The following is a 57,671-nucleotide window of genomic DNA, read 5'->3' on the forward strand; positions in this document are numbered from 1 at the left end:
TAACCATACCTGTTAATTCTGACAGGTAGTCTCCTGATGTGTGCTGAGAAAACAGGAGGTTTTAACTTGGTAAACTATAGACACTCATCAGGAGTTTACCATGAGCAAGAAACAGAAGACTTACACCGCAGAATTTAAAGTTGAAGCAATAAAATTGATTGAAGCCAATCAAGGCAATGTATCGGAAACAGCCAGACAACTTGGCATTTCAATGCAAACTCTTTCAAATTGGAATAATAAAGCAAAGACTGGCACCTTAGCAGGCACTAAACAATATTCACCTGATCTAAATGCCTTACTCGAAGAAAATAAAAAGCTCAAACAACAGCTCAAAACAGCTGAAATGGAACGTGAATTTCTAAAAAAGGCAGCAGCGTACTTTGCGAAAGAAAGTCAGTAAGGTACGCCTATATGAAACAGCAAAGATATTTATTCCCGATTAGCTTTATGGCTAGATTACTTCACGTTTCAGTGTCACGATTTTATGATTGGCTAAAACGAGGCATGAATAAAAGATTGGTTCAGCGAAATCAACAGACAATTTTGGTCAAAATAGCTCATGAGGAAACTAAACAAAGCTATGGCTATATTCGATTAACTAAGCATTTACAAGCGCAAGGTATCAAAATCAGTACGTATGCTGTACGTCAAATAAAAAAGCTCAACCAGCTGTATTGTAAGCGTCATAAGCGTTTCAAAAGAACTACGAAGAGTGATCATAATCGAGCGATCTACGCAAATTTACTAGAGCAACAGTTTTCAATGACTAAGCCCAATCTTGCATGGTCAAGCGATATTACATACATTTGGACTGCTGAAGGTTGGTTATACTTGGCAGCAGTAAAAGACCTGTACACGAAACAAGTGGTTGGCTATAGCTTAAATGAGCGTATGACCGCACAACTTGTTTGCAATGCACTGACTATGGCGATTCGTAATCAAAAACCAACGAAAGGCTTAATTATTCATTCGGACAGAGGCAGCCAATATTGCAGCCATGAATATCGAAAGATACTGGAAAAATGTGATTTTCAAGGTTCAATGAGCAAACGTGGGGACTGTTACGATAATGCACCGATTGAAAGTTTCTGGGGCATACTCAAGAATGAATTAGTGCATCATTGCAACTATAAAACCAGAGATGAAGCTAAAGCAGATATTACAGAATACATTGTGTTATTTTATAATCAGCGAAGAATTCAAAAGAGTTTGGATTTTAAAACGCCAAATCAAATAGCAGAGAACTTTTATCGGTTAGCTGCCTAGCATATCCCAAGTGAAAGTCTCCTGCTAATTCAGCACATATCAGAGCTTGATATTGCAAAGTTTGGATTACTACCGAGCTGGGCGAAAGAATTGAAGTTCAGCAGTCATACTTATAACGCCAGAACTGAGTCTGTAGCAGATAAGCCTAGCTTTCGACATGCTTGGAAGTACAGCAAGTTCTGCCTAGTCCCAGTACAAGAATTTTATGAGCCGAAATACATCAATGGCAAGCCACACTGGTACACCATCAAGCGTAAAGATGATCAGCCTTTTACTGTTGCAGGGATCTATGATGATGCAGTGATTAATGGCAATAAGGTACGTTCCTTTTCAATGTTGACCATCAATTCGGACCATCACCCTTTTATGAAACAATTCCATGCACCGAAGGATGAGAAGCGATCCATCATCGTTATTCCAGAACAGTACAGAAAAGACTGGCTAACAGCCGATCATGAACATGCGCATGAATATTTCTTTCAAATGCCCGATGAATTCGTCACATTTCCACGCGATGAGCAGAAACAAAACGTCTTATTCTGAGCATCCTTGTTTATCCACAACTTTTTAAATTTGAATTTTAAACGCTGTTAGTAATATCCTATTTAAACAAATTCTACTTCCAAACACGCCTCGTAGCGTAGGAGTATCTCATGTCTAAGAAGTTGCCTATTTACTTCTCTGACGACGCATGGTCATCTTTACAAGAGCTCATGGGTCCAGAGGGTAAACCAAGTCCTACCATCAACACCGTGCTTGAACAAATCGCTGTTCAAAATGAGCTTGTTGAAAAATTAGGGCTTACTGCTGTCCTACCCAAATCCAAAGTATCTATTCCCGTCTCTTTAGAGCGTATTCCTGCAGGTCCGGCCTTCAGCACCAAGGATGAGCAAGACAAAGCACTCGATCTGAATGAGTTCCTGATTCACAACCCTATTTCTACTTTTATTGCCTATGTAGACAGTGAATCCATGCTCGATGCTGGCCTAGAGATTAATGATCCAATCATTATTGATCGCAGTATTGAAGCCAAGCATTACGATATCGTGGTTGCCCTGATTGATGACAATGCCTCAACCATTAAGCGGCTGATGATCACCAATAAGATGTCCAAGTCTGAAATCAAAGAAATATTTGGAGATGAAGATTATCCGCTTCCAGAACTTTGGTTGAAGGCTGAAAATTCGAATTACAATCACATCATTCCTGATGATAGTCAGACCATATCAATCTGGGGTGTGGTGACTTTTAATTTAAAGCGTATTTATCACCGCTCATAAAAAGAAGAATAACCATGCAAAGTGAAAATGAAATATTCGCGTTAGTCGACGTGAATAATTGCTACGTCTCGTGTGAGCGTGTGTTTAATCCTGCCTTGAATGATCGCCCAACCATTGTGCTCAGCAACAATGACGGCTGTGCCGTGGCCAGAAGCCAGGAAGCGAAAGACTTAGGCATCAAGATGGGTGTTCCTGTATTCCAAATTAAAGAGCTGATCAAACAACATAACATTCAGGTGCTATCCAGTAATTTCTCCTTATATGGCGAAATGTCCAAGCGCTTTATGGAGCTGCTTGGGGACTATGTTGCACCAGGAGATCAAGAGGTCTATTCCATTGATGAATGCTTTCTGAAGCTCACAGCTTACGAGCATCTATTTGACCTGACTGTATATGCTCAAGACATGAGGGCTAAGGCTTGGCGTTGGTTAGGCCTACCCTGCTGTATTGGAATTGGTCGCTCTAAAACCGAAGCCAAGATTGCCAATCATCTCGCCAAGAAAAACAAGTTCTTCAATGGGGTCTGTAATCTGGCCCATATGGACCCATGCTCTACAGAAACGCTACTCGCGCAGGTTGATGTGTCTGAGGTTTGGGGCGTAGGCAGACAGAACTGTAAGAAGCTCAATACTATGGGTGTTCAATCTGTGCTGGATCTGATCAATGCCAATCCTAAAGAAATCAAAAAGCAGTTTAGTATCGTGATGGAAAAGACGGTGCTTGAGCTACAGGGCCTTTCTTGTATTGACCTTAGTGATGATACTGTAGCGAAGAAGCAAATCATCAGCAGCCGTTCATATGGCAACCCAGTGTATGAAATGGATGACATTAAAGCTTCGGTTCGGCTTTATGTGGCCAGAGCCGTGAAACGAATGCGGGAAGATGGCTCAATCTGCAAGATGATCGGCGTGTATATCCAAACCAGTCGCTTTGATAAGACAGAGCGCTACTCGCCTTACATCGTCGTTCAAATGCATGAGCATACGGATGATCTACTGCTCATCACCAAGGCCGCGATGAAAGGCATCGATCAGATATTTAAGAAAGGCTTTAAGTATAAAAAGGCGGGAATCGTGCTGCTCGAAATTACAGATCAATCCAAGTTTGTGCCCGATCTATTCACGGACTATTCACATAAGCAAGAGCGAGAAAGGCTTTCAGATGCCATCGAAGCCATCAGTGAACGGTTTGGGAAGAATCTCGTCACGCTAGGCATTGCCAACAATAAAGAAGCCACATGGCACATGAATCAAAACCTTAGATCACCTTCGTATTTAACCAAATGGTCTGACTTACCAAGAGTAGGATAAAAACATGCACTTATTTAAATTAACTGACGAACAACTCGCACAAATTCTTATCCCGAAACGATTTGTACCACCTACTCCACCTGAACATGAAGGCAAGAATATGGTCTATGTATTTGATAGTGAGGATAAGTTTGAACTGACTTATGATGAGCTGGTGGAAATCATTAGCAAAGCTAGAATGGCTGGTCCGAAGTTGATACCTGTCTTAGGCACCGTGAATTAAATTGTGCAGTGTTCGCACGCCACTTGAAACATAACTTGATTGGAAATGAATTTGGGCTGAGAAAAATTCAGTTCAAATTTAACCTGACGGGCACACTAAAAAATGGGTAATTGTCAGATCGAGTTTGGACTACAACACTTTAGCTCATCGATTTACCAAAGTGCTAATCTTTACACTATTGTCTAAAATCCAGTGACCAAATTGTGATGCTAAAGCTTTTAAATTCCCTTTATTATGAATCAAAGTTAGTATGATGCTTTTCATAAAGACAGTTTACTTATAACCAGAGAGATTTTTAAACAATTCCCCTTTTAGTTTGCTTAGGCTATTTCAACCAGAGTTCATCTTTTTGCATCATTTTTAACATTAAATTAAATATAACCAGCGGAGTAACATTTTTTTTGTTAGAGCCGACAACTCTTTGAAAACTAAATTTAACGGTTCGCTCAGGAGCATCCAAATTAACTGGGTAGTTTTGTTTTTCTAAATACAGATGATCTCCTAACATTGGCTCTATACCAGTAATAAAATTAACAATTTGTTGCTCATCACCTTTCATTCGGCATTGAAAATGTAGAAAATTCTTACGCAGTTTTCCAAATAATAATAATATTTTAAGCGCCTTAACCATGTTCTTTTCTTTCAGTGCATCTTGCTGCCTATCATCTTTATAATGAAAATCAAGGAGAGGAATTATTTCATCTGGACGAGTCAGTTTTTTAGCCTTTTCGTAAAGTTCATCAAACCAACTCTCTTCTAAATTCTTACTATAAACATAATTCGTTTTTAAATTAAATTTTTGGCGATCCATCCATTTAGTGCTCATCCATTGACATCGTTGCATCCATTCTTGAGCTTGGGTATCTTCGCTTAAACGACCTTCTCTAAAACTTATCAAACGTTGAAAAGGTGTCAGAGTACTCTTCTCTATACTAAACTTCTTTTCTTGTCGGCCAGCCATCGTAACTGGCTGTGTTTGCTGATAAGAATTAAACCATTTCTGCTGCTGAGTATAACGATTTAGGTTTATGTAGTCTGTACTTGACTTCACTGGACTAAAACACTGTTCTAATACTTTTTTTGAAATGATACACGGCGAATTATAAATTCGATCGACTGCTAATAAATCCAAAACATGAAGGTAATTTGAAGCCGTTTGCTCAATACTGCTATGCCCCATCCAAGAGGCGAGCACCTGCCATTTATGTTGAATAATCTCTTCTTGAGCACGTGCTTTCATACCAAACAATAAATCCCTCATCTTTTTTGCTTTTACCCAAGGACAATCTGTGTAGGTCTTGATCATTTCTTTTGAACCGAGCAAAGTTATTGCTAGATAGTTAGCAGCACTGTGGCGTAATGTATGAAAACTAAAGCCATGATGCATACCTAATATTTGACTAAACAAATCTACTGTAATTTTGCTGATACATTGATCAGTTAATACACGATGATTCACACTAAAAAGTAGATCATCCTGCTGATTAACCAAATATTGCTCATAACGATGTTGTATGTAACGTTGTACTACTAAAAACTCATGTTCTGACAATGCAATTTTCAATGGTATTTGACGATTCGCACTTCGCGTTTTCAGACGGCGATATGAATTGTCTTGGATATGAAGCGTGATATTATTAAAAACTGTATTTTCTTTTTCTTTATAAAGTAGCTCTGGGCAAATAATATCTTGTATTTTAAGACAACGAACTTCATTTAATCGAAGTCCAGTTCTATAACTTAGTAAATACATCAGCTTTAAACAACTCAGATGATCGACCCACTCTGATGCCGTTGGCTCTTGACTTAAATTTTCTAGTTTTTCCAATAATTTGCCAAATAGCAAAGGACTCACTAGCCGTGCATTGCAAATTTGTAAATGCTTAAAACTTGAATTCTGTAGCACCAATACCCCTGGAGCATCATAATTCTCTATACAGAATTGATGAAAATCTTTTAGGCGACCAAAACGGTATTCTGCGCTTTGGTGCATCTTACGAGAGGTTTTTCCTTTCACCGAATCTCGTTGAACTGCTTTTTCATCACGTTCACTGCTGTATTTCAATAGCTGCCGATATAAATCCTCATAGTCATCTATGGATTGTTGCTTTAAATCTAATTTATTGAGCCAAATCTCAAATATAAATTCTTTGCCAAACGATCCTAAGTAGCTTTCAATAGTTGATAATTGAAGCCCTCGTTTTTTTAAATGCATTAACCAGTGAATTAAGCGTAGTTGAGCATCAATTAAAGACTTTTCCTCTGTATTAGCATCAACTATCTTCTCCTCTAACACCCTTCTAGTTTCTTGCCAAAAACGTAGCGTGCGTTCTTCTTTATTCCTCTTTTTATCTAAACGCTCAACTTTTTGACCTTTACGTTTCTTTTGACCAAACAACATCAACTCATACGGAATCGTTTGTAATTTGCTTTGAACAGTCGGAACTTCAGGAAGTAACTGCTCTTGTTCAAAATGAATAGGGCGATTATCTGGTTCTGTGACTTGATTGTAATCATTATTCCACAGCAATCTAAATTCGGATGGCCTTAAAGCAACAGTATTAATCTCTTGCTGAAGCACATTACTCAAAAATATATCTATGCTGAGGTTTGGATTAAATTCGAGTACCATTTGCACATCATTAAATGCACGAAATCCACGGCGTTTAATTTGATATTGCAGATCCCCAAGACTTTTTTTCCTGCCTATCTTACTCAAGCTTTCTAAAATACAATCTTCAACTGAATGTTGCAGACAAAATTCTTTCTGAGTAGCTTTCAACTTTTTTAAATATTGCAAAATGAACTGCGCATATGGGTTAAAAAAAACATGTTTCCATTGGTACAACTTTCCCTGTTCTACATCGTTGCCATATTGAGAGTTTTCAACACGATAATGTAGTAACAATGGATTAGTGATTTTTTTGTAGTCCGAATGGTATAACCGAAAACAATTCAGATCTGTACCAAGCTCAATGGCCTCCTGCAATTGCTTCTGAATAGCAATCAAATGCTGTTCATCTGCACAGCCTGAAATATATATAAAACTTAAGCATAAATTTCCCCATAAGTACTTTGGTTCATTCCAATATTCAAATGAATCTTGCCAATACTGCCTTAATTCCTTAAGTACATGGATATGTAGATGCCCCTGTTCTAACCGTGACTCTGTACTCTCAATTTTTCTAGGCAGTACGATCCGTTTAGTATGTGGATTTAGCTTAATTCTGTATGATTTTTTATCTACATTCTGGTTGAATTGCTTCCTTCTTTTATTAAATTCATCTTCAGTAAATTGCATCAGTTTTGATTGTTCGTCTCGGCTCAACTTTTGACTCAAACAATCAACACTATCTTTAATGTCATGCCATTTTTCAGCGATCTGCTGATCAAGTTTTTGCTGCATTTCTTTCGTCAATACTTCAGGTGGAGAAGGCTGTCTATCTAGCGACTTTTTCACCATTTTATGAATATCAACAAATAGATCATCTAGTTGTGGTTTTATTAGTTCTTTGATTTTTTGCATACAACTATTTTCGCTCTAAGTGTTTAATCGATAAAGATTTGACATTATCTTGCAATTGCTGGCGGGCTTGCTGTACATAGACATTCGGGATAAGTGAAGAATGCGGATGAAAAGCCTCTCGGTCACGTTGGTCATGACCATACAGGGCCTGAATTAAGTGAAAAGCTAATGCTGGTTTACCCTCTTGCTGCTCATGCATCAAAAAGTTCATGTCAAAATGACGTAACCAATTCGAATACATATTCTTTGGAAAGACTCCTTGCATATATGAATTCACCCATTTTCTCGATAAAGGGATTAACTTAATTTTCCTGCTCTGCCATTCTTTGACAGTTATCGGCAAGATATCTTTACTAAAAATGACCTTACCAAAAAGATCATTTACAGTTATCTTCTTCTTTGCAAAGACTTGTCTAAAAAATGAACCGTACGCTTCAATAATTTGTTCTAAAAAGGCAGTGTAATTTTGCAGTGTTTTTATGAAAAAATCAGATAAAGGGATAAAACGACCATCTTTTCTTGCTTTACTATTTTTTTTATCATTCACATATAAAAGCTTGAGCTCAACACAATAATCATCCAAATTCCCCAACAGGTTTTTTTTAGGCCGACTTGCCAAACTCAACAAACTGATATGCCACATCCAACACGCATATGCATTAAGTTGATTAATAATGTGCTTATCTTCTTGGATGTTTTCGTGACAATGTCTATGTAAAATATGGAATTGCTCTTTCACAAAATTGGGTTCAAGTGCCAGTTGGCTCCCTATCCTTCCTATAGATAATGCAGATTGCACTTTGAATTGTTGTTGCAATATTTTTAGTTCAGCCGTGTCTTCAGTAAAATGTGTGGAATGTGGTGTAAGTGCTTTTTCTAAAAAGGCTAGATATGTGCTACTGAGTTGAGTTTTCGGTAGCCCGCCATAATAGATACCAGGCATGTGATGCTGACTATCCCGCCCAGCAATTACATGAGCAAGATATTCATTATATGTTTCATAATATATATGAAAATATAATTGAGCCTGCAGTTTTTCTACAGTGATCGAACCTACAAACCGATTATCAAGCCAATTCTTAAGTTTCGTATTAATGTGTGTTGATGAAATTAGTGGATTCGATGCTTGTTCTATATAGTCAAACCAAGCAGAAGGTAAATGTAGTTGATGTGTCATCACTTCATTCCACCGCACATGATTTAAGCTCTTAATCTTCTGCTCTGTAATTTTAAGATTTAATTTGAGTAAATATTCGCGACGTCTACTTGAACCATTCTGGATCAAAATTCCATCTTGAATAAGCTCGTTAAAATCCATCAGTGCGACGGGTGATAATCCCGTCAAAAGTGACAATAAACATGCTGCAGCGATTGCAGCATCCCTCCAGTGCCCGGATAACTCGGTTCTCAACACATAAACAATTTGCTTCAGTATATCTGGCGCCAAATAATGTGGATTTGTAACAAAAGGAGCATGACGGCGCTGGCGATGCCGCATTAGATGCGTCGCATTATCGCTGAGTATATAATTTAAATTTTTAGACTTTTCATCTTCTGAATAAAACTCCATTTCAGGATCTAATAGATCAACTTCACCCTCTTCATCTTTGTGAAGAGCGGCATCATAAATACTGATCTTTGCGTTATGTCCAATATCTACTTGCTTACCCGTTTTAATTTCACGAAATTTTTTGAGTTCATTTTTCGTCGGCCATTGCAAAACTTTACTTTTTTTTGACTTACGCTGACGATGAACAACACGACGATCATCAAGTCTTTTAAAAATTATTAATAGAGCCGATAAATACTCTATGGCTTGTACTTGTTTGAAATCTTTAATATTAAAAAGTTGATTACGATCCTCCTTTTTCAAGTTACGTTCGTACATGACATAGCGATTTAGTAGCTCACTGCATTCTTGAAATAATTCAGCATGATTAGAATCCAGAACATATCGTGATACATAGCGAAAGAGATCACAAACATGTTTTTGCTTATTCTCAGCTTTATCAATTTTTGCAAATTCTTGATACTGCCGATATGTTAAAAAACTCGCTTGTAGAATCAAATAACGTTCAGACGACAGCTCTTGAGTATTACTAGTAGTCGGGCATGCAAAATAACTTAAAGAAGCTAGATAATAATATTTACCTAATTGTCTAGAACTAGATATATAGCCATATATCTGTTGTGCTTCCTTATATAGAGCATGGGCTTTTTCACGTAAATCATCTGATAGATCGACAAATTGTGTATTCACAACATGATTGCGTAATAAACAATAATCTTTTTGGAATTTTTCTGCTAAATCTAAGAATTGCTCTTCTGTTTCAATCTTTGGCATATTCGCTTTCGCTTAATTTTTTATCAAATTGCATTGGTTAAATTCATTACGATCTGAACAATTTGGTAAAAGTTGATCTTTTATTGAACTCTTTGTCAGCTTAAAAAATCTAGCAAAAAATTTAGCATCCAGCTCTTTCTGAGCTTTTCTCTCAAAGCACAAGTGTTGCTGTGATTTTTCGATAAAATCATCAAGATTATGTATCAACTGTAAGATTGCAACATAATTAGAATGTACACGTAAGCATGGCTCCGTTTGCATTAATAGCAATATTTTTTGCCAAATTTTCACATAGATTATTTTGAACTTTGCTTGTACTACTACTTTCTGGCTCTGTTTAATCTTTTTGATTTTCAGTAGTTCTGAGTTAATTTTTACTATCTTAAATTGAACATTTTGTCGCTCAAAGCAAAAGGGCATGATAAATTGCCCCATAAATATCTCTATATTTTTTACTAAATAGTCAAATTTTAACATTTTTATCGATATAAAAAATGAGCATATCTTTGTATATTAAAATTCATTTAATTTATCAACTAAATTTTCTCAAAATTACAATTATCAACAAATACATATGGTTTACTTATCATGGGTGGTCTAAATTTTAAAAATTCTTCCACTTTTTTTTAGTTTTCTGTTATTACATGAAACAATACCGTTGTATTACATTTTGAAATGCTGTGTATGCAGCATTGATCAAAAAGATTCTCTGCTATACTTACTTCACGTGTAGCATCAATGGAGTTTCGAAATGCTCAGAACCACTGAACAGAAAAAAAAATATATTCAAGCGACACGTGCGCAAAACTATCAAGCCAGCCTAAAGCTTGAAGGCATTACAACGACAGCTCAAACAACTCAACAAAGTAAAGCTGAAATCTTGCAAAAATATAAGAAGTATTCGCAACCCGAAACTTAGTCAGGTGCATGTATGGATAAATATGGGGAAATGGGTGACAGCCTGTATTGTTACCCTGGCACAAATATCCTAAAGAACAAACTCAATATTCATGATGAACAAATTTTAGAACAAGCTGAACTAGAACTGTCTGGATTGGCAAGTAACTTAATTGAATATGCTGAACCACCTTACGACTTACAATACTTAAAATCAATTCATGCGCAGCTCTTTGGCGACTTATACGACTGGGCAGGAAAGTTAAGACAAATCGATATTTCCAAAGGTGACACCCGTTTTTGTAATTTTTCCCGTATTGAAATTGAAACCAATAAACTACTCAAAACGCTTCAAGAAAAAAAATACTTTCAAGGCTTAGCACCACAACAACTGATTCCTCAACTTGCCGACTTGTATTGTGAGCTTAATGTCATACACCCATTCCGTGAAGGTAATGGACGTACACAACGGATTTTCTTTGAGCATCTGATTGCTCATTGTGGTTATGGTATTGATTGGTCTCGCATTGACTCTCAACAACAATGGATTCAAGCCAATATTGAAGGTTTTTATGGTAATTTAAATCCATTAATTAAGATTTTTGAAATATGCTTTATTCAAAATACCTAAAATTTAAGTAGTCGAAGCCCACAATCCTTAATGAGCCATCATCTTTGCTTCAATCCACTGATTAATTTCCCAAATAAACCAACAATCACGATTCTTAGAAATCTTAATACTCTTCGGGTAATTTAGGATCGTAATATTCAGATTACTTATCCAGAATTGAATAGATCGTTAACTTAGATAGACTTTTAAGCAATGTAACTTGCCGCATGTTTATCAACATATGTCTCAAAAAAGTCTGCCCATACATAGATTTATGGCGTTTAGTGCTTAAATTTCAGATTAATCTTCGTCTGATGACCTGAATGGATGTTACAGATTACATGCAGGTGAATTACTCTGTGGCTGTATCATGGCTTTTGTGCAATCCAATCCATTTGATCCGAATGTTCTCTTTTGCAATAAAGCAGCCTCTTCTGCTTTTCCTGAACCAACGAACTATGTCATTGATTTGATTCAACCGACAACAGTGATGCTGAATCAAATCTCCAAAGAAGGGATTAAATGCAAGAAATGTGGTAAGAAAAAGATAGGGGATGGAAGTTATTATCCGTCTAATTGGAACCAGCCCATGAGTCGAGATCAGTTGAGTAAGAATCATTTTAAATGAATAAGAGAAGGATGGCTTACCTCACTTCTCCGAATAACAATGCTATGCTTTTCAACCAAGGTTATAAATTGGCAACTACATTTCATTCTTCTTCATGCTGGTCCTATAGCCTGTAGACAATTACTACATCATTTGCATTCAATGCTCAATACAGCCTGTCAGCAGAACCGCAGCGATACTTTTTTTCGTGCATACATGTAGTGTTTAAATCCATTCATTTTTCAATGATCCTCTGCCGTTTATCACATTTATGGTCGATCTTTAACCTTGTGAAAAATGCACATACCGATCCCTTCAAACTGTCAAATTTATGTATGCATGACATTTAAAGAAAATTATCTGATCAATTTTTTTAGGTAAAATTCATCAAGAAAAAGTTATTATTATTCATAACATCACCAATAACCACATAAAAACAATAATTTAATAAATTATTCTTCCAATTTTTTTATATTTAGTGTTATTACCTCTAAATCCATGTTTACCACCTTCTATTACATAAGTAATTTAGAAGTATCCACGATATAAATTGCTTGCCCTCACACCTCTCCCCTCTCACGCCCAAAAAATTTATACTGAAAGGCAGATTAAGCCCGTTCGAGTTACATATAGCCGCATGCTATATTGAAAGCATTAAGAAAATATCCTCAATATTTATAGGATTTTTAAAGTATGAACTAATTTTCGAAGAACCCTTTCTAAGTAATGTGACCTATTAGGAAAAATGAAAATACTGAAATCTCCGTATCAACAATCAGTCAAAGTACATCCTGATGATTTTCTGTAACCGATACCCAAGGACTATACCTACCCTTCTGATGTGCTGTGCAACAAAGCCCTCCTTAGCCACACTATAGCTATAGATTAATTCCATTATTTTGTGATTTAATTAAATTATTCATTCTTAAGACCCAATTTAATGGATTTATATTTCACTAAACCAGAAGAAGTTGTGACTCTTTTAGGTGAGCGTTTACGTAAGCAACGACTCTTTCTGGAGATGTCTCAAGCTGAGGTAGCAGCACGCGCTGGTGTCGGCGTGAATACAGTTTCGAATCTTGAAGCGGGACGAAATGTATCTGTTGAAAATTTAGTCCGTATTGCAATGGTCTTGGGTCGATTAAACGAACTTCAGGAACTATTTAAACCTCAGCTTAACAGTGTGAATGACATTCTTCGCTATGAGAGTCAAAGTAAGCGCCACCGTATTAAGAGGAAGGGATAATGCTCAATAGACTTAATGTTTATTACAACGGTTGGGGCGAATCATGGTTATGGGGAACGCTGATTAGTTCAACAGCCACGACAGGTAGACCCACCATTGCTTTTGAATATAGTCCAGAAGCAATACAGCAAGGTGTTGAGCTCTCTTCTTACTTGCTGCCTTTAAAAGGTCTACCATTCAGACAAGGTTTTCCTACTCATCAAATGGGACTCCCAGGTCCAGTCTATGACGCTTTACCAGATGGTTGGGGCATGATGTTGATGGATCGATATTTCAAAAAAATTGGCTTAAATTCAGCACGAATTGGACCTTTGGAGCGTCTGACCTATATTAGTAGTCACGCAATGGGTGCCCTCTCCTTTGAACCTTGTGTTGCTGACATGCAAACCTCAGAAAATATCCCTTTACAACAACTGGCCCAGGAAGTTCAAGAAGTACTCAAAGGTGAAGGTGGTGAATTTCTACAGCATTTATTGGTCATGGGTGGCTCCCCTCAAGGTGCCAGACCAAAAGCGTTGGTTTACCGAGATCCTGTCAATTTAGAGTTTTCGACTCAAGATTCTGATCAACATGAAGCCTGGCTGATTAAGTTTCCTGCTCAGCAAGAGCATCCTGAAGTCTGCGCCATTGAAGCCGTCTATGCAGAATGTTTGCGACTTTGTGCAATTGAGACTCCAGATACCCATTTCTTTAATTTGCCCAATGGTTTAACGGCTTTTGCTTCTAAACGATTCGATCGTCAAAATGGTATGCGGATTCCAATGCAGAGTTTGGCTGCATATACAGGAGCAGACTATAAAGTTCCAGGTAGCCTAGACTATCGCAATTTTCTCCGGGCAACCTTGATGTGTACGCAAGATGTACGAGAAAGATTGCATGCTTTTAAACGTGCTGTGTTTAATGTGCTTTTCAATAATCGGGATGACCATACTAAGAACTTTTCATTTCTCATGGAGAAAAATGGTCAATGGAAATTGGCTCCAGCCTATGATGTGACCTTCTGCGAGGGTCCAGGTGGTTATCATCAAATGGACATTATGGGAGAAGCGCTCAATATTTCCCGAAATGACATACATAAACTCGGTACTTCAGAAGCTAATCTGACTACTCTAGAAGTCGATGAGATCATCTTGACCATGCGTGAAATTGCACTTCAATTTAGTCAAATTGCGCAGCGCCTGTATCCCCATCAAATTCGAGAATCTACCCTACAGATGATTCAATCACGGATTCAACAGAATATTGATTTTTTAACTGAAACCTAAGCGTAAATATAAACTAAGCGCCAACCATCAACTGCAAATAGACTTTGATATAGTTAGTCGCTACATAATCTGTAGAACCTGTGAATTAGCTCTCTTTATAATCACGAATATTAGATGGATCACCGCCAAGATATATTCTGCAAACGTGAAATCACTACATCCAGATCGAAAATCACTAAGAAAAAACTGTCACCAAAAAAAGGTCTGCACTATGGATAGATGCAGACCAAACTCTGGATAACTACCAGCACGAGAAATATGTCGCAATTTTGCATAGACATGAATTTGATAAAATCAGCCCAGAAAGCCAGAAATTCATAAAAACTATTTCATCAATCCCCTATAACTTAATCACGTTCATGGTCGATCTTAAATCTTGTGAAAAGTACTCATGCTGACCTAGCCAAACTGTAAAACTCATGTATTCATAGCCTTTAAATGAATCTTTCAATCGGTATATTTAAGGTAAAAACTAGTAATCAGAAGTTATTATCACCCCCATATAAAACAAGGATCAACTTAAAAACAATAACTTAGTAAATTATTCTTCCATTTTTTTATATTTAGTGTTATCTCATTCACTTGGCTCTGAAAGTTTCTCGCACTGAGTTTATATGCGGACCAATTCGTTGTACGGTAGATTTTAGTTGCTGGCTTCTTCATTCGGAAATTATATTGCTGAATCAGACCTTACAAACAGCTTTGTGCAACAAAGCCGTCTTTAAGTACTTTTTTTAAAGGAAAAATCATCGACTTAAATCTATATTTCCAACAGTGCCACTTTTATCGCTTTAGCACCTCAACTCATTTAAGTGGCGTAACTTACATAACTTATGCATCCCATTTAAGTGACCTCAGTTATAGTATTCCGTGTCAGGAATTTGTCCACTTATTCCAATGATGATGAGAACTGCAGCATTGACTTAGATCGCCAGTGCTCAGTACTGGCCATCATGTAGCTTTTATCGCTTTAGCGCCTTAACTTATTTAAGTGGCGTAACTTACACAACTTATGCATCCTATTTAGGTGACCTCAGTTATAGTATTCCGTGTCAGGAATCTGTCTACTTATCAGCGTCCGCGGAACTGCAGGATTTCTGCTTTGTTGTTCGCAACGAGGGCTAATTCTGGAGTTCCGTATAAGGCATAATCAATAACGACATCTCGACTGATAATCAGTGCAGTAACTTTAGCCAATCTCGCTGCAATTTCCATGTCAGGAATTTGTCCACTTATTCCAATGATGATGAGAACTGCAGCATTGACTTAGATCGCCAGTGCTCAGTACTGACCATCATGTAGCTTTTATCGCTTTAGCGCCTTAACTTATTTAAGTGGCGTAACTTACACAACTTACGCATCCTATTTAAGTGATGTAAGTTATAGTATTCCGTGTCAGGAATCTGTCTACTTATCAGCGTCCGCGGAACTGCAGGATTTCTGGCTTTGTTGTTCGCAACGAGGGCTAATTCTGGAGTTCCGTATAAGGCATAATCAATAACGACATCTCGACTGATAATCAGTGCAGTAACTTTAGCCAATCTCGCTGCAATTTCCATGTCAGGAATTTGTCCACTTATTCCAATGATGATGAGAACTGCAGCATTGACTTAGATCGCCAGTGCTCAGTACTGGCCATCATGTAGCTTTTATCGCTTTAGCGCCTTAACTTATTTAAGTGGCGTAACTTGCATAACTTATGCATCCTATTTAAGTGATGTAAGTTATAGTATTCCGTGTCAGGAATCTGTCTACTTATCAGCGTCCGCGGAACTGCAGGATTTCTGGCTTTGTTGTTCGCAACGAGGGCTAATTCTGGAGTTCCGTATAAGGCATAATCAATAACGACATCTCGGCTGATAATCAGCGCAGTAACTTTAGCCAATCTCGCTGCAATTTCCATGTCAGGAATTTGTCCACTTATTCCAATGATGATGAGAACTGCAGCATTGACTTAGATCGCCAGTGCTCAGTACTGGCCATCATGTAGCTTTTATCGCTTTAGCGCCTTAACTTATTTAAGTGGCGTAACTTACACAACTTATGCATCCTATTTAGGTGACCTCAGTTATAGTATTCCGTGTCAGGAATCTGTCTACTTATCAGCGTCCGCGGAACTGCAGGATTTCTGCTTTGTTGTTCGCAACGAGGGCTAATTCTGGAGTTCCGTATAAGGCATAATCAATAACGACATCTCGACTGATAATCAGTGCAGTAACTTTAGCCAATCTCGCTGCAATTTCCATGTCAGGAATTTGTCCACTTATTCCAATGATGATGAGAACTGCAGCATTGACTTAGATCGCCAGTGCTCAGTACTGACCATCATGTAGCTTTTATCGCTTTAGCGCCTTAACTTATTTAAGTGGCGTAACTTACACAACTTACGCATCCTATTTAAGTGATGTAAGTTATAGTATTCCGTGTCAGGAATCTGTCTACTTATCAGCGTCCGCGGAACTGCAGGATTTCTGGCTTTGTTGTTCGCAACGAGGGCTAATTCTGGAGTTCCGTATAAGGCATAATCAATAACGACATCTCGACTGATAATCAGTGCAGTAACTTTAGCCAATCTCGCTGCAATTTCCATGTCAGGAATTTGTCCACTTATTCCAATGATGATGAGAACTGCAGCATTGACTTAGATCGCCAGTGCTCAGTACTGGCTATCATGTAGCTTTTATCGCTTTAGCGCCTTAACTTATTTAAGTGGCGTAACTTGCATAACTTATGCATCCTATTTAGGTGACCTCAGTTATAGTATTCCGTGTCAGGAATCTGTCCACTTATTCCAATGATGATGAGAACTGCAGCATTGACTTAGATCGCCAGTGCTCAGTACTGGCCATCATGTAGCTTTTATCGCTTTAGCGCCTTAACTTATTTAAGTGGCGTAACTTGCATAACTTATGCATCCTATTTAAGTGATGTAAGTTATAGTATTCCGTGTCAGGAATCTGTCTACTTATCAGCGTCCGCGGAACTGCAGGATTTCTGGCTTTGTTGTTCGCAACGAGGGCTAATTCTGGAGTTCCGTATAAGGCATAATCAATAACGACATCTCGGCTGATAATCAGCGCAGTAACTTTAGCCAATCTCGCTGCAATTTCCATGTCAGGAATTTGTCCACTTATTCCAATGATGATGAGAACTGCAGCATTGACTTAGATCGCCAGTGCTCAGTACTGGCCATCATGTAGCTTTTATCGCTTTAGCGCCTTAACTTATTTAAGTGGCGTAACTTACACAACTTATGCATCCTATTTAGGTGACCTCAGTTATAGTATTCCGTGTCAGGAATCTGTCTACTTATCAGCGTCCGCGGAACTGCAGGATTTCTGCTTTGTTGTTCGCAACGAGGGCTAATTCTGGAGTTCCGTATAAGGCATAATCAATAACGACATCTCGACTGATAATCAGTGCAGTAACTTTAGCCAATCTCGCTGCAATTTCCATGTCAGGAATTTGTCCACTTATTCCAATGATGATGAGAACTGCAGCATTGACTTAGATCGCCAGTGCTCAGTACTGACCATCATGTAGCTTTTATCGCTTTAGCGCCTTAACTTATTTAAGTGGCGTAACTTACACAACTTACGCATCCTATTTAAGTGATGTAAGTTATAGTATTCCGTGTCAGGAATCTGTCTACTTATCAGCGTCCGCGGAACTGCAGGATTTCTGGCTTTGTTGTTCGCAACGAGGGCTAATTCTGGAGTTCCGTATAAGGCATAATCAATAACGACATCTCGACTGATAATCAGTGCAGTAACTTTAGCCAATCTCGCTGCAATTTCCATGTCAGGAATTTGTCCACTTATTCCAATGATGATGAGAACTGCAGCATTGACTTAGATCGCCAGTGCTCAGTACTGGCTATCATGTAGCTTTTATCGCTTTAGCGCCTTAACTTATTTAAGTGGCGTAACTTGCATAACTTATGCATCCTATTTAGGTGACCTCAGTTATAGTATTCCGTGTCAGGAATCTGTCCACTTATTCCAATGATGATGAGAACTGCAGCAATAAATTATAAAGGCAGGATAGGTGGTTACTTAACCAGCATAAGTTATGTAACTTATGCTAATTCATATTAAAATCACATGAAAGCAATCTTAATTAAAAACTTAGTATGAAAGGGCGTGGTCTTTTGTTTAAAGTGACAATTAACTAAAGGGTTACTTCTTGTATTTAGGAGCATAACCAACTTCTAACAAATAAGAAAAATACTTTCTAACATTATCGCTATCAAGAAGATCACTTGATATCCTTTCCTGAAAGTCTTCTAGAGTCTCTCCACGATGTGCGAAATCATTACCAAATTTTGGATAGTTAGTAATATCACATAGCTTTTTAGCAAAGAATATACATTGCTTAGCTGTCAATTTATAAGTTGGCTCTAAAGGAGCACTTGTACTCGTTTTATTTTGTTCTTTTTCTTCAAACATGAAATGTAATTCTGAAATATTTCTTCCCTCCTTTTTTTGTATATAAGAAACAGTAATATCCGTAAATTTGTTAATTTGATTTAAAGCTACGGTAAGAACCCTTTTTTTAAAGTCTCCCATCTTTTTATATTCATCTTCTATCAATCCGAGTTTTGATCTAAGCTCATCTATAGAAATATATAACTTACCAGTTGATCTCCAACGTATGAGTAACTCATACAGGCGAATAGCATAAATGCTTGTAAGTGGTGAGATTTGTTTAAGTTCATATCTTGTGAACTTTTCTTCAAGTTTTACAAATAAGGGGATAATATCTGGTGCAAAAATTAGTTGGACGCATCCCTCTTCCTTAACATAACCAACTTTTGAAACCCACCTACTTTTGTATATTCCTATTTTTCCAGTTATAGGATCTACTGCTTTATAATTCAAATGCCGTTCAAAAAGATTATCACATGCAGATTGTAACGCTTCATAAGATGCTTGACGTCCTAAATTAAACTGTTTCATGTATTCAGAAGCATGAATCGTAAGTATAGTATCAGAAGTAAGTTCTTTCTCAATTTCTCGAGCAGCAATGATCGCAATTAATATTAGCCTTTGCTCAGATAGATTTAGTGAATACGATGCTTCAACCAAATTATTATCTTTATATACTATGTTACTCATAGGGAGATATATTAAGGAAAATGTTATAAATAGATATATTGACAATACTACTTAACGTCCACAAATGAAAGTATTTTTAATAAAAGAATTTGTCAACTTATGCACAGAATTTGTCAACTTAGAAACAGGAAAAAGTCAACTTATTGGTAGGAATATGTCAACTCAGAAACAGGAAAAAGTCAACTTATTGGTAGGAATTTGTCAACATATACTTCCTGTATCCCTTTGCTAGTCAAGCTTTGAGCAGAGATATAAATAATAAATTTAAATAAATATATATAAATTCAAAAAGACCATTCTTTTGTGGATAACTTTTTTTTAATTTTTTTTTCATGATAGTTGATTACTTCATAAATCACCGTTAAATTATACACAAACAAACTTACGTAACTTACATAAATTATGATTATCTTAGTTGGTGGTGAAAAAGGCGGTGCTGGTAAAAGCTGTTTAGCTCAAAATCTTGCAGTTTACTTACAACAAAGTCAAAGAGACGTCCTCTTATTAGATGCTGACCCTCAAGGAACAACAACAGATTGGGTCAAAGAAAGAGATGAAAACGATGAATTAAATAATATTCCATCAGTACAAGCATCAGGGAATATACGTTCAGTTTTAAAAGATTTAGATAAAAGATACCAAGATATTATCATTGATGCAGGTGGACAGGATTCTGAAGCATTACGTTCAGCAATGACTATAGCTACACATATGTTATTGCCGTTTAGACCCAAACGAAGAGATCTAAAAACTTTAGATCATATGGAACAAGTTTTAAAATTAGCAAAGACAGTAAATCCAAATCTGAAAGCTAGAGCAATTATTACTCAGTGTCCAACTCTTCCTTCTCAAGTTCAAAGAATTTTAGATGCAAAAGAGGCATGCAAATCATTTGGTATTGATGCATTGAATTCAATCACAACAAATCGAAATGTTTATGATGATGCAGATGAAAATGGGCTTTCGGTTTTTGAAGTAAATAGTGATCCTAAAGCGAAAGCTGAAATTGAAAGTATTGCAAGAGAGTTTTTAGGAGTATAACTATGGCTGGTTTAACTGGGCTAAACAAAAAACCTGAACCTACTGAACAAGATAAAATGTTAGATGCATTTATATCTGGTGCAGAAAAGAGGGTAAAGGCTTTAGAATCAAGTGAAAAAAAATTTATTCGTTACACTTTTTCTCTCAATGAAGATATTAGTAAACTAATTGATGAGCTGGTTGTAAAAGGGCAAAATGCAAGAATAAATCGTTCAAGTATTGTTCGAGCAGCTATAGAAAATTTATCGACATATAGTGCAGATGAATTAAAAGAAATATTAAATAAATAAATAAATTAAAAATATCCCACTTTTTTAAGGGGGATATTTTTTATCCAAGTTAAATTTACTGTAAGTCCCCGGTGAACCCTATAGATATTTTTAAATTCAGCTCAGGCTCTAGCAGTGTGGTGGTAATTTATCTATTTGAGTTATTTTATATGAAGGCGTCCTTTTCTGCACAGACACGGATCTAGGCTATTCAGCTTGGCTGACTGAATTGATGTCATGATGTTTGATGCACATTGTCAAATTCTTTATCAAGCGAAACTCTGAATCAATGCTTGTAATTGTTTCACTATGATGAGTTTGAGTCCAGTGAAATGTTGCTTGTTTCAACCGTAGAGCTTTGAATACCCAGTCCATCATGTATCAACACTTTCATACAATGACCACGCTTATTCCAAAACAAGATAACCTCAATGTTGCGATTTGACATGGTCAAAGGCTTTTAGGACATGAGAAAGAGCAGTATAAGTAACTGCTCGCATAGGCACTGTTGCAAATAGGCTGACATGATAAGCTAAATATCTTATTTATTTCGAGATACAGCAGATGAATCCCTTCCATGGTCGGCACTTTCAAGGTGAAATCATTCTTTGGGCTGTTCGTTGGTATTGTAAATATGGCATCAGCTATCGTGAACTTCAAGAAATGCTCGCTGAACGAGGTGTGAATGTTGACCACACCACAATTTATCGTTGGGTTCAGCGTTATGCTCCAGAAATGGAAAAACGCTTACGCTGGTATTGGCGTAATCCTACAGATTTACATTCATGGCATATGGATGAGACTTATATCAAAGTGAAGGGGCGATGGACTTACCTGTATCGTGCAGTTGATCAACGGGGTCATACGATTGACTTTTACCTTTCCGCTAGACGGAACAGTAAATCAGCCTATTGTTTTTTAGGAAAGATCTTCAATACGGTGAAAAAATGGCAAATTCCACGGGTCATCAATACAGATAAAGCAGCGACCTATGGCCATGCTTTATCACGGTTAAAGCGAGAAGGAAAATGTCCAGTAGATATTGAGCACAGGCAGATTAAGTATAAAAATAATGTCATTGAATGTGATCATGGTAAGTTAAAGCGGATCATCAGGGCCACATTAGGATTCAAATCTATGAAGACGGCTTATGCCACAATTAAAGGTATTGAAGTCATGCGTGCACTACGTAAAGGACAAGCATCGTCATTTTATTATGGTCAGCCTCAAGGTGAAGTGTGTCTAATCAACAGGGTTTTCGGTCTCTAAGCACTTTTAAAAAGGAACTTCATCGACTCAAATCTCTATTTGCAACAGTGCCCGCGTGAATTGAGCTAAGTTTTAGAATGAGAGCAATATGGGTTTTAGATTTCGTAAAAGTATTAAATTATTCCCGGGTTTTAAAATTAATCTGACCCATAAAGGCATCAGCAGTGCCAGCATTGGCAAACCTGGTGCTTCTCTAAATATTGGGAAAAAAGGTACGCGAACCAGTGTCGGCATTCCAGGTACGGGACTATCTTACTCTAAACACCAACCTTACTCTAAAAAGACCCGTGTTCCACAACCGACATCGCTAGAACACACGGAATATAATCCTCAGAATTTAGAACAACCGAAGACAAAGATCTGGCCTTGGATTATTTTTGGAATATTGTGTTTTATGGTGGGTGCCGTCATTTTTTAGCAAGAACCGCATTGTATTTTAATCAAAAAAAATGCCCAGATGGATGAATGGGCAAACTAAGGAATTAATATCCTTCAGAAACTCCAGCGCAATTCTCGCTACTTTCAGTAAGCGACTCTGGCTCAATCATGAGGGTCTGACTCAATCGAATCGAGGTAAATCGATCCATCACAATTGGAGCAGAAATTATGCTTGAATACATTCTTGGATGATGCTGAAAAGTCTTTGAGTTTTAATCAATAAATAAGAGTATTCATGTCTACCCTCAACTTTACTTATTTTCAGATAGCAACCAATCGAGAGCACTCATTTTTACAATACCATTATAATTTGCTTCAGCCCCTATCGTGTCTAAGGTAAGTAAATATTTGGGATACGAATCAGAAATTTTCTGTAATGGACGTAACTCTCGGCTGAGTGTCTCCTCATTGAGCGTTTCTAATGCCACCTGATAATAAGTTAAATTCTGTAAAGTATCGACAGCAACAAAATCAATTTCATATTCATCAACCCGCCCTACATAGACCGTATAACCTCGTCTGACAAGCTCAAGATAAATCACATTTTCTAAGATATGACCTTGATCAGCATTAGCATCAGGCAACATAATCCGGCGCAATCCGACATCAACTAAATAGTATTTTTCAGAGGATTGTAATAACTCACGCCCGCGTACTTTAAATTGTGCGGCACTATAAAATAACAAACTGTCCTGTAAGCCCTGAATATAGCGTTTTACTGTTTCAAATGAGATTTTAACCCCGCTTGAAACAAAGGTATTTTTAATTTTATTGATGGAAATGGGTGAGCCTGTCACGCTTGCCAAATATCTTGCGACACGCTCGAGAGAGTTAATATCAGCAGTATTCAAACGAGGAATAACATCTTTAAACATTACACTGGCATAGACCGCTTGCAAGTAATCATAGGTTTCCTGCTGACTAGTCATGGCAAGCGTATAGGGGAAACTACTGTGCGTGTACATGGCATACAAATCACGATTGGATAATTGTTGGATGATCGGATTATTTTCAATATGCCACTGTTTAAACTCTTGGAATGACAAGGGTAAAACATGTTGCTCGATATAGCGTCCTGTGAGTAACGTCGCAAGTTCTCCACTTAGAAAGAATGCATTTGAACCTGTAATATATAAATCGATATAATCCCGAACATATAAAGAGTCGACTACTTTCTCAAAATTTGTAACATGTTGTATTTCATCTAAAAAAACATAGTTTTTTTTACTTTTATCAACTTTGGACAATACATAATCATGTAGTTTACGGTAATCGGTGAGTTCTTCAAATTCCATAAATTCGAAGTTGATGGCAATGATGTTTTCGGCTTGTACACCCTGTGCTTTTAGGTCTTGTTGAAACATCGCCAATAAGGTGGATTTTCCAGAGCGACGCACACCTGAAAGTACTTTAATGACATCACGGTCTTGCCATGTATTCAGAAATTTTAAGTAGCCATCACGTCGAATATTAGCGCTTCTCATTATTTACACTTAGAATCTAAAGTTTTAATAAATTCTATCAAATTTTAGAATGTATATGTAAATATATTTAGTTTTAAGAAAAGTTTAAAGGTTAAGTGAAACATTCAAAGCTACTGTAGAAGCATGTAAACATGCAGATCTGATCAAAATCCAAATTCTGTCTTTTTGATTATTTTCCATGTCATGTTATTTCATTGATGCTACGAGTTAACTGCTATATAAATTAAGTGAAAAGTAAATGGAACTAAGATGTTAACTAGAGTGGAACTCATTTTTGTTGTGCTGATGGTCTCAGCCTTAATCCTAATTGCTTATGAAATGCTAAAAGGTTTATTTTAGAGCATCTATACAATTTTTGATCAAAAAAAAAGCCCACAGAGGGAATCTATGGGCGAAACTAAGGACCTTGACGGTCATTCAGAAACTACAGCTAGTTTCTGGTTGTGATTCTGGACTGAATTAAAAATAACCACATTGGCTGAATGTATCAAAAGTTAAATCATGTGATTAATCATTGATACATCTGCAAAAATGAGCTCATCGCTCTGTTGATTAATACAGTAATTCACCAAACAAATCCGCTCTAATCTCTTCCAGACTCAGATCTGATTTCATTCTATTACAGATGGGATGAACCAGCAGACCATTCTCTAGAACACCTTGCCCACCTACGGCTTTGGCAATCCGATGATCCGATTCAGTAGAATCAAGATAGATCAATCCATCACAAATGAGGCAAAAGTTATGATTACCCACCAGAAAATTGTGCTTAAGCAGACTCTTGGTTAATGCCGAAAAGGGGTCGTCTCAGGAAACGGAAAATATAGCACGCTAAGGATTTTCACTCCGACTTCTTTTAACGATATCCAACACGGTATTTTTGCTTAGATTGACCAGCCGACCGACTTGTCGATAAGAGTGTCCAGCAGACACCAACTCCAACACTTTAGGTGCCAGACGATCTGACTTGGTACGTTGACCAGGACGACGACCAAACACAACGCCCCGCGCTTGTGCCGCTGCTACACCAGAGCGCACACGTTCACGTAGTAAATCTCCCTCAAACTCTGCTAATGCAGACATCACAGAAGCCATGAGCTTTCCCTGAGATGTGGAAAGGTCAAACTGCAAACCTGTTTGTGCCACCAGAGATACCCCGAAATGCCCAAGATCTTGTAATGACTGTACGAGATCCACGGTGCTTCTGCCCCAGCGTGTCAATTCCGTCACCAAGATGGCATCGATTTCACGAGATTGCGCCATGGTCATCAAGTATTTTCTTTGCAATCTCTCATCCTTACTGCCTGATGCAGTTTCTTTCCAAACACCGACAACATCGTAGCCGCAACGATTGGCGTAGGCACGTAGGTCATATTCCTGTCGTTCGCAGGACTGATCGTTCGTTGATACTCGGCAATAAATGGCCGCATTCTGTCCCAATTGAACCTCCTTGCGAAATTGCAGCGCAAAGCTAAGCGTGGCGGTACAAAATAATGTACCTTTAATAGTTTAGTTTATTTGGGACTAATGAGCCATGCCGCGCCATTCTATTTTGTCGTCCACGGAATTGGGAAGCCTGTTCGAAATTCCAGATGATAGAGCTTTTATGCTTCAGCATTACACTCTGAGTGATTCTGATAAATCCATAGTCCATCAACATCGAGGGGCATCCAACAAGCTAGGCTTTGCAATTCAACTTTGCTACATGCGTTACCCTGGAGTGATATTGGGTATTAACGACGAACCATTCAAACCCTTACTTTTCATGATGGCTGCTCAACTTAGTATATCAGTGGACTGCTGGAATGATTATGGTCAGCGCGAGCAAACAAGACGAGAACATATTGCCGAATTGAAAAAAGTTTTTGGGTTCAAACTATTCACCTTGAGTGACTATCGGCAATCGGTCAATATGATGGTGGATTTGTCCCTTCAGACAGATAAAGGTCTTATTTTAGCCACAACTCTCGTTGAAAATTTACGACAAAAATCAGTCCTTTTGCCAGCTATAAATGCAATTGATAGTATTTGCGCAGAAGCAATCACATCTGCCAACCGCATAATTTATACTGCTTTGACGAGCTCACTTTCAGAAACTCATCGTCAAAATATAGATGCTTTGCTGAACCGTAAAGAGGGCAGCAAACTGACAATATTGGGGTGGCTTAGACAGTCACCAGCTAAACCAAACTCAAAGTACATGCTTGAGCACATTGAGCGGCTGAAGTGCTTACAAGCCATCGATCTACCTGAAGACATTGGAAAACACGTTCATCAAAATCGCTTACTGAAAATTGCTCGCGAAGGTGGGCAAATGACTCCTGCTGATTTGGCCAGATTTGAATCTCAACGTCGATATGCCACTTTGGTAGCAATCGTTGTGGAGAGTATGGCCACGATCACCGACGAAATTATTGACCTGCATGATCGCATTATTGGAAAGCTATTTGCTATCGCAAAAAATAAACACCAGCAACAATTTCAATCATCAGGTAAAGCGATCAACGACAAAGTGCGTTTGTATGGGCTTATCGGGAAAGCCTTGCTAGATGCCAAGCAAAATGGCAGTGATCCGTTTGCCGCCATCGAAACTGTTATTTCATGGGATGCTTTTGCAGCAAGTATTACTGAGGCAGAAAAACTGGCGCAACCCGAAGACTTTGATTTTTTACCACGAATTGGCGAGAGCTATGCAACTTTACGCCGTTACGCGCCAGAACTTCTTGCCATACTTAAATTGCGTGCTGCCCCAGCAGCAAAAGATATGCTTGCCGCTGTAGAGTTGCTCCGCAGCATGAATGTTGATAATACACGAAAAATCCCCTCTAATGCTCCAATAGCGTTTATCAAAAAACGGTGGGCAAGACTAGTCTTTACCGATGATGGTATTGATCGCCGCTATTACGAAATATGTGTGTTATCTGAACTTAAAAACTCGCTACGGGCTGGGGATCTCTGGGTACAAGGCTCTCGCCAATTCAAAGACTTCGATGAGTATTTAGTGACTGCTGATAAATTTAATCAGCTAAAACAGTCCAATGAGTTACCTCTAACCATTACTACTGATTGTGATCTATATTTGCAAAGTCGCCTTTCACTATTGGAGCAGAAATTAGCAATCATTAATCGCATGGCAGCGACCAACGATTTGCCTGATGCGATGATCAATCAATCTGGTCTAAAAATAACACCTCTCGATGCCGTGGCTCCTGATACAGCCCAAACTTTAATTGACCAAACAGCAATGCTGTTACCACATATCAAGATCACCGAATTATTAATGGAGGTCGATGAATGGACAGGCTTTACTCGACACTTCACTCATTTGAAAACGGATGACACTGCGAAGGATAAAGCGTTATTGCTCACGACCATACTGGCTGATGCAATTAATTTAGGGCTGACGAAAATGGCCGAATCATGTCCTGGTACAACTTATGCCAAACTCTCATGGCTACAGGCTTGGCATATCCGTGATGAAACTTATTCAACGGCATTGGCCGAATTGGTGAATGCTCAATTGAAACAACCTTTCGCTGAAAACTGGGGAGATGGCACTACCTCCTCATCAGATGGCCAACGCTTCCGCGCAGGTGGCAGAGCTGAAAGTACAGGACATATCAATCCAAAATATGGCGCAGAGCCTGGAAGGTTATTTTATACACACATTTCTGATCAATACGCACCATTTAGCAGTAAGCTGATCAATGTGGGCGTTCGTGATTCAACCTATGTTCTTGATGGGCTGCTGTATCACGAGTCTGATTTACGCATCGAGGAACACTACACCGATACGGCTGGATTCACCGACCATGTTTTTGCACTCATGCACATGCTAGGGTTTCGATTTGCACCACGAATTCGTGATCTGGGCGATACGAAACTCTATATTCCAAAGTCAGACATAGACTATGCCGCACTTAAACCCATGATTGGCGGCACACTGAATATCAAACAGATTCGTACTCATTGGGACGATATTTTGCGTCTGGCCGCATCAATCAAGCAAGGGACTGTCACAGCGTCGCTAATGCTACGTAAACTCGGTAGTTATCCACGACAGAATGGTTTGGCATTGGCATTACGAGAGCTGGGGCGTATTGAGCGCACACTGTTTATCTTGGATTGGTTGCAAAGCGTAGAACTACGCCGTCGGGTTCAAGCTGGATTAAATAAAGGTGAAGCCCGTAATGCATTAGCGCGCGCCGTTTTCTTTTATCGATTGGGTGAGATTCGAGATCGAAGCTTTGAGCAACAGCGTTATCGAGCCAGTGGCTTGAATCTAGTGACCGCCGCCATTGTATTGTGGAACACGGTTTATTTAGAGAGAGCGACTAACGCCCTACGAGGGCATGGTCGCACAGTCGATGATACCTTGCTGCAATATCTGTCACCGCTGGGGTGGGAGCACATCAATTTAACTGGGGATTATCTATGGCGAAGCAAAGCCAAGATAGGTGGTGGAAAATTTAGGCCATTGCGCGCAATTGAAAAACCTTAGCGTGCTATATTTTCCGTTTCCTGAGACGACCCCTACAAGGGCCGTAAGCCGTCACTGACTCCTGAACAAGTGGCTCTGCTGCATCAACGTCTTGAATCTGGCGACTACAAAACCAAGCGAGCATTGGCGAAGGAGTTTGGGATTTCTGCGCCAACGCTGTATCGGTATCAGTAGTAGTTCCAGCTATTTGATATTATTTGTCTATCTATTGAAAATTTTTCTGAGTAAAACAGGGTCGGCATCCTGAACTGAGCTTGCTCCAATTTTATTTGCTGCTAACCGTAAACAGGAATCGACCGATACAAACCAACTTGCCATCAAGTAGTAACTGAACCGATACTGTCGTAATGCGCCGACCCGCACGAACAATACTGGGGACTGCCTGTAACGTACCTATAAATGCTGGCCGCAGGTAATCAAAGGTCATCGTGGAGCATAAGGGCAGCTCATTATCACCACGCTGACGGGCAAGATAGGCGGCGGCGGCCACTTCACCAAAACTCGCGAGAATGCCGCCATGAAACGTGCCAATCATCGGGTTGCCGATATGCGAATCACGAAAGTCCATAAAGTACTGTATTTCTCCATGTTGCATTTCCTCACGAAAACCTAGAAAATCGACAAAAGGCTCGTCACACAATTTTAGTGGGGGTGTTTCCGCGCTCATCTGATTTACTATACTCATATCACTCGCCTCGCGCTTCATTGCTGTCAAAAGAGGGTCCCATCGTGCCGATTGCGAAAGAACCAGTGACAGTAGCCAGTAGCTCACCACTGTCTTCTGCAACCGCTCGGCCCGTGATAAAGGCCACCGTATCGGTTCTACCAATGCAATCCACTATCGCCTTTAAACCTACCGCAGAGGGAATACGTCGCAAAAAATCGACACGCAAATCAATAGTGGCAATCGGCTCTAACGACCGCAATGACGAAAAAATAGATAAGCCGCAAGTCGTATCCAGCAGCGTCACCAAAGCCCCTCGATGCAGTGAGCCTTTACGGTCAGAGAGTTGCTCAGAGAAGGGCATCGTCATCTCGGCATGACCATCGCTCACTGCACCAACACTAATATTGAACATATTGAATAAAGGGTGATTAGTACCAAAAAACGCCTTAGCCATGGTCAGGTGTGCCGTGTTATTACTGTCCATTTTTGAACTCCCGCCATTGCTGGCTGATTTTATTGCGAAAAAATTAGCGGCACGTCTCAAAGTGCAAGGGCGGCATCTGTATAATTACGTTCGGCCTGCATCACCGCCACAATGGCCTCTTCAATGGCGGCATATGGAAAGTTTGTGCTTTCCGAGGCAGACTTCAAACACATGGCTAATGCCGTCCATGCTTTTTCGCAAGCCCTCATTAACAGGGGCAGTCGATATTGCTGTACACTTGCGTCATAGTGAACCGCTTCATCAAGGAATTCAGCGTACATTTTGCGGAAGCCGCCGCCACCTGTGCCACGCTTTTCAATAATTTGGTAGGCAAATCGGGTCGTCCAGTGCCAATCGCCTGTGGCTCCCCAACGACTCAGTTCGGCCAGCCATGTTTCCAGTGCCGATATGCCACTCACAGCTAATGACTTGGCGTTGTCATGGATGACACCGGTAATCATCTCGGGGGTAATTTCGCCTTGAAACGCGGTGGGCGTGAACATATTGCCATAGTGAATAAATGGGGGCTGTGTAGAAAAACGTGCGCGGGTCAGTGCCTCTCGCGTCACCGACAAAACACTCGGACGCTCGGTATCGGTGACAAATACCGCACCTGTCTCTGGATTTCTCGACCAAGCGGCTATGGCGTGACCGGGAAAGTGCGTGCTGCTGTTGAAGTAAGGTAAATAAAAAATATCCGTCAGCAACAGGGTGGGGTGACCCGCATCCAAACATTTCTCCAGCGCGGTGGCTGCCGATTCGGGTGACTCGAAGGTTTGCCACTCAAAGGGTATACCGATACTTTCAAATACGCGCGCTTCAAACCCCAAAGACCGCACATGCACTAAAAATGGCACAGGGGCGTCAGCCATTTCCAAATAGGTCACGCCAAGCCCTGAGCCTAATCCAAAGCACATGGCCTCGGAAATATTCAGCCCATTAAACTCGAGCAAATCACGAATTGCGGAGCTGCCACAATGCCTCCCGATGGCGTGCGTGATACGGGATGGAGTCTTATAGTTGGTCACAGGTTTTTTGCCTCTTCGTGAAAATCTGGATTAAGGATGCCTCTTGTCATCATCTGCCATATCGCATCCGCGATCTGTTCAAGATTGTACTTACCATTTTCTTTATACCAAGTGGCAGCCCAGTTTATTGCTCCTAGCCCAATCAGTCTTAACAGATCTGCATCCACATCGTTTCGGATACAACCATAAGACTGCAGATCATCAAGAATTGTCTGCCAATATCGCTCGTATCTGTCTCTCTCAGCAATAATCTGCTCACGTGCGACTCCATGTACCGAGCGCCACTCAAACAACAACACATAAACCATATCGTCACCCGACATAAGGATATCGACATGTGTCTGCAGTGCCGATTGCATTTTTTTGAGTGGATCTTGAATCGCGGAAGTCGCCTCAACAATCCTGTAAATAGTTCTCTCAATAGCAAGCCGCATCATATCAACCAAAATATCGTCTTTACTACGATAGCGGTAATGCAGACTGCCTGGAAGAATACCACAAGCACTGGCAATTTCTCGCACACTGGTACGCTCAAAACCCTTTTCTCGAAACAGCTTGGCAGAAGCGGCTAATACTCTCTCGCGGTCAGCAACTTCGACTCGCGTAGATTCACTACTCAACATAGTTTGACTCATAACATTATATCAATAAGACAGGTTACTCGACTTGGTCAAGTCGAGTCGAGTCTTTCACGGTCTCTCCTGATCTATACAGCTTTTGCAATGGGGACATTAAAAACAATTCGTGACGCTTCCATAGGGTCTTGATGCTTATCATATTCAGCCAGCCAAGAATTAACCTTTTCTGGGATTTCGGTGTCGCTAGGATGGAAACCTGGCTTAAACCAGTCCAGATAGCGTGGAATAAGTCTGGTAATCAGGCCACGTGGTCCATAGAGGCGATAAAATCCCTTAGCAAGCACCAATGGCTGACCTTGTAGTTTGTCAATTTTCAACATATGCCAAAGAACTGAGCCAACCACCGCATGTACCAGTAGCGTTCCGATAATCAAAGCAGATGCGCGGGTGAAATACCCCCCACCTGCCGCTGTTTCGTAAACATCAAAGGCTACTGTTTTGTGTTCGACTTCTTCTACCCCATGCCACATGAACATGGCACGCATTGCGGGATGAGCATTCTTGAACATCTCACCCTCACCCTCCATAGCACCCTCGCCTAGTACAGCAGTAATATGTTCAAAGGCAGCTGTCATGGCCAACAGATACTTGGCGGGCAGGTGTTTTTGGGAGAGCCGAATAAATAATTTGAATCTTGCGATGACCTTTTCGACATGAATGCCTTGCGACTGCATCACCGCATTATACTGGTCATGCACAATGCCATGTTGCGCTTCTTGGCGAAAAAAGTTTTTGATATCTTCTCTCAGTTTAGGATCTGTGACCAGATCCTGATAGTTACGCACCGACTGAATAAAAAAACGCTCTCCATCGGGGAAGTGAATAGAAAGTGCATCAAAGAAGCGTGTTAACACCGGGTCACCGTCGTTCCAAAAAACTGGAACATCACTTAAATCAAACCGCGGCTTACGTGGCTGGATATTGATCATATGAGTCATGGCGAGAGTTTCCTTGTAAAGGCATCGAATGTCTGTAAACCTGCTATCACATTTGACCTTGAGCAATATTTTTCACCTTGGTCAGGCACAGCAAATATCACACAAGAATTCAACGGGTATTGGTCAAATGACCAAATGCATATTTTGAATATATATTGGTCGATTGACCAAATGTCAAGCCTGTCCTCAAAATTTGATAGAATGAGTTAACAACGCAGCAGGTGAGCCAGATCATCTTTGACATCGAATATAGCTACCAGACCTTTTGGCAGAGGTGTTTTTTTAATGTTAGTTTTTTTACATTAGAGTGTGTTGACGTTTGAAAATATTGATTGCAAATTGGAGGCAGACTCAGAGAATTAAAGCTCTCCCCATCCGAGTCCACCATGCCACGCTTTATGCTGAACGACCAACATTGAGCAAAGATTTCTCCTATGCTCAAGCAACAGGACATTGATCACAAACCAAATTTACGGCTCACCGTAGAAGCCATGCTCTACAGAATGTGGGTGAAATGTCCATGGCTAGACCTACCTCCTGACTGAGTTTGGTCAGCAGCCTAATCTCTACAAAAGATACAACGACTGGTCAGCAAAAGGTTTTTTCCAAAGCATACTCAGGGTTTTATCTACTGACTCTGATATAGAGTAGGGGTTATGGATAGCAATTACGTCAAGGCACATCAACATAATGCACGTGCTGCAACTCACGATCAGGAGGCGATTGGCTTAAGTCGAGGTAGCAAGACAAGTAAGATCCATCTTGCCGTAGATGGGTATGGATTACCCATCGTGTTTGCGATCACGGGTGGTGAATTACACAAAGCCAAAGCTGCACCTGACTTGCTCTCACAGGTATCTATCGATGCCATTCTGATTAACATCTGAATCAGCGTAATGCAAATCTAGCCTGATGTAGTTTTAAGCTACCCCATCAACGCCTGTACCGCAATCGACTCATCCGCCAACCGCAGTGGATCGACCGCCGTACCAGCCGTGATCAGCTTTTTGCTTAGCATAAACTCCTGCGGACGATTCACACAATCCGCCGCAATCAGGCGACCCGCCTGCAAATAAAACGCTGCAAAGCTACGCCTTTGCTGCACATCACCCCGAATCACGATCTGATCATACCCCTGACTGAGTCCCGCAATCTGCAACTTTAGATCATACTGATCTGACCAAAACCAAGGCAAACTCTTCGAGGTCCGCTGTAAGCCACACAAGGTCGCCGAGGCAATTTTGGCCTGTTCATTGGCGTTTGGTACCGACTCCAAGCGCATCCGCCGCTGATAAATCGGATTAAACGCATTGGCACAATCCCCGATGGCCACAATCTCTGGCGCACTGGTACGGCAATACTCATCAATCACAATACCATTGTCCACCTGCAAGCCCGCGTCCAGCGCCAACTCGATATTCGGTACAACCCCGACCCCGATGATCACCAGATCTGCATCGAACATCGAACCATCGGCACACAGCACCGCTTGCGCCCGCCCCTCACCCGTGATCGCCGTGACCGACACACCGGTATGAATCGTCACACCCTGTTCGCGATGAATCCGCGTATAAAAGTCCGACACTTCCGGTGCAGTTACCCGCTGCAAAATCCGCTCGGCGGCTTCCAAGACCACCACCTGCATGCCCTGCTCGGTCAATGCGGCGGCTGTTTCAAGACCGATATAGCCACCACCGATCACCACTGCTTTGCCGTTGGGTTGTACAAATGGCTGGATAGCCTGTACATCGCTGATATTTCTAAGATAATGCACACCTGCCAAATCAGACCCAGCCAGCGACACCGTCCTGACTCGTGCACCGGTACACAGCGCCAACTGGTCATACGCAAGCGTACTGCCATCTTGTAGTGTCACGCTGCGCGCTGCCCGATCAATCGCAACCACCCGCCCGTGCCGAAATTCGATCTGATTTTTTTGATAAAAAGCGGCTGGCCGAATCAATAACTCATCGACCAGTTGTGCACCGCATAAAAAGGTCTTGGACAACGGCGGTCGATGATACGGCAAATACGGCTCATCGCCGATCACCACAATCTCGCCCTGCCAGCCATCTGGCCGCAGACTTGCCGCCAACTGCGCCGCAGCATGACTTGCGCCAATGATGACGATTGTTTGCATATGAATTCACTCAGTTCATGGTTGATGCACAGCATCAATTGTTGCCGACGACAGTTGCAAAATGCCTCTGTCGCCTATTTTGATACCTACGCTTTGGCAGTCAGTTTGACCATCATCTTGGCATAGCCGCGCACAAAGTTAGACTGCACCAACTCTGGCTCACCCAATACCTCAATATTGTCGAAGCGAAGCAATAACTCCTCCCACAGAATCCGCAACTGCATCTCGGCCAAGCGATTGCCCATACAGCGATGCACACCAAAGCCAAATGACAAATGATTGCGTGCACCTTTACGATCAATCAAAAACGCATCTGGCTGTTCAATCACCCGCTCGTCACGATTGCCCGAGGCATACCACATTAAGATCTTGTCGCCCTTACGGATGGTTTGGCCGTGCATCTCGATGTCTTGCTTGGCGATGCGACGCATATACGCCAGTGGGGTCTGCCAGCGAATGATCTCGGACACCATATTTGGAATCAGGCTCGGTTGGTTTTTCAGTTTGACAAACTGCTCAGGAAACAGGTTCAGCGCATATACCCCGCCGGTCATGGAGTTCCGCGTGGTGTCATTCCCACCGACAATCAGCAAGGCCAAATTGCCCAAAAACTCCATCGGACGGTGAATCAAATCCTTGGTATCGTCATTGCTCAGCATTAAGCTAATCAAATCAAATCCCATCGGCTCACCTGCCGCTTGCTGAGCCGCCTTGGCATGCCACAGCGCGGCAAACTGCTTGGCCATATCAGCGGCGGCATTAAAAAGCACATCGTTGTCGCTAATCTCACCGCCCGTGGCTTCTGCGCTGCCCGCCAACGTATCAGACCAGTACACCAGCTTGTGCCGCTGTTCATACGGAAAATCTAACAAGGTCGCCAGCATGCGTGCGGTGATTTCTTTGGACACCCGCTCCACCCAATCAAACGGCGTATCGAGCGGCAAATCATCCAAAATCTCTTGTACCCGACTGCGGATCAGCCCTTCCATTTCTTTTAAATTTTTCGGTGCGACCACACCTTGTACCGCTTGACGCTGCACATCGTGCTTAGGCGGATCCATTGCAATAAACATTTCCACATCCAGTCCGGCGGGCGGCTTGCCAATCACAATCACCGGTTCCGCCGAAAACAGCTCGTGGGATTTGTCCACGAACACAATATCGTCATAACGGGTAATCGACCAAAATGCACCGAATGGACTGCTTTTTTGGTAATGAACAGGACGCTCGTCGCGTAGCCGCTTAAAGTATGACTGCCATTGATGCTGTCGATATAAAAACGGATTGCTCATATCGATGTCTTCGAGCTTGAGCGTGGCAACATCGGGGATTGGCTTTTCTACAAAATCAGGGAACGGTTGCGCCTGTGTCACCCGTTGCTTGACCTTTTGGAACACCTGCATGCCTTTCACTTGTAAATGCATGGGTATCGGCAGCAGGGCTGAAATTTGGTTTAGTGTGGCTTGCATGTTTTTCATGATTCATTCCTCAATGATGATGCTTAACAGCTGTTGAAATCTGCCGTCACTACATTTGAAACTCAGGCAAATGCACCACCATGCCATCCATTGCATCGGACAATTGAATCTGGCACGCCAAACGAGACGACGCCGTACCTTCTGGTACCATCTCTAGCATGCGCGCCTCTTCGTCATTGGGCTGTCCTGTCGCCGCCAGCCAAGCACCGTCAACGATCACATGACAGGTTCCACAAGCACATTCGCCACCGCAATCTCCATCAATGCCGGATACGCCGTGATCGATAGCCAGTTGCATCAGCGACTTGCCCGCTTCGATGTCAAGTACGGTGGCGGTACCGTCATACTCGATCAATGTAATTTGACCCATTATTACTACTCCTGTGTGGTATACGGCTGCTGGTGACGCCGATGAAAATAGCCATCCCTCTTTACTCATAATAGACATGTATCCATACTGCTTACAGGTCTCTTGTTGACAATATAGGGTCATTAAAAGACGATTATGGCGCTGTAGCCCCATCGTCGATTGCATTTTTCTAGTCGATGTTCTTTCATACTGGTCTGTTATTGAGGTGTTTGAGCCATGTTGCATCCAAGTCTGCTGACTGGTCTCGCCAGTACAAGTGAATCTGCTAATATCCCCTGTAGCTATACCCGTCTGATTGGCCGAGAGCTGGACTTGCAGGCGCGTGACCTACCTAAACTATTAAAATTCACCACGCTGACCGCTGAACAACTGATGCGTGACGACACGATGATCACGGCCAGCCAACAGATTCAAATCTTACAAAATAGCTTGGAGTTGTCCGCATCCGATCAGTTTGGCTTGCGTTTAGGGCAGCGGCTCACGCCGTCAACACATGGCTCGATGGGCTTTTTAATCAATAGCAGCCCGAACTTATTGGCCGTGTTACAAGCGTTTCAAACTTTTTTGCCGACCCGTATGAGTTTGATTAGGCTCGAAACACACACCAATGCTGAGTGGACGACCTGCTTGATTTTCTTTGAGCAGACCTTGAGTCATGCAGTACATCGGCTACTGTCCGAAACTGTTGCGGTGATTTTTTCGGAATGTGCCGAATTTATTGTTGGACGACCGCTGACCGAGGCGGTGATTCAGTTTAGCCATCCCGCCCCCGATCATCATGCCTGTTACGCGGATTATCTTGCCGGTACCTATCAGTTTGATCAGCCACAACTGTCGATCCGAGTGCCGACCGAGTTGTGCTTGATTGCCAATGCATCCGCGCAGCACGATAGCTATCTGCTGGCGATGCAACAATGCGAAATGATCCTCAACCGGCTCAAGACCCAACAACACAGCACCACCTACCAAGTGCAAAAAGCCATGCTGTCCTATCCGCTCGGGCAACTGAGTGAAGAGGATCTGGCTGCAGCCTTGTTTATGAATAAGCGTACGCTGGCCAGACGTCTGGTCAAAGAGAACACGAGTTACCGGCTGATTCGAGATCGGATTTTATCTGAGAAAGCCAGTAGTTATTTACATGACCCTCAAATATCGGTCGAGGCAATTGCCAGCTTACTGAATTACCACGACTCTGCTAATTTTCGGCGCGCGTTTAAACGCTGGTTTGGTGTATCACCAAGTGCTTATCGGCGAAAAATCACCCATCGGCAAGAAGAAAATGACCTGAGAGAATGAGGTTGTTCGTATGATTGTTAATACGTTGAAACATCAATACGCCCTAGAAAAATACCTTAAAACGCTATGTCAGAGATGGCAATCATATGGCAGCCCTCCACTTCCAATCCGATAACCTCAACTCAACCCAACGCTTGCAACCCGCTGTGAACTCTGTAGAGGTTTTAATTCCCATTGCAGCCCATCCACCGTCAATGTCTTCAGTTAGGGGTCGTCTCAGGAAACGGAAAATATAGCACGCTAAGGATTTTCACTCCGACTTCTTTTAACGATATCCAACACGGTATTTTTGCTTAGATTGACCAGCCGACCGACTTGTCGATAAGAGTGTCCAGCAGACACCAACTCCAACACTTTAGGTGCCAGACGATCTGACTTGGTACGTTGACCAGGACGACGACCAAACACAACGCCCCGCGCTTGTGCCGCTGCTACACCAGAGCGCACACGTTCACGTAGTAAATCTCCCTCAAACTCTGCTAATGCAGACATCACAGAAGCCATGAGCTTTCCCTGAGATGTGGAAAGGTCAAACTGCAAACCTGTTTGTGCCACCAGAGATACCCCGAAATGCCCAAGATTGTTGACGCTCACTTAATATTGACCAGCGATGCTCGTTGAATATTGACCAGGCATTTAAGCAATGTAGCGTACTACACTGCTGTGGATAAATCGATCAATTGCTGTTGCTTTTTCTTCACTGATCGACGGTTAAAATAACTCTCCTTTCTCTGCTTCTCGTTTCTTTATACGCTGCTTGGCTTCCTCCGTGCTTTGCTTAAAACGATAGGATTCATTACCCGTTTCGATGATATGGCAATGATGAGTCAGTCGATCCAGCAGTGCAGTCGTCAACTTAGCATCACCAAATACATTGCTCCATTCCGAGAAGCTCAAGTTCGTCGTAATGATAGGGGTCGTCTCAGGAAACGGAAAATATAGCACGCTAAGGTTTTTCAATTGCGCGCAATGGCCTAAATTTTCCACCACCTATCTTGGCTTTGCTTCGCCATAGATAATCCCCAGTTAAATTGATGTGCTCCCACCCCAGCGGTGACAGATATTGCAGCAAGGTATCATCGACTGTGCGACCATGCCCTCGTAGGGCGTTAGTCGCTCTCTCTAAATAAACCGTGTTCCACAATACAATGGCGGCGGTCACTAGATTCAAGCCACTGGCTCGATAACGCTGTTGCTCAAAGCTTCGATCTCGAATCTCACCCAATCGATAAAAGAAAACGGCGCGCGCTAATGCATTACGGGCTTCACCTTTATTTAATCCAGCTTGAACCCGACGGCGTAGTTCTACGCTTTGCAACCAATCCAAGATAAACAGTGTGCGCTCAATACGCCCCAGCTCTCGTAATGCCAATGCCAAACCATTCTGTCGTGGATAACTACCGAGTTTACGTAGCATTAGCGACGCTGTGACAGTCCCTTGCTTGATTGATGCGGCCAGACGCAAAATATCGTCCCAATGAGTACGAATCTGTTTGATATTCAGTGTGCCGCCAATCATGGGTTTAAGTGCGGCATAGTCTATGTCTGACTTTGGAATATAGAGTTTCGTATCGCCCAGATCACGAATTCGTGGTGCAAATCGAAACCCTAGCATGTGCATGAGTGCAAAAACATGGTCGGTGAATCCAGCCGTATCGGTGTAGTGTTCCTCGATGCGTAAATCAGACTCGTGATACAGCAGCCCATCAAGAACATAGGTTGAATCACGAACGCCCACATTGATCAGCTTACTGCTAAATGGTGCGTATTGATCAGAAATGTGTGTATAAAATAACCTTCCAGGCTCTGCGCCATATTTTGGATTGATATGTCCTGTACTTTCAGCTCTGCCACCTGCGCGGAAGCGTTGGCCATCTGATGAGGAGGTAGTGCCATCTCCCCAGTTTTCAGCGAAAGGTTGTTTCAATTGAGCATTCACCAATTCGGCCAATGCCGTTGAATAAGTTTCATCACGGATATGCCAAGCCTGTAGCCATGAGAGTTTGGCATAAGTTGTACCAGGACATGATTCGGCCATTTTCGTCAGCCCTAAATTAATTGCATCAGCCAGTATGGTCGTGAGCAATAACGCTTTATCCTTCGCAGTGTCATCCGTTTTCAAATGAGTGAAGTGTCGAGTAAAGCCTGTCCATTCATCGACCTCCATTAATAATTCGGTGATCTTGATATGTGGTAACAGCATTGCTGTTTGGTCAATTAAAGTTTGGGCTGTATCAGGAGCCACGGCATCGAGAGGTGTTATTTTTAGACCAGATTGATTGATCATCGCATCAGGCAAATCGTTGGTCGCTGCCATGCGATTAATGATTGCTAATTTCTGCTCCAATAGTGAAAGGCGACTTTGCAAATATAGATCACAATCAGTAGTAATGGTTAGAGGTAACTCATTGGACTGTTTTAGCTGATTAAATTTATCAGCAGTCACTAAATACTCATCGAAGTCTTTGAATTGGCGAGAGCCTTGTACCCAGAGATCCCCAGCCCGTAGCGAGTTTTTAAGTTCAGATAACACACATATTTCGTAATAGCGGCGATCAATACCATCATCGGTAAAGACTAGTCTTGCCCACCGTTTTTTGATAAACGCTATTGGAGCATTAGAGGGGATTTTTCGTGTATTATCAACATTCATGCTGCGGAGCAACTCTACAGCGGCAAGCATATCTTTTGCTGCTGGGGCAGCACGCAATTTAAGTATGGCAAGAAGTTCTGGCGCGTAACGGCGTAAAGTTGCATAGCTCTCGCCAATTCGTGGTAAAAAATCAAAGTCTTCGGGTTGCGCCAGTTTTTCTGCCTCAGTAATACTTGCTGCAAAAGCATCCCATGAAATAACAGTTTCGATGGCGGCAAACGGATCACTGCCATTTTGCTTGGCATCTAGCAAGGCTTTCCCGATAAGCCCATACAAACGCACTTTGTCGTTGATCGCTTTACCTGATGATTGAAATTGTTGCTGGTGTTTATTTTTTGCGATAGCAAATAGCTTTCCAATAATGCGATCATGCAGGTCAATAATTTCGTCGGTGATCGTGGCCATACTCTCCACAACGATTGCTACCAAAGTGGCATATCGACGTTGAGATTCAAATCTGGCCAAATCAGCAGGAGTCATTTGCCCACCTTCGCGAGCAATTTTCAGTAAGCGATTTTGATGAACGTGTTTTCCAATGTCTTCAGGTAGATCGATGGCTTGTAAGCACTTCAGCCGCTCAATGTGCTCAAGCATGTACTTTGAGTTTGGTTTAGCTGGTGACTGTCTAAGCCACCCCAATATTGTCAGTTTGCTGCCCTCTTTACGGTTCAGCAAAGCATCTATATTTTGACGATGAGTTTCTGAAAGTGAGCTCGTCAAAGCAGTATAAATTATGCGGTTGGCAGATGTGATTGCTTCTGCGCAAATACTATCAATTGCATTTATAGCTGGCAAAAGGACTGATTTTTGTCGTAAATTTTCAACGAGAGTTGTGGCTAAAATAAGACCTTTATCTGTCTGAAGGGACAAATCCACCATCATATTGACCGATTGCCGATAGTCACTCAAGGTGAATAGTTTGAACCCAAAAACTTTTTTCAATTCGGCAATATGTTCTCGTCTTGTTTGCTCGCGCTGACCATAATCATTCCAGCAGTCCACTGATATACTAAGTTGAGCAGCCATCATGAAAAGTAAGGGTTTGAATGGTTCGTCGTTAATACCCAATATCACTCCAGGGTAACGCATGTAGCAAAGTTGAATTGCAAAGCCTAGCTTGTTGGATGCCCCTCGATGTTGATGGACTATGGATTTATCAGAATCACTCAGAGTGTAATGCTGAAGCATAAAAGCTCTATCATCTGGAATTTCGAACAGGCTTCCCAATTCCGTGGACGACAAAATAGAATGGCGCGGCATGGCTCATTAGTCCCAAATAAACTAAACTATTAAAGGTACATTATTTTGTACCGCCACGCTTAGCTTTGCGCTGCAATTTCGCAAGGAGGTTCAATTGGGACAGAATGCGGCCATTTATTGCCGAGTATCAACGAACGATCAGTCCTGCGAACGACAGGAATATGACCTACGTGCCTACGCCAATCGTTGCGGCTACGATGTTGTCGGTGTTTGGAAAGAAACTGCATCAGGCAGTAAGGATGAGAGATTGCAAAGAAAATACTTGATGACCATGGCGCAATCTCGTGAAATCGATGCCATCTTGGTGACGGAATTGACACGCTGGGGCAGAAGCACCGTGGATCTCGTACAGTCATTACAAGATCTTGGGCATTTCGGGGTATCTCTGGTGGCACAAACAGGTTTGCAGTTTGACCTTTCCACATCTCAGGGAAAGCTCATGGCTTCTGTGATGTCTGCATTAGCAGAGTTTGAGGGAGATTTACTACGTGAACGTGTGCGCTCTGGTGTAGCAGCGGCACAAGCGCGGGGCGTTGTGTTTGGTCGTCGTCCTGGTCAACGTACCAAGTCAGATCGTCTGGCACCTAAAGTGTTGGAGTTGGTGTCTGCTGGACACTCTTATCGACAAGTCGGTCGGCTGGTCAATCTAAGCAAAAATACCGTGTTGGATATCGTTAAAAGAAGTCGGAGTGAAAATCCTTAGCGTGCTATATTTTCCGTTTCCTGAGACGACCCCGAAAAGGCCTTGGGCTTTGACCGAGAAATTGGACTAATCGACTCCACATATCCCACCACATGCTTGACGACTGCATCATCATAACCACCCAAAAATCTTTCGACATAAAACTCGTTAAAGTTTATGTACTTGAAGGCCTTAGACATGGACAGAATAAAGGTATTCAGGCATTCCTCATCATCAAAATCAACCTCCATTTCCAAGCTTAAGCAAATAAAGGCTTTATAGACAATTTGTAGCCGATCATAGCCCTTGATACCACTGCCGAACTTGCCGACCGTTTCGGTGGTCGCCACGGGGAAATTGGCGATCAAGAACTCAATACTACGGCGTACCCGGGTGAAGTCCTTGAAACTAATCTTTCGATGATGAATCTGCATGCGGCTTTCATGAATTTCATACACAATTGAAAACCATGCAAGAAAAGAAGTAATCTGAAAACTCTGATCCTTATAAAAATATAAGTATGGATGTAAGCCCAAACTCGGAACCCCAGCATTTTTTACAGGCGTCGCTATTCTGCAAAGAATGGTCAACAGATGCGACATTAGGTTTTCAACGCGCTCCCCCTGATTCAGACTCATAATATTATGAATCTGATCACCCGCAATGATATTCATCAGCTCATTGACCAGGCCAATTTTTTTGCCATGACTCATTTCATTGTCTAATAAAATGGTCGAAAAAAGTAACTGGTGGATCCTCTCCCCTAACTCAATCAACTCATTTAAACGTGTATATTGGAGCTCTTCTAGGTTAGATTTATTGTCATTGATATAACAACAGGCATAGATCGCATAATACGCGTCACTACCGCGATTTCTTAGGTGATATTCCTCATATTTATCTAAACGTTTAGTATCTGAGTTAATAGATTGAAATACCCGTCGCGCATCTTCCGGAGTCCCCAGTACCTGCCGGAAACTGATTTTAATATCGCCTAATTTCGATTTTTTTTTCTGCAAATTCGGCATCAGTACAAATTTTTTGAAAATCAGCAAGATCTCCTAAATAATTGCGGAGGTAACGAATATCTTGTTTTTGTTGATCATTGAAATTAGGTGCTTGAGGGACTTGCTCATCCGCAAAATATCTATTGATCCACGCATAGATACAGGAAAGACGATGTGCTCCATCAATAATGTAAATATTGCTGTGTATATCTTTCCAATACAAAATGCATAAATTGATGTTTTGATCTTCTGTGCAATCCTCAATAAAGTTTGCAATTTCTTGCACGCTCCAACATTCCGTAGAACGCTGGTTATCCGCCTTAAATAAACATTTGATGATTGGATGCTTTTCAAAATCAGTCAGTGTCACTTCAAAATTGTCACGCTGCATTGAAGGTGACATTTCTTCTGGCAACATGACTTTACGCTGAATAATATTGGTCAATAGTCGTGTAGAACCCATTTCTTATTCTCTCCAGGCAACACTTTCCTACTTTCGCTCAAGTACGAAATTTGAAAATGTATATAGTTCGATTTGGTTAAAGCTGTGAATTAAATGACCGTCAATATCCAGTCAGCGCTAACAAAAGAGACCTAAGAGAAATGGGGGGATTAGAGAACGTAATAAATCATAAAAAAGCCCCGATTGGAGAAAAGGGGCTTTAAAGATTGTATTATACCATTGAAAAATAAAGAAAAAAATATAAGAATTTCGTATAAGGTGTATTATGTTAATTTTAGGAAAGGCTCTAGACTAGTAGAATGATTATGTTAGTCTAGAGCCATATAATTAACATTATTGAAGTATTTTACATGGCAATTTTTCGACATTCTTCTGCACACTGACGGCAAGCCTCAGCACATTTTTTACAATAATCATGTGAATGTTTTTCACACTCTTCCGCACAATATTCACAGATCTTAGCACAAAGCTCACAAATCTCTTTGAGGAAAGGTGAGTTATGTTGTTGCATACGCACACATAACTGACAAATATCTGCACATTCTAGACAACGTTGAATACATTCACGCATCATCTCTAAATCTTTTTCTTTTAAACAAGAAGTTGCACATTCAGTACAAATAAGTGAACAGTTTGTACATGCAGAAATACACTTTGAAAATTCCGTATTAATCATTTTTTACTCTCAACTTATATAATCAAAGAAATAATTAAAACATAATTTTTTTCTACTAATTATTTTAAATTATTAGTAAATGTAATACATAATGTTAATTTATATGAATAATGTTAATTTTAACTAAATCTTATTTATATTCCAAATGGCTTTGTTGCACAAAGATTTGAAAGGCAAAGCGCCCCTAATTGAGCCAAATTTAAGGCGTAACTTGGGTAAGTGGTCGACCTAATTCCGTAAATCTGTTGAGGACTGCTACACGTGCATGAACCTCATTGACTTGGCTATCAAAGCTCCTTGCACTGAGTTTATCTCTTAATAATTTGATGCAGTGCATTTTAGTCTCAACCAAACTTCGGCGATGATAGCCTGACCATTTTTTCCATAGTGTCCTACCTAAACGTTTAATTGTTCGAAGTAATTCATTTCGCTCTAGCGAGCTACTCTTTGTATCTTTCCATGGTTTCGCATTTTTTCTAGGTGGAATCACCGCATGTGCTTGCCGATCTGCAATGACCTGACGGCATTGCTTGGTGTCATAAGCTCCATCGGTATAAACAGAGTCAATCTGCTCATCTTGTGGAATCTGATTAAGTAAATCACCAAGCACCTGTGAATCACAGACATTATTGGTTGTGAGCTGAATAGCGCGTATTTGTAGGGTTTTGGCATCTATACCAATATGTAGTTTACGCCATTGGCGACGATATTCAGCTCCATGTTTCTTGCGTTTCCATTCGCCCTCACCTAGAAACTTCATCCCTGTAGAGTCTACGAGTAGATGCAGCCCATCGCTACTTTTTTGGTAGCTGATTGCAATATCAATATGCTTTTGTCTTCTACAAAGCGTACTGTAATCTGGTGCGGTCCAATTTAATCCGCAAAGTTTAATCAGACTTTGCACAAAGCCAGTGACCATATGTAAAGATAGACGGAATAAGGATTTAATCATTAAGCAGCATTGGATGGCTGCGTCGGAGTAGGTTTGATTTCGCCCTTGTTTGCCTTTTGATGGAGCATACCATTGCGTAGCAGGATCAAACCAAAGGGCAATATTTCCGCGATTAATGAGTGCTCGGTTATATGCGGGCCAATTGGTTGTGCGGTAGATTTTGTGTGTAGGCTTCTTCATTTGAAAATTATATCGCTGAAAAAGCCTTTACAGATAGGTTTGTGCAACAAAGCCGCTGGAAACTAAAAGTAAGGCACCGAGGACAATTGCAATATCAGCCAGGTTGAAGGCCGGCCAATGCCAGTCTCGCCAATAGAAATCAAAGGAATCCACAACATAGCCGCGAAAGACCCGGTCAATCAGGTTGCCCATGGCGCCACCGAGGATAAGACTGTAAGCGATGGCTTCTCCTTTATGACGATTTTCAAGGATCAGCTTGATCAGAAAAATCGAGACCACTACCGCGATTCCGATAAAAAAGTAGCGCTGCCAGCCTCCACCATTCGCAAAAAGACTGAATGCGGCACCGGTATTCCATACGTGTACCCAGTTAAAGAATGAGGTCACTGAAATAGACTCGCCATATGCCATTGATTGTTGCACCAGCCATTTTATGGCCTGATCAGACGCTGCCAGCAGGCCCGATATGGACAACAGAGCGTACGGTGACAGATGTTTGCCAAAAATGGACATTGCTTAATCCTTGAGCGCCAGAATGCGTCTAGCACCGTTAAGTACAATTACCCCCGCGATGGTGCCGATAATCAGATCCGGATAATTGGACCCGGTCCACGCGACCAGAGCGCCGGCGGTGATGACCCCCAGGTTGATCACCACGTCGTTGGCCGAGAATATCCAGCTTGCCTTCATGTGCGCCCCGCCCTCCCGATGTTTGGATATGAGCAGCAGACAACTGGTATTGGCAATCAATGCGACGAATGCGATAGCCATCATCACCAGCGATTCAGGCTCACTACCGAATACAAAGCGTCTCACCACCTCTATGAGTACGCCCACAGCCAAGATCAGTTGCAGTACACCAGCAAGATGCGCGGCACGTACCTGCATTTTCACGCTATGTCCAACCGCATAAAGGGCAAGCCCGTACACCGCCGCATCGGCAAAATTGTCCAGGGATTCTCCAATCAGGCCAGTGGACCGGGCGATCAGACCGGCAGTCATTTCCACCACGAACAGAAGTGCATTGATGCCGAGCAACCAGCGCAGGGTCCCGGATTCTTGCTTAGCAGAAGCTGCCGAAAACTCGGCGGCCTTGATGGTCTCCGGATTTGCAGCGACGGTTTCCTGAAGCGAGGCGCCTAGCCCCAAGGTCTTCAGTTTCGAGGTGACGGGCTCGACCTCACCGTCATGCACGACCTTCAACCGGCGGTTCGACAAGTCGAAGGACAGTGCCCGAATCCCCTCAACGCCGTTCAGGGCCAGGCGAATCATGCGCTCTTCTGATGGACAGTCCATCTTCGGCACGGCATAAACACTGACCCATTCCCCCGACGCATCGGAGGAGGCCTGCATATCGGTATCCGACGCAGGCCTTGCATGGTCGCCACAGGGGCCTCCGCAGTTTTTACTCATGATATGACTCCACTTGAATGTGATCGGGTTTTCATTTAAAACTATATAGTAGCTATAATGTCAATAGCGTAGAGAATCCGTTGCGGAGGAACCCGATGCGTATTGGTCAGTTGGCACAGTCAGTAGGGGTAGATACACAGACGATCCGCTTCTACGAACGGCAGGGCTTGTTGCCGCCGCCTGGTCGGCAGGAGAACGGTTACCGTGTCTATACCGAGAAACACGTTGAGCGGCTGGCCTTTATTCGTCGCTGCCGCATCCTGGATCTGTCACTGGCAGAAATTCACGAACTAAAGCGCTATCAGGACGACCCTCATCAGTCCTGTACCGCTGTCAATGCCTTGCTCGATGATCACATCTCTCATGTGCGCTCGCAGATAACCGCTCTACAGGCGCTTGAGAAACAACTCGTTTCACTAAGAGCGCGTTGCAACGATGACCGGGAAGTTAAGGCGTGTGGGGTTCTTGCTGGAATTAGCGAGGGAAGCATGCATCAGCAGTAGGTTGGAGTGCCAACCAGATAATCCGATGAGATGCCGGTTTGCCTCACTCTCATGCAAAGGTAAGATCAACCATTTAATCCGCTTACCCTATTTTTTTTTGCTTTCACCTTATCCAAAATTCACCACCCCATAATTGAAAATATTTTGAATTATAAGCCCTTAGGGTGCTCATAATCCATAAATCAATTTCGAAGTTCTTTGTTGCATAAAGCCTTTAAAGATTGAGTTTTCCTAAGCAACTCAAATTTAAGTTACAACTCGGGTATTAGGTCGGCCTAATTCCATAAATCTGTTGAGGACTGCTACGCGAGCATGAATTTCACTCATCTGACTAGGAAAGCTTCTTGCCATTAATTTATCGCCTAATAATTTGATGCAGTGCATCTTTGTTTCGACCAAACTTCGGCGATGATAGCCTGACCATTTTTTCCATAGTGTTCTACCTAGCAGGGTTTTAGTATCTATACCAATATGAAGTTTACGCCATTGGCGACGATATTTCGGCTAATGCTTTTTACGTTTCCATTCACCTTCACCTAAGAACTTCAAATCCGTGGAATCAACGAGTAGATGCAGTCCATTGCAACTCTTTTCATAGCTAATTTGAATATCAATATGCTTTTGTCTTCTGCGAATGGTTGAATAATCCAGAGCTGTCCAATCTAATCCGCAAAGTTTAATCAAGCTTTGGACAAAGCCAGTCACCATGCATACAGAAAGACGAAATAAGGATTTAATCATGAGATAGCACTGAATGGCTATGTCAGAATAAGTTTGATTTCGACCATGTTTTCCTTGTGACTGCGAATATCATTGAATCTTAGTATCAAACCAAATTGTAAAATTACCATGATTGATCAAAGCATGATTGTAGGATGACCAATTCGGTGTACGATAAATTTAGGTGTAGGCTATTGCTGTATAAGACCTTATCGGTAGGTTTGCGCAACAAGGCCTCAAAATCCCACCTTAAAATGCAAATAGCAAAAAAACTCTACCATTCGATTGATTTCATTTTAGAAGTAATGAAATTAGTATCTGTTTGTAATGATATTTTATAAAATTCAATATTAGATCTGCAGAGAAAAACTTATCAAACTAAGTATTGGCTAGTCTTTTTCTTCGAAAAACTTATCAAACGAAGTATTAAGTTAATCTTTTTCTTCAACTTCTTCCTTAAACTCAAACAAATCATTCATCGTACAGTTAAAGTACTTACACAACTTATCGGCGACTGGTAATTCAATACGTACAGCACGGTCATAATACATACTTGTGAGCGTGTTGCGATTGATACCTGTTGCATGCACCACTTCACTTAATTTTAAAATTTTTCTATCGCCCATGAGGCTAGATAACTTACAAGTAATCATATTTAAATTAATTTACAAAAAATAACTTGCTGTGGGTTATTTGAAGTTGTTGCCTGAGTAATACTTTGCTAAAATTAACCTACAGCAGGTTATTACAACTTATAGAAAGTATATTTTATCCATTTCAATTAAATTATAACTTTTTAAATATAAGGATTGAACCTGCATTAGATTTTTTTGTGGAGATGACCGCCGTGTTACCAAATGAGTTATTAATCAGCCAGCAAGCTCGTGACTTAGGAAATCAATTAATTAAAGAAATGAACATCAATAGAAGTTATGGATTGGCTAATTTTCTTGGAGTAAATACTTGCTATGATAATCATCAGGCTGTACTTATTTGGACATTTCAACTGCTAGAAAGAGAACCTGCCTTAAATGAATTAGCAGAAATTAAAAAATATTTTCTTTTAATCTTTCCAGATAGTGTTTATCAATTAGCCTAAGTTATTTTTAAAAATTATTTTTTTTATATAAAAACACTAAATCAAAGAAAACTTTCTTTTAAAATACCTATTAATTCAAATTCATACGATTTACAGAGTATATGAAGCATAAATTCTTGTTCCTGCTTTATCACTCACTCCTACTAGACCTTAGTAAAGACTAAAATTACATAGCTCTTTTTACTGATACTAAACGATTCATGCCCACACTACGTTCTGCAGCTTCGAGGGCTAGTTTTTGTTGAACCACTGAGAACAAGGACAATAAATTGCCTACTATATTTTTCCGGAGAGTGGTGTAGGAACTTTTTCATTATTGCTAATCATATCAGCGACAACATCAGCAACGAGCTCCTCTATTCCTGAGAATGCTTTAGACTGATCCGCATCATGCTAAGACAATGATGGAAACTCAGCACACAACCCAACATACCCATTATCTTCAGCTGACCATTTAACACGGTAAGTATATTGTTTACTATCCATTTGACACCCCATCATGTTTTAAGTTTATGTATAAAAGTACGATTTTCACTTACTAGTACTTAAATAATCACCCCACCACTGCATCATTTCAGTCCGTTGAGCTAAATAGTCAGCGTGATTATAGCTGGCACGGGTACGGTTCTTATCAATATGTGAAAGTTGTGCCTCAATCCAATTATCTTGGAACAAACCTGAGTCATTCAAAATGGTACTAAAAGTAGAACGTAATCCATGAGAAGATAGTTGATGTTTGCCATACCCCATCTTACGTATGGCCATATTTAGAGTATTAAAATGAATCGGTTGATTGTGTTTGCGAGGGCTAGCAAAAAGGTATTTTTCACCGTATGACCACTGCATGACGTCTTTCAAAATCTCTAAAGCCTGATTTGAAAGTGGAACTAAAAAATCTGGAATCTCATGGCCTAATATGACTTTTCGTCGAAACTGTTTAATATGCAAGGCAGGTATTTTCCAGATTTTTTCATTTAAATCAAAATGATGAGGCTCAGCCAATAACAATTCGGCCCCTCTCACGCCAGTATGTAATTTGAACATCAGTGCTTTTTTAATAATGGGATGGGCATCCAATTTTTGTAATTTATTCTTAAAATCAGATATTTCCTCCGCTTTCAAATACGGATAATTTTTCTTGATTTTGCTGTTAATGGTGATTTTATTTAAACCATGAGCGATGTTGAACTCACAATAACCCATCGCTACAGCGTAGTCATAAATTTGGTTCAAATAACTACAAGCTTTTTTGACAGGTTCTTTTACTTGGCGTCCCTCTATTTTTTTGATTACTGAAACCAGGTCATAGCGCTTGATGTTTTGAAAAGGTAAATCCTGAAGGTCTGGATAAATATCTTGCTGTAAGCATCTTTCTGCTAACTGTAGTACACCACAGCGGGGTAGATCGTTGAAGGCATTCTTCAGTTTGAACTGTAACCACTCCTCCCCGACCTTACCAAAGGTGATAAGATTAGAGGCAGTATCATGTTCAAAACAGAAATTATTGTCTTTAAAGTCATCTCTGACTTGTCGTGCCTTTTTCAGCGATAAATCAGGATAAAGACCTAACTGAATGCGTCGACGTTTTTTAGTTTGTGGATCTGTATAGCGATAGCACCAAGATTTTCTTCCACTCGGCTCAATCTTCAGGCTAAGCCCATCTTCATCGGATAAAAAACAGGTTTTTTCCTTGCAATGAGCTTGGCGAACTTTAATATCAGTAAGACTCATGGAATTTAAATGAAACCTAATAAGGGGTTGATTGGATCAATTATATCAAAATAGAACGCTTTATATATGATGCGTATGATACGCATCATATATTTTTATAAGTATTTGTTAAATAAAGTTTATATATAGATTGGCTATTCCTTAGTGACCAATTAATTAACCATTGATTTCGCAAGTCTTAAATTAACATTTGAAGTGCAACTCTATGTTATGACTATTCACAGTTCTGTTCCATGATTCATGGTTACTTATTACTTATGTTACTATGTCAGGGGCGATACAAGAATTAAGGTAACCTTATGAAAATAGCGAATACGAAATTACTAGCTGGTGCTTTTATGACCCTAACTTTAACTATGCTTAGCCCTGCCGCACTTGCAAATGATAACAATGATATACGAAAGACTGTTGTAGTTAAGTTTGCTAAAAAAGCTTACTCTGCAAATTATTACGGAAGGATAGATGGATACAAGTATGATTCCTACAAATTTTATGCTAAAAAAGGGCAAAAGTTAAAAGTGAGGTTGACTGGAGGAAATGTTGAAACTTACTTATGGGGTAATCAATTAAAAGACTCCATCAATCTTGGAGAATATTCTCCAAAGCTTGATGATAATGGTATTTATATTTTACCTGCTTCAGGTGAGTATGAAATTAGAGTATTACAACCTAGATCACAGGCAAGAAAAGATAAAAAACCTCAATACTGGATGAGTATTAACATTAAATAAAGACTTGCTAGATTCGTTTAAACTTTTATACAAGGGTTCAAAAACTATTGCCAGTTAAACGGGGCGTGATTTTTACGTATATGCGTTTATGTTAGTAAAATGATGTAGTTTACTTGTTTAATACCCCGAGGAATAATTTAATCTTGCTGTGCGTTAGTCACGTTTCTTTCTTTCAGAAGTTGATTATATCTTTCAACGTAACCGTCGTGATATTCAAACTCTTTTGATAGGAATTTGATGGGAAGAATAGGCGAAACTTGTCTTAAATAATGGTAATTCCTTATCTTTAAAATAGAGAACGCCCGATGAAATTCATTAGGCGTTTAATTTAAATAAGTGTCAGCTTATTTTATAACTAGATGTACTTGACAATCACGATTCTTTTTCTAAATTGCCTTTAAAAAATCAATCTTGCTATTTTTGACTTTTCACACCATTTTGTTCAATTTGTACTGCGGCTTGCCAGCTAGGTAGTTGGCTTAAACCTGCTACATAACGTTGGATATGGGGATAATTTTCACCTTGTCCCATATGATAAACTAAAGCATGTAGTCCAAAGCCCATCATAAAGTCAGCACCGGTTAAACGGTCTGCCACTAGAAATTCTTTATCTTTTAAATATTCATTTAAATGGCCGAATACTTTATCGAACTCAACTTGAGTATAATTTTCTAGAAATACCAACTTCGTACCCTGCTTGGTTTCAATCGCATTAAACGTTTTTAATAAAAATGGCAGCATGGCAGAGCTTTCTGAGAAATGAATCCACTGTAGATAATCGACATAGGTAGGTTCATCCATATCTGGTGCTAAATGCGGCGCAAGTTTCTGAATTAATAACTCAACGATTGCGCCTGACTCTGCAATAACTTTGCCATCCCATTCCAATACTGGAGATTTCCCTAAAGGATGGATGTTTTTTAAAGATTCAGGGGCCAAATGCGTGCTTGAGTCACGATAATAGCTTTTCAGCTCATAGGGCTGCTTGATTTCTTCAAGTAACCACAAAATGCGAAAAGAACGTGATTGATCTAAATGATGTAGTGTAATCATAATATTCCTATTTTTTTAAATTTTTACAACCACTTTGCCAAAGTTTTTGCCTTTTAACATACCATTGAAAGCATTGATCGTGTTATCTAAACCTTGCACCATATGCTCTTTATATTTGATTTTTCTGTCTTTCAACCATTCAGACATTTGCTGATTGAATTCCGGATACTGATTGCCATAATCATCAAAAATAATAAAGCCTTGCATGCGAATACGCTTTCTTAAAAGAGTGGAAATAAAGCCAGGTAAACGGTCTGGCCCTTGTGCTTGCTCGGTAGCGTTATACTGCGAAACCACACCACACACCGGTACACGTGCCGCAGAGTTAAGCAATGGCCATACCGCATCAAACACTTTACCCCCTACATTCTCATAATAAATATCAATACCGTTGGGAACTGCTTGTTGTAATTGTTCTGCAAAATTTTCATCATGATAATTGATACAAGCATCGAAGCCGAGTTCTTGTACTGCATAATGGCATTTTTCAGCCCCACCTGCGACGCCAACCACGCGACAACCTTTAAGTTTGCCAATTTGTCCAACTGTAGCACCAACAGGTCCCGTTGCAGCTGCAACGACTAAAGTTTCACCGGCTTTAGGCTGACCAATGTCCAACAACCCCATATAAGCAGTAAAGCCAGGCATCCCCAAAATACCCAATGCCCAAGATGGATGTTCGGGTTGCATACCTAAGCTTTGACATGCAGTCCCATCAGAAATTGCGTAGCCCTGCCAACCATTTCCAGAAAGAACCCACTCGCCTTCTTTGAATTTTGGGTTTTTAGAGGCCATCACTTGACTGACTGTTCCACCGACCATCACTTCGCCAATTTCAACCGGTGCTGCATATGAGGGAGCATCACTCATGCGACCACGCATATAAGGATCGAGTGACAAGTAAATGGTTTTTAACAATATCTCGCCTTGTTTAAGTTCATTGAGCTCAACTTGCTCAATACGAAAATCGCTGTGTTTTGGCTCACCCACTGGCCGTTTAGCTAAAACGATGCGTTGATTAATAACTGTTTTCACACATATAACTCCATGTTTTATTTAAAAGTATTTCTCTTCATAATCAAAAATTATGATTAAAATTTCTTTACATCCATTGTAGATGAGTTATAATAAAAAACAATACGACTGGTCTATTTTTTTTACAATAGAGTAAATAATTAATATGAAGCCTACTCCTATTAAAAAGTCTGAAGCGAAGCGCTTACACATTCTTAACACCAGTTCAGACCTGATTTTGCATAAAGGTTTTACTGGCGTAGGATTACAGGAAATTTTACAGAGCTGTGAGATCCCCAAAGGCTCGTTTTATCATTATTTCCAATCCAAGGAAGCTTTCGGATGTGAATTGGTACAGCATTATGTGGATAATTACCAAGTCCGTTTAAATGATGTATGGCGTAGCGATAAATCCCCTTATCAAAAGCTGATTGAGTATTTTAATTTATGGATAGAAGATCCTGAAACACACTGTGGTTGGGCGAATAGCTGTTTAATTGTGAAACTTGCCGCAGAAGTTGCCGATCTATCTGAAGATATGCGTTCCATTATGTCCGCTGGCGTGGATGATGTAATCCAACGTATTGCTGGTTTAATTGATTTGGGAAAACAGGATCAGTCTATTCAAGCAAATACTGAGGCCTCGACGTTGGCACAAGTACTTTACCAAATGTGGTTAGGTGCAGCATTACTGAGTAAGTTGCAAAAAGATAAAACACCATTACATCAAGCTCTGAGAGCAACTAAATTTCTATTAAAAAGTGAAGATTGATAAAATTTAGATTAAATATCAATTACATAATTAATGACAGCAGCCCAATGATTAGTTATTAATGTGTTGCTATTAGATTAATTTACAATCCATGAGTATAGCGCACAATGAATTCTTCTCCTAAAGCCCTCATGACTCGTATTTTAGTCGGATATTTAGGCTTATATCCCACACTATTACTGGTACTCACTTTATTAAAGCCAATTACTCAGCATCAAAGTTTCCCGATGATGGTGTTGATTGAAGTCATAGTATTAGTGCCAGTAACGCAACTGATTTCTTTCCCACTGGCAGGTTGGCTCATTACACAGCTAAAAATTTTTAAGAATTTGTTTTAATAAGAATTTATGCTGGCAACAGCAATCCTAAGTCCTTATTTTGCCAACCACAAAGGTTGGCAAAATAACTCACTTAGTCAATATTAATCTGCGTAAGCTGGATAATCAATATAGCCTTTTTCCGTCCCACCATACATAGTGCTTGCATCTACTGCATTCAATGGCCAGCCATTGGCGATGCGATCGGGTAAATCTGGATTCGCAATAAATGGGCGTCCAAATGCAATTAAATCGGCCAGCCCTGCCTTTAAAATTCGAGTCCCTCTTTCTGCCGTATATCGACCTGCATAAATAATCCGACCACTGAAAGTGTCTCTGACATCTTTACGAAAATTATGAGGAAGTTCTGGTGCATGATCCCAATCAGCTTCTGCAATCGATAAATAGGCAATCCCAACTTCTTCAAGTATTTTTATGGCTTCAATATAAGTCACATGTGGATCATCTTCAACCAACCCCATATAAACACGATCTTCCTCTGTACTTTCAAATAGCGGGGCAAAACGCACTCCTAAACGATCTGCACCAACCACCTCAGCAACTGCCTGTACTACTTCACGTAAAAAACGCAAACGATTGTTTAGTGATCCACCATATTCATCTTCACGGTGGTTACTATGTGCAGAGATAAATTGATTTACCAAATAACCATTTGCACAATGAATTTCAACCCCATCAAAACCAGCAGCCAATGCATTACGCGCTGCTTGAGCATAGAGTTGCACTAATTCTTTAACTTCTGCATTGCTTAAAGCACGTGGCATTGAAGGATCAGCCAAGGCCCCTGCATTGGGCCCGGTTTCAATAAAGACTTTAACATTACTATCAGCCCTAATAGCCGAGGGCGCGACCGGTGATGCGTGATCGGGTTGCAAAGATGTATGTGAAACACGCCCAACATGCCAAAGTTGTGCAAAAATAATGCCTCCTTTAGCATGCACTGCTTCCGTCACTTTACGCCATCCAGCAATCTGTTCAGGGCTGTAAATACCGGGAGTCCAAGCATAGCCTTGACCACGTGGCTCGATTTGCGTACCTTCGGTCACCATAAATCCTGCCCCGGCACGCTGTTGATAATAGGTTGCCATCAGTTCATTTGGAATATTCCCTGGCTGAGTACTACGCGACCGCGTTAATGGTGGCAATACAATACGGTTTTGCAAAACATAAGGGCCTAAGCTTAAGTTTTGAAAAAGTTTGCTGTCTTTCATTTCATTGAATCCAAGTCATCATGGCTTAATTGATCTAAATTAAAAAAAATAACCTTCCTTCCTGTATATAGAAAAATAAAGGAAGGAAAGCTATTCACTCAGGCCCTTCACCATTAAGTGAGGGTTATTTTGCTTATTGCGCCAGTTGCTCAGAGTCAGAAGTTTATTCACTGCTAAGCACCACAACAGAGACTAGCTACTCTTTATTTCAACAATTGAAGTAATGCTGTAGCGGTTGCAGCAGAAGATGCTGGATTTTGTCCAGTAACCAGCAAGCCATCTACTTGAACATATACTTGCCAATCATCCACTTTAGAATAATGACCACCGTTTTCTTTAAGCATGTCTTCGACTAAAAATGGTACAATTTCAGTCAAACCTACAGCGGCCTCCTCAGTATTGGTGAAACCAGTCACTAATTTACCGCTAACTAAAGGCGCTCCATTACTCGCTTTCACATGTCGAAAAACACCCGGGGCATGACACACTGCTGCAACAGGTTTGCCAGACTGAATCGCCTGTTCAATCACAGAAATTGAAATCGGATCTTCTGCTAAATCCCACAATGGGCCATGCCCGCCTGGATAAAACACTGCATCATAATCAGCTACAGAAATTTCGCTAAGTTTATGCGTCTGTGCCAATGCTTGCATTGCAGTTGGATCAGCTTCAAAACGATGAGTGGTTTCAGTTTGCGCATCGGCCAAATTACTTTTCGGATCTAGTGGTGGCTGCCCACCTTGAGGCGACGCCAGCGTAACTTCAGCACCAGAGTCAATAAAGGTGTAATACGGTGCAGCAAGTTCTTCTAGCCAGAAACCTGTTTTCTTACCAGTATTGCCAAGTTGATCATGTGAGGTTAAAACGATTAAAATTTTCATGTTATTTCTCCGATATTTTTCAGGATTGAGGAGCATTGTTGCATGATCACTTGTCGTGTAACGTGACCATGACAGATACGCTTATTTAGATACTCGTCTCGAGAATTTGGCGACTGATCTCTAATGAAACAGTTTTATGTTCGCCTAGCTGTGTAAGATTGTGTGATTTAAGTTGCGTAATGATGATCTCAATATCTGTCTCCCCCAGTCCATAATCGCTAAGACGAGTCGGCAATCCAAGTTGCTCAAAGAAGGCTCGAGTACGAGCAATAGCAGTATCAATACGTTGTTCTTCATCACCTTCGACAATCTGCCAGACTCGAGCTGCATACTGTAGTAATTTTTCTCGCTTCTCTTGACGACGCACTTGTAGATTGGCCGGCAACACAATGGCCAAGGTACGAGCATGATCAATACCATGTAAAGCCGTGAGCTCATGCCCAATCAAATGAGTTGACCAATCTTGTGGTACACCAGCTCCAATTAGCCCATTCAGTGCCATGCTAGCAGCCCACATCAAATTCGCACGCGTGTCATAATCTGCTGAATCTTCCAAGATTTTCGGTCCAATCTCAATCAGAGTTTGCAATAGACCTTCGG

At 40.8% G+C, this 57,671-nt stretch carries 51 protein-coding genes and 8 pseudogenes (1 of these 59 running past the window's edge); 24 read left to right on the plus strand and 35 right to left on the minus strand.

The genetic code is table 11. From position 1 onward, the window contains the following. Nucleotides 1-100: 100 nt before the first annotated feature. The 5 genes and pseudogenes from H7R46_RS18695 (at nt 101) to H7R46_RS18715 (ending at nt 4,079) form a co-directional block, all read left to right on the plus strand. A protein-coding gene (locus tag H7R46_RS18695; protein WP_085947548.1) for an IS3-like element ISAba21 family transposase occupies nt 101-1,266 on the plus strand; the annotation gives its coding sequence in 2 pieces (ribosomal slippage) (nt 101-359 and nt 359-1,266; 1,167 coding nt in all). 42 nt (nt 1,267-1,308) lie between these two features. Continuing rightward, nucleotides 1,309-1,809: pseudogene (locus H7R46_RS18700) on the plus strand (SOS response-associated peptidase); the annotation flags it as partial. Between the two features lie 110 nt (nt 1,810-1,919). Further along, a complete protein-coding gene (locus H7R46_RS18705; RefSeq protein WP_000038641.1) occupies nt 1,920-2,546 on the plus strand; it encodes a LexA family protein in 627 nt (208 codons plus the stop codon). Nucleotides 2,547-2,560: 14 nt separating this feature from the next. Next, nucleotides 2,561-3,856: a Y-family DNA polymerase gene (locus H7R46_RS18710; protein WP_001190352.1), complete on the plus strand. Its 1,296-nt coding sequence runs from the start codon at nt 2,561-2,563 to the stop codon at nt 3,854-3,856. Nucleotides 3,857-3,860: 4 nt separating this feature from the next. Continuing rightward, nucleotides 3,861-4,079 carry a hypothetical protein gene (locus tag H7R46_RS18715; RefSeq protein WP_000550047.1) on the plus strand — a complete coding sequence of 73 codons (219 nt, stop codon included), beginning with the start codon at nt 3,861-3,863 and terminating at the stop codon, nt 4,077-4,079. A gap of 325 nt (nt 4,080-4,404) precedes the next feature. Here the strand turns inward: H7R46_RS18715 and H7R46_RS18720 are convergent, their stop codons facing one another. The 3 genes from H7R46_RS18720 to H7R46_RS18730 are packed head-to-tail and all read right to left on the minus strand — an operon-like array spanning nt 4,405 to nt 10,426. After that, nucleotides 4,405-7,605, minus strand: coding sequence for a site-specific integrase (locus tag H7R46_RS18720; protein ID WP_006582679.1), 3,201 nt, complete (start codon nt 7,603-7,605; stop codon nt 4,405-4,407). A 4-nt stretch (nt 7,606-7,609) separates the two neighbouring features. After that, a complete protein-coding gene (locus tag H7R46_RS18725; protein WP_002058482.1) occupies nt 7,610-9,949 on the minus strand; it encodes a hypothetical protein in 2,340 nt (779 codons plus the stop codon). A gap of 12 nt (nt 9,950-9,961) precedes the next feature. Next, nucleotides 9,962-10,426, minus strand: coding sequence for a hypothetical protein (locus tag H7R46_RS18730; protein ID WP_000911011.1), 465 nt, complete (start codon nt 10,424-10,426; stop codon nt 9,962-9,964). A 274-nt stretch (nt 10,427-10,700) separates the two neighbouring features. On the opposite strand from H7R46_RS18730, the gene H7R46_RS18735 reads away from it, so the two are divergent. From H7R46_RS18735 to H7R46_RS18755, 5 genes are all read left to right on the plus strand, one after another. Then, on the plus strand, nt 10,701-10,868 hold the full coding sequence (locus H7R46_RS18735; RefSeq protein WP_002125865.1) for a YhfG family protein: 168 nt from the start codon (nt 10,701-10,703) through the stop codon (nt 10,866-10,868). Nucleotides 10,869-10,880: 12 nt separating this feature from the next. Then, the gene (locus tag H7R46_RS18740) at nt 10,881-11,477 is read left to right on the plus strand and encodes a putative adenosine monophosphate-protein transferase Fic (protein ID WP_004826955.1); all 597 of its coding nucleotides are present in this window, start codon (nt 10,881-10,883) and stop codon (nt 11,475-11,477) included. Nucleotides 11,478-11,826: 349 nt separating this feature from the next. Continuing rightward, nucleotides 11,827-12,084: a hypothetical protein gene (locus tag H7R46_RS18745; RefSeq protein ID WP_004726728.1), complete on the plus strand. Its 258-nt coding sequence runs from the start codon at nt 11,827-11,829 to the stop codon at nt 12,082-12,084. 919 nt (nt 12,085-13,003) lie between these two features. Next, the gene (locus H7R46_RS18750; RefSeq protein ID WP_000366814.1) at nt 13,004-13,309 is read left to right on the plus strand and encodes a helix-turn-helix domain-containing protein; all 306 of its coding nucleotides are present in this window, start codon (nt 13,004-13,006) and stop codon (nt 13,307-13,309) included. After that, entirely contained in the window at nt 13,309-14,574 is a 1,266-nt protein-coding gene (locus H7R46_RS18755; RefSeq protein WP_000934717.1) for a type II toxin-antitoxin system HipA family toxin, read from the plus strand. Before H7R46_RS18750 ends, H7R46_RS18755 begins: the two co-directional genes overlap by 1 nt. A gap of 1,071 nt (nt 14,575-15,645) precedes the next feature. On the opposite strand, the gene H7R46_RS19380 is transcribed toward H7R46_RS18755, so the two are convergent. The 4 genes from H7R46_RS19380 to repM all read right to left on the minus strand — a co-directional run bounded on the left by H7R46_RS19380 (nt 15,646) and on the right by repM (nt 19,691). Beyond that, a complete protein-coding gene (locus H7R46_RS19380) occupies nt 15,646-15,789 on the minus strand; it encodes a hypothetical protein (protein WP_153565456.1) in 144 nt (47 codons plus the stop codon). 887 nt (nt 15,790-16,676) lie between these two features. Beyond that, nucleotides 16,677-16,820 (minus strand): hypothetical protein, encoded by a 144-nt coding sequence (locus tag H7R46_RS19385; RefSeq protein ID WP_153565456.1) that lies wholly within the window; start codon nt 16,818-16,820, stop codon nt 16,677-16,679. A gap of 1,066 nt (nt 16,821-17,886) precedes the next feature. Then, complete coding sequence (locus H7R46_RS19390; RefSeq protein ID WP_153565456.1) at nt 17,887-18,030, minus strand: hypothetical protein; 144 nt, start codon at nt 18,028-18,030, stop codon at nt 17,887-17,889. A gap of 722 nt (nt 18,031-18,752) precedes the next feature. Continuing rightward, nucleotides 18,753-19,691, minus strand: a complete 939-nt coding sequence (gene repM, locus H7R46_RS18775; RefSeq protein ID WP_002046604.1) for a replication initiation protein RepM — start codon at nt 19,689-19,691, stop codon at nt 18,753-18,755. 402 nt (nt 19,692-20,093) lie between these two features. Here repM and H7R46_RS18780 point away from each other — a divergent pair, with 402 nt between their 5' ends. The 4 genes from H7R46_RS18780 (at nt 20,094) to H7R46_RS18795 (ending at nt 22,688) form a co-directional block, all read left to right on the plus strand. After that, the gene (locus tag H7R46_RS18780; RefSeq protein WP_000585007.1) at nt 20,094-20,732 is read left to right on the plus strand and encodes an AAA family ATPase; all 639 of its coding nucleotides are present in this window, start codon (nt 20,094-20,096) and stop codon (nt 20,730-20,732) included. 2 nt (nt 20,733-20,734) lie between these two features. Beyond that, nucleotides 20,735-21,022, plus strand: a complete 288-nt coding sequence (locus H7R46_RS18785; RefSeq protein ID WP_000908082.1) for a hypothetical protein — start codon at nt 20,735-20,737, stop codon at nt 21,020-21,022. Between the two features lie 543 nt (nt 21,023-21,565). Beyond that, nucleotides 21,566-22,270 carry an IS6-like element IS1008 family transposase gene (locus H7R46_RS18790; RefSeq protein ID WP_001067790.1) on the plus strand — a complete coding sequence of 235 codons (705 nt, stop codon included), beginning with the start codon at nt 21,566-21,568 and terminating at the stop codon, nt 22,268-22,270. An 88-nt stretch (nt 22,271-22,358) separates the two neighbouring features. Continuing rightward, nucleotides 22,359-22,688: a DUF4236 domain-containing protein gene (locus H7R46_RS18795; protein ID WP_000506885.1), complete on the plus strand. Its 330-nt coding sequence runs from the start codon at nt 22,359-22,361 to the stop codon at nt 22,686-22,688. A gap of 271 nt (nt 22,689-22,959) precedes the next feature. Here H7R46_RS18795 and H7R46_RS18800 read toward each other — a convergent pair whose 3' ends face one another. From H7R46_RS18800 to H7R46_RS18810, 3 genes and pseudogenes are all read right to left on the minus strand, one after another. After that, nucleotides 22,960-24,192 carry an ATP-binding protein gene (locus H7R46_RS18800; protein ID WP_009513514.1) on the minus strand — a complete coding sequence of 411 codons (1,233 nt, stop codon included), beginning with the start codon at nt 24,190-24,192 and terminating at the stop codon, nt 22,960-22,962. A gap of 552 nt (nt 24,193-24,744) precedes the next feature. Then, nucleotides 24,745-24,990, minus strand: a pseudogene (locus H7R46_RS18805) (HNH endonuclease signature motif containing protein); the annotation flags it as partial. A gap of 33 nt (nt 24,991-25,023) precedes the next feature. Further along, on the minus strand, nt 25,024-25,632 hold the full coding sequence (locus tag H7R46_RS18810) for a recombinase family protein (RefSeq protein WP_004726718.1): 609 nt from the start codon (nt 25,630-25,632) through the stop codon (nt 25,024-25,026). 94 nt (nt 25,633-25,726) lie between these two features. Here H7R46_RS18810 and H7R46_RS18815 point away from each other — a divergent pair, with 94 nt between their 5' ends. Together H7R46_RS18815 and H7R46_RS18820 are read left to right on the plus strand one after the other, a co-directional pair. Then, nucleotides 25,727-28,693: a Tn3-like element ISAcsp1 family transposase gene (locus H7R46_RS18815; protein ID WP_004726714.1), complete on the plus strand. Its 2,967-nt coding sequence runs from the start codon at nt 25,727-25,729 to the stop codon at nt 28,691-28,693. Between the two features lie 51 nt (nt 28,694-28,744). Further along, nucleotides 28,745-28,867, plus strand: a pseudogene (locus H7R46_RS18820) (helix-turn-helix domain-containing protein); the annotation flags it as partial. 91 nt (nt 28,868-28,958) lie between these two features. Here H7R46_RS18820 and H7R46_RS18825 read toward each other — a convergent pair. From H7R46_RS18825 to H7R46_RS18845, 5 genes are all read right to left on the minus strand, one after another. Beyond that, nucleotides 28,959-29,378: a PaaI family thioesterase gene (locus H7R46_RS18825; protein ID WP_000029507.1), complete on the minus strand. Its 420-nt coding sequence runs from the start codon at nt 29,376-29,378 to the stop codon at nt 28,959-28,961. Nucleotide 29,379: 1 nt separating this feature from the next. Next, nucleotides 29,380-29,844 carry a PaaI family thioesterase gene (locus H7R46_RS18830; RefSeq protein WP_000378064.1) on the minus strand — a complete coding sequence of 155 codons (465 nt, stop codon included), beginning with the start codon at nt 29,842-29,844 and terminating at the stop codon, nt 29,380-29,382. A gap of 56 nt (nt 29,845-29,900) precedes the next feature. Then, a complete protein-coding gene (locus H7R46_RS18835; protein ID WP_000186299.1) occupies nt 29,901-30,872 on the minus strand; it encodes a BtrH N-terminal domain-containing protein in 972 nt (323 codons plus the stop codon). After that, nucleotides 30,869-31,495 carry a TetR/AcrR family transcriptional regulator gene (locus tag H7R46_RS18840; RefSeq protein WP_000952904.1) on the minus strand — a complete coding sequence of 209 codons (627 nt, stop codon included), beginning with the start codon at nt 31,493-31,495 and terminating at the stop codon, nt 30,869-30,871. The genes H7R46_RS18835 and H7R46_RS18840 overlap by 4 nt, the downstream gene beginning before the upstream one ends. A gap of 83 nt (nt 31,496-31,578) precedes the next feature. After that, on the minus strand, nt 31,579-32,448 hold the full coding sequence (locus tag H7R46_RS18845; protein ID WP_000149466.1) for a metal-dependent hydrolase: 870 nt from the start codon (nt 32,446-32,448) through the stop codon (nt 31,579-31,581). Nucleotides 32,449-33,104: 656 nt separating this feature from the next. Here H7R46_RS18845 and H7R46_RS18850 point away from each other — a divergent pair. After that, nucleotides 33,105-33,335 (plus strand): IS5 family transposase, encoded by a 231-nt coding sequence (locus H7R46_RS18850; protein ID WP_004656998.1) that lies wholly within the window; start codon nt 33,105-33,107, stop codon nt 33,333-33,335. Between the two features lie 38 nt (nt 33,336-33,373). Here the strand turns inward: H7R46_RS18850 and H7R46_RS18855 are convergent, their stop codons facing one another. The 3 genes from H7R46_RS18855 to H7R46_RS18865 form a co-directional block, all read right to left on the minus strand. Next, the gene (locus H7R46_RS18855; RefSeq protein WP_001193555.1) at nt 33,374-34,588 is read right to left on the minus strand and encodes an NAD(P)/FAD-dependent oxidoreductase; all 1,215 of its coding nucleotides are present in this window, start codon (nt 34,586-34,588) and stop codon (nt 33,374-33,376) included. Between the two features lie 86 nt (nt 34,589-34,674). Beyond that, nucleotides 34,675-36,066, minus strand: coding sequence for a cytochrome P450 (locus H7R46_RS18860; protein WP_004658516.1), 1,392 nt, complete (start codon nt 36,064-36,066; stop codon nt 34,675-34,677). A gap of 49 nt (nt 36,067-36,115) precedes the next feature. Next, nucleotides 36,116-36,436, minus strand: coding sequence for a 2Fe-2S iron-sulfur cluster-binding protein (locus H7R46_RS18865; RefSeq protein ID WP_004658513.1), 321 nt, complete (start codon nt 36,434-36,436; stop codon nt 36,116-36,118). A 216-nt stretch (nt 36,437-36,652) separates the two neighbouring features. On the opposite strand from H7R46_RS18865, the gene H7R46_RS18870 reads away from it, so the two are divergent. Next, nucleotides 36,653-37,732 (plus strand): AraC family transcriptional regulator, encoded by a 1,080-nt coding sequence (locus H7R46_RS18870; protein ID WP_004658508.1) that lies wholly within the window; start codon nt 36,653-36,655, stop codon nt 37,730-37,732. Nucleotides 37,733-37,972: 240 nt separating this feature from the next. On the opposite strand, the pseudogene H7R46_RS18875 reads toward H7R46_RS18870, so the two are convergent. The 3 genes and pseudogenes from H7R46_RS18875 to H7R46_RS18885 all read right to left on the minus strand — a co-directional run. Further along, a pseudogene (locus H7R46_RS18875) lies at nt 37,973-38,323 on the minus strand (recombinase family protein); the annotation flags it as partial. 120 nt (nt 38,324-38,443) lie between these two features. Next, a pseudogene (locus H7R46_RS18880) lies at nt 38,444-38,662 on the minus strand (ATP-binding protein); the annotation flags it as partial. Between the two features lie 16 nt (nt 38,663-38,678). Beyond that, nucleotides 38,679-41,645 (minus strand): Tn3-like element ISAcsp1 family transposase, encoded by a 2,967-nt coding sequence (locus H7R46_RS18885; protein WP_004726714.1) that lies wholly within the window; start codon nt 41,643-41,645, stop codon nt 38,679-38,681. Nucleotides 41,646-41,739: 94 nt separating this feature from the next. Here H7R46_RS18885 and H7R46_RS18890 point away from each other — a divergent pair, with 94 nt between their 5' ends. Then, on the plus strand, nt 41,740-42,348 hold the full coding sequence (locus tag H7R46_RS18890; RefSeq protein WP_004726718.1) for a recombinase family protein: 609 nt from the start codon (nt 41,740-41,742) through the stop codon (nt 42,346-42,348). A gap of 32 nt (nt 42,349-42,380) precedes the next feature. Here H7R46_RS18890 and H7R46_RS19465 read toward each other — a convergent pair. From H7R46_RS19465 to H7R46_RS18920, 5 genes and pseudogenes are all read right to left on the minus strand, one after another. Next, nucleotides 42,381-43,797: pseudogene (locus H7R46_RS19465) on the minus strand (HNH endonuclease); the annotation flags it as partial. Nucleotides 43,798-44,143: 346 nt separating this feature from the next. Next, nucleotides 44,144-44,473 carry a four-helix bundle copper-binding protein gene (locus H7R46_RS18905; protein ID WP_004827037.1) on the minus strand — a complete coding sequence of 110 codons (330 nt, stop codon included), beginning with the start codon at nt 44,471-44,473 and terminating at the stop codon, nt 44,144-44,146. A 199-nt stretch (nt 44,474-44,672) separates the two neighbouring features. Continuing rightward, nucleotides 44,673-45,605, minus strand: coding sequence for an IS5 family transposase (locus H7R46_RS18910; RefSeq protein WP_182924264.1), 933 nt, complete (start codon nt 45,603-45,605; stop codon nt 44,673-44,675). Nucleotides 45,606-45,632: 27 nt separating this feature from the next. Next, entirely contained in the window at nt 45,633-46,064 is a 432-nt protein-coding gene (gene lspA, locus H7R46_RS18915; protein WP_227556264.1) for a signal peptidase II, read from the minus strand. A gap of 57 nt (nt 46,065-46,121) precedes the next feature. Continuing rightward, entirely contained in the window at nt 46,122-47,018 is an 897-nt protein-coding gene (locus H7R46_RS18920; RefSeq protein WP_009392494.1) for a cation transporter, read from the minus strand. A gap of 95 nt (nt 47,019-47,113) precedes the next feature. Between H7R46_RS18920 and cadR the strand changes: the two genes are divergently transcribed. Continuing rightward, nucleotides 47,114-47,521 (plus strand): Cd(II)/Pb(II)-responsive transcriptional regulator, encoded by a 408-nt coding sequence (gene cadR / locus H7R46_RS18925; protein WP_001219642.1) that lies wholly within the window; start codon nt 47,114-47,116, stop codon nt 47,519-47,521. Between the two features lie 246 nt (nt 47,522-47,767). Here cadR and H7R46_RS18930 read toward each other — a convergent pair. Continuing rightward, nucleotides 47,768-48,421 (minus strand): annotated as a pseudogene (locus H7R46_RS18930) (IS5 family transposase). Nucleotides 48,422-48,672: 251 nt separating this feature from the next. Further along, on the minus strand, nt 48,673-48,894 hold the full coding sequence (locus tag H7R46_RS18935; RefSeq protein ID WP_004658364.1) for a helix-turn-helix domain-containing protein: 222 nt from the start codon (nt 48,892-48,894) through the stop codon (nt 48,673-48,675). A 194-nt stretch (nt 48,895-49,088) separates the two neighbouring features. Here H7R46_RS18935 and H7R46_RS18940 point away from each other — a divergent pair, with 194 nt between their 5' ends. Further along, entirely contained in the window at nt 49,089-49,340 is a 252-nt protein-coding gene (locus tag H7R46_RS18940) for a hypothetical protein (RefSeq protein ID WP_000937271.1), read from the plus strand. A 276-nt stretch (nt 49,341-49,616) separates the two neighbouring features. Here the strand turns inward: H7R46_RS18940 and H7R46_RS19240 are convergent. Both H7R46_RS19240 and H7R46_RS18945 read right to left on the minus strand, forming a co-directional pair. Further along, nucleotides 49,617-49,838, minus strand: a pseudogene (locus tag H7R46_RS19240) (antitoxin HicB). Nucleotides 49,839-49,871: 33 nt separating this feature from the next. After that, nucleotides 49,872-51,071 carry a tyrosine-type recombinase/integrase gene (locus H7R46_RS18945; protein ID WP_000059636.1) on the minus strand — a complete coding sequence of 400 codons (1,200 nt, stop codon included), beginning with the start codon at nt 51,069-51,071 and terminating at the stop codon, nt 49,872-49,874. 299 nt (nt 51,072-51,370) lie between these two features. On the opposite strand from H7R46_RS18945, the gene H7R46_RS18950 reads away from it, so the two are divergent. Next, nucleotides 51,371-51,802 carry a PPC domain-containing protein gene (locus tag H7R46_RS18950; RefSeq protein WP_000684953.1) on the plus strand — a complete coding sequence of 144 codons (432 nt, stop codon included), beginning with the start codon at nt 51,371-51,373 and terminating at the stop codon, nt 51,800-51,802. A gap of 414 nt (nt 51,803-52,216) precedes the next feature. On the opposite strand, the gene H7R46_RS18955 is transcribed toward H7R46_RS18950, so the two are convergent. Both H7R46_RS18955 and H7R46_RS18960 read right to left on the minus strand, forming a co-directional pair. Beyond that, nucleotides 52,217-52,855: a glutathione S-transferase family protein gene (locus H7R46_RS18955; RefSeq protein WP_000631290.1), complete on the minus strand. Its 639-nt coding sequence runs from the start codon at nt 52,853-52,855 to the stop codon at nt 52,217-52,219. 15 nt (nt 52,856-52,870) lie between these two features. Then, on the minus strand, nt 52,871-53,890 hold the full coding sequence (locus H7R46_RS18960; protein ID WP_000859510.1) for an NADP-dependent oxidoreductase: 1,020 nt from the start codon (nt 53,888-53,890) through the stop codon (nt 52,871-52,873). A 145-nt stretch (nt 53,891-54,035) separates the two neighbouring features. Here H7R46_RS18960 and H7R46_RS18965 point away from each other — a divergent pair, with 145 nt between their 5' ends. Next, nucleotides 54,036-54,641 carry a TetR/AcrR family transcriptional regulator gene (locus H7R46_RS18965; protein ID WP_000805351.1) on the plus strand — a complete coding sequence of 202 codons (606 nt, stop codon included), beginning with the start codon at nt 54,036-54,038 and terminating at the stop codon, nt 54,639-54,641. A gap of 107 nt (nt 54,642-54,748) precedes the next feature. Next, a complete protein-coding gene (locus tag H7R46_RS18970) occupies nt 54,749-54,979 on the plus strand; it encodes a hypothetical protein (protein WP_001088959.1) in 231 nt (76 codons plus the stop codon). An 83-nt stretch (nt 54,980-55,062) separates the two neighbouring features. On the opposite strand, the gene H7R46_RS18975 is transcribed toward H7R46_RS18970, so the two are convergent. The 3 genes from H7R46_RS18975 to H7R46_RS18985 all read right to left on the minus strand — a co-directional run. Continuing rightward, entirely contained in the window at nt 55,063-56,190 is a 1,128-nt protein-coding gene (locus H7R46_RS18975) for an alkene reductase (protein WP_000655283.1), read from the minus strand. 203 nt (nt 56,191-56,393) lie between these two features. Beyond that, on the minus strand, nt 56,394-57,071 hold the full coding sequence (locus H7R46_RS18980) for a type 1 glutamine amidotransferase domain-containing protein (RefSeq protein WP_000697979.1): 678 nt from the start codon (nt 57,069-57,071) through the stop codon (nt 56,394-56,396). Between the two features lie 85 nt (nt 57,072-57,156). Then, nucleotides 57,157-57,671: the 3' portion of an iron-containing alcohol dehydrogenase gene (locus H7R46_RS18985; RefSeq protein WP_000931663.1), read on the minus strand. Its footprint extends 643 nt past the window's final position; only the last 515 of its 1,158 coding nucleotides appear in the window; its start codon lies off the right edge, out of view; it ends in the stop codon at nt 57,157-57,159.

This window comes from Acinetobacter sp. BEC1-S18-ESBL-01, assembly GCF_014169935.1.
GTDB lineage: Bacteria > Pseudomonadota > Gammaproteobacteria > Pseudomonadales > Moraxellaceae > Acinetobacter > Acinetobacter pittii.

Excerpts from the sequence above, each read along its gene's own strand:
- H7R46_RS18705 (WP_000038641.1), top strand. The coding sequence starts at position 1,920 with ATGTCTAAGAAGTTGCCTATTTACTTCTCTGACGACGCATGGTCATCT.
- H7R46_RS18710 (WP_001190352.1), top strand. The coding sequence starts at position 2,561 with ATGCAAAGTGAAAATGAAATATTCGCGTTAGTCGACGTGAATAATTGC.
- H7R46_RS18715 (WP_000550047.1), top strand. The coding sequence starts at position 3,861 with ATGCACTTATTTAAATTAACTGACGAACAACTCGCACAAATTCTTATC.
- H7R46_RS18720 (WP_006582679.1), bottom strand. The coding sequence starts at position 7,605 with ATGCAAAAAATCAAAGAACTAATAAAACCACAACTAGATGATCTATTT.
- H7R46_RS18725 (WP_002058482.1), bottom strand. The coding sequence starts at position 9,949 with ATGCCAAAGATTGAAACAGAAGAGCAATTCTTAGATTTAGCAGAAAAA.
- H7R46_RS18730 (WP_000911011.1), bottom strand. The coding sequence starts at position 10,426 with ATGTTAAAATTTGACTATTTAGTAAAAAATATAGAGATATTTATGGGG.
- H7R46_RS18735 (WP_002125865.1), top strand. The coding sequence starts at position 10,701 with ATGCTCAGAACCACTGAACAGAAAAAAAAATATATTCAAGCGACACGT.
- H7R46_RS18740 (WP_004826955.1), top strand. The coding sequence starts at position 10,881 with ATGGATAAATATGGGGAAATGGGTGACAGCCTGTATTGTTACCCTGGC.
- H7R46_RS18745 (WP_004726728.1), top strand. The coding sequence starts at position 11,827 with ATGGCTTTTGTGCAATCCAATCCATTTGATCCGAATGTTCTCTTTTGC.
- H7R46_RS18750 (WP_000366814.1), top strand. The coding sequence starts at position 13,004 with ATGGATTTATATTTCACTAAACCAGAAGAAGTTGTGACTCTTTTAGGT.
- H7R46_RS18755 (WP_000934717.1), top strand. The coding sequence starts at position 13,309 with ATGCTCAATAGACTTAATGTTTATTACAACGGTTGGGGCGAATCATGG.
- H7R46_RS19380 (WP_153565456.1), bottom strand. The coding sequence starts at position 15,789 with ATGGAAATTGCAGCGAGATTGGCTAAAGTTACTGCACTGATTATCAGT.
- H7R46_RS19385 (WP_153565456.1), bottom strand. The coding sequence starts at position 16,820 with ATGGAAATTGCAGCGAGATTGGCTAAAGTTACTGCACTGATTATCAGT.
- H7R46_RS19390 (WP_153565456.1), bottom strand. The coding sequence starts at position 18,030 with ATGGAAATTGCAGCGAGATTGGCTAAAGTTACTGCACTGATTATCAGT.
- repM (WP_002046604.1), bottom strand. The coding sequence starts at position 19,691 with ATGAGTAACATAGTATATAAAGATAATAATTTGGTTGAAGCATCGTAT.
- H7R46_RS18780 (WP_000585007.1), top strand. The coding sequence starts at position 20,094 with ATGATTATCTTAGTTGGTGGTGAAAAAGGCGGTGCTGGTAAAAGCTGT.
- H7R46_RS18785 (WP_000908082.1), top strand. The coding sequence starts at position 20,735 with ATGGCTGGTTTAACTGGGCTAAACAAAAAACCTGAACCTACTGAACAA.
- H7R46_RS18790 (WP_001067790.1), top strand. The coding sequence starts at position 21,566 with ATGAATCCCTTCCATGGTCGGCACTTTCAAGGTGAAATCATTCTTTGG.
- H7R46_RS18795 (WP_000506885.1), top strand. The coding sequence starts at position 22,359 with ATGGGTTTTAGATTTCGTAAAAGTATTAAATTATTCCCGGGTTTTAAA.
- H7R46_RS18800 (WP_009513514.1), bottom strand. The coding sequence starts at position 24,192 with ATGAGAAGCGCTAATATTCGACGTGATGGCTACTTAAAATTTCTGAAT.
- H7R46_RS18815 (WP_004726714.1), top strand. The coding sequence starts at position 25,727 with ATGCCGCGCCATTCTATTTTGTCGTCCACGGAATTGGGAAGCCTGTTC.
- H7R46_RS18825 (WP_000029507.1), bottom strand. The coding sequence starts at position 29,378 with ATGAGTATAGTAAATCAGATGAGCGCGGAAACACCCCCACTAAAATTG.
- H7R46_RS18830 (WP_000378064.1), bottom strand. The coding sequence starts at position 29,844 with ATGGACAGTAATAACACGGCACACCTGACCATGGCTAAGGCGTTTTTT.
- H7R46_RS18840 (WP_000952904.1), bottom strand. The coding sequence starts at position 31,495 with ATGTTGAGTAGTGAATCTACGCGAGTCGAAGTTGCTGACCGCGAGAGA.
- H7R46_RS18845 (WP_000149466.1), bottom strand. The coding sequence starts at position 32,448 with ATGACTCATATGATCAATATCCAGCCACGTAAGCCGCGGTTTGATTTA.
- H7R46_RS18850 (WP_004656998.1), top strand. The coding sequence starts at position 33,105 with ATGGATAGCAATTACGTCAAGGCACATCAACATAATGCACGTGCTGCA.
- H7R46_RS18855 (WP_001193555.1), bottom strand. The coding sequence starts at position 34,588 with ATGCAAACAATCGTCATCATTGGCGCAAGTCATGCTGCGGCGCAGTTG.
- H7R46_RS18860 (WP_004658516.1), bottom strand. The coding sequence starts at position 36,066 with ATGAAAAACATGCAAGCCACACTAAACCAAATTTCAGCCCTGCTGCCG.
- H7R46_RS18865 (WP_004658513.1), bottom strand. The coding sequence starts at position 36,436 with ATGGGTCAAATTACATTGATCGAGTATGACGGTACCGCCACCGTACTT.
- H7R46_RS18870 (WP_004658508.1), top strand. The coding sequence starts at position 36,653 with ATGTTGCATCCAAGTCTGCTGACTGGTCTCGCCAGTACAAGTGAATCT.
- H7R46_RS18885 (WP_004726714.1), bottom strand. The coding sequence starts at position 41,645 with ATGCCGCGCCATTCTATTTTGTCGTCCACGGAATTGGGAAGCCTGTTC.
- H7R46_RS18905 (WP_004827037.1), bottom strand. The coding sequence starts at position 44,473 with ATGATTAATACGGAATTTTCAAAGTGTATTTCTGCATGTACAAACTGT.
- H7R46_RS18910 (WP_182924264.1), bottom strand. The coding sequence starts at position 45,605 with ATGAAGAAGCCTACACACAAAATCTACCGCACAACCAATTGGCCCGCA.
- H7R46_RS18920 (WP_009392494.1), bottom strand. The coding sequence starts at position 47,018 with ATGAGTAAAAACTGCGGAGGCCCCTGTGGCGACCATGCAAGGCCTGCG.
- cadR (WP_001219642.1), top strand. The coding sequence starts at position 47,114 with ATGCGTATTGGTCAGTTGGCACAGTCAGTAGGGGTAGATACACAGACG.
- H7R46_RS18935 (WP_004658364.1), bottom strand. The coding sequence starts at position 48,894 with ATGATTACTTGTAAGTTATCTAGCCTCATGGGCGATAGAAAAATTTTA.
- H7R46_RS18945 (WP_000059636.1), bottom strand. The coding sequence starts at position 51,071 with ATGAGTCTTACTGATATTAAAGTTCGCCAAGCTCATTGCAAGGAAAAA.
- H7R46_RS18950 (WP_000684953.1), top strand. The coding sequence starts at position 51,371 with ATGAAAATAGCGAATACGAAATTACTAGCTGGTGCTTTTATGACCCTA.
- H7R46_RS18955 (WP_000631290.1), bottom strand. The coding sequence starts at position 52,855 with ATGATTACACTACATCATTTAGATCAATCACGTTCTTTTCGCATTTTG.
- H7R46_RS18965 (WP_000805351.1), top strand. The coding sequence starts at position 54,036 with ATGAAGCCTACTCCTATTAAAAAGTCTGAAGCGAAGCGCTTACACATT.
- H7R46_RS18970 (WP_001088959.1), top strand. The coding sequence starts at position 54,749 with ATGAATTCTTCTCCTAAAGCCCTCATGACTCGTATTTTAGTCGGATAT.
- H7R46_RS18975 (WP_000655283.1), bottom strand. The coding sequence starts at position 56,190 with ATGAAAGACAGCAAACTTTTTCAAAACTTAAGCTTAGGCCCTTATGTT.
- H7R46_RS18980 (WP_000697979.1), bottom strand. The coding sequence starts at position 57,071 with ATGAAAATTTTAATCGTTTTAACCTCACATGATCAACTTGGCAATACT.